The organism is Roseibium sp. RKSG952 (genome assembly GCF_009711355.1).
The window spans coordinates 1-49,919 of sequence record NZ_SMMF01000959.1 but is presented as its reverse complement, the minus strand read 5'-3'; the positions used below and the strand labels follow the sequence as shown (position 1 = coordinate 49,919).

Annotated in this window: 45 protein-coding genes and 2 pseudogenes; 26 read left to right on the top strand and 21 right to left on the bottom strand. The window is 54.6% G+C overall.

Annotated features, from left to right (window positions below):
• The 6 genes and pseudogenes from E1297_RS50550 to E1297_RS40275 all read left to right on the top strand — a co-directional run.
• Window positions 1-492 (top strand): annotated as a pseudogene (locus E1297_RS50550) (nuclear transport factor 2 family protein); the annotation flags it as partial.
• A 192-nt stretch (window positions 493-684) separates the two neighbouring features.
• Window positions 685-1,650, top strand: a complete 966-nt coding sequence (locus tag E1297_RS40295) for a cupin (RefSeq protein ID WP_155148318.1) — start codon at window positions 685-687, stop codon at window positions 1,648-1,650.
• Window positions 1,647-2,249, top strand: a complete 603-nt coding sequence (locus E1297_RS40290) for a trans-aconitate 2-methyltransferase (protein WP_155148317.1) — start codon at window positions 1,647-1,649, stop codon at window positions 2,247-2,249. Before E1297_RS40295 ends, E1297_RS40290 begins: the two co-directional genes overlap by 4 nt.
• A 10-nt stretch (window positions 2,250-2,259) precedes the next feature.
• Complete coding sequence (locus tag E1297_RS40285; protein ID WP_196223528.1) at window positions 2,260-3,384, top strand: cobalamin-independent methionine synthase II family protein; 1,125 nt, start codon at window positions 2,260-2,262, stop codon at window positions 3,382-3,384.
• Window positions 3,381-4,076: an alpha/beta fold hydrolase gene (locus E1297_RS40280; RefSeq protein ID WP_155148313.1), complete on the top strand. Its 696-nt coding sequence runs from the start codon at window positions 3,381-3,383 to the stop codon at window positions 4,074-4,076. The genes E1297_RS40285 and E1297_RS40280 overlap by 4 nt, the downstream gene beginning before the upstream one ends.
• Complete coding sequence (locus E1297_RS40275; RefSeq protein WP_155148311.1) at window positions 4,073-4,768, top strand: RraA family protein; 696 nt, start codon at window positions 4,073-4,075, stop codon at window positions 4,766-4,768. Before E1297_RS40280 ends, E1297_RS40275 begins: the two co-directional genes overlap by 4 nt.
• Before the next feature lie 153 nt (window positions 4,769-4,921).
• Here the strand turns inward: E1297_RS40275 and E1297_RS40270 are convergent, their stop codons facing one another.
• Entirely contained in the window at window positions 4,922-5,710 is a 789-nt protein-coding gene (locus E1297_RS40270; protein ID WP_155148309.1) for a class II aldolase/adducin family protein, read from the bottom strand.
• A 90-nt stretch (window positions 5,711-5,800) separates the two neighbouring features.
• Between E1297_RS40270 and E1297_RS40265 the strand changes: the two genes are divergently transcribed.
• Window positions 5,801-6,739 (top strand): GlxA family transcriptional regulator, encoded by a 939-nt coding sequence (locus E1297_RS40265; RefSeq protein ID WP_155148306.1) that lies wholly within the window; start codon window positions 5,801-5,803, stop codon window positions 6,737-6,739.
• A gap of 45 nt (window positions 6,740-6,784) precedes the next feature.
• Here E1297_RS40265 and E1297_RS40260 read toward each other — a convergent pair whose 3' ends face one another.
• Window positions 6,785-7,753: an endonuclease/exonuclease/phosphatase family protein gene (locus tag E1297_RS40260; protein WP_155148304.1), complete on the bottom strand. Its 969-nt coding sequence runs from the start codon at window positions 7,751-7,753 to the stop codon at window positions 6,785-6,787.
• Between the two features lie 322 nt (window positions 7,754-8,075).
• Here E1297_RS40260 and E1297_RS40255 point away from each other — a divergent pair, with 322 nt between their 5' ends.
• Window positions 8,076-10,133 (top strand): adenylate/guanylate cyclase domain-containing protein, encoded by a 2,058-nt coding sequence (locus E1297_RS40255; RefSeq protein WP_155148301.1) that lies wholly within the window; start codon window positions 8,076-8,078, stop codon window positions 10,131-10,133.
• A gap of 349 nt (window positions 10,134-10,482) precedes the next feature.
• Here the strand turns inward: E1297_RS40255 and E1297_RS40250 are convergent, their stop codons facing one another.
• Entirely contained in the window at window positions 10,483-11,403 is a 921-nt protein-coding gene (locus tag E1297_RS40250) for a LysR family transcriptional regulator (RefSeq protein WP_155148299.1), read from the bottom strand.
• Between the two features lie 111 nt (window positions 11,404-11,514).
• Here E1297_RS40250 and E1297_RS40245 point away from each other — a divergent pair, with 111 nt between their 5' ends.
• From E1297_RS40245 to E1297_RS40230, 4 genes are all read left to right on the top strand, one after another.
• On the top strand, window positions 11,515-12,438 hold the full coding sequence (locus tag E1297_RS40245) for an SDR family NAD(P)-dependent oxidoreductase (RefSeq protein ID WP_155148297.1): 924 nt from the start codon (window positions 11,515-11,517) through the stop codon (window positions 12,436-12,438).
• A gap of 17 nt (window positions 12,439-12,455) precedes the next feature.
• A complete protein-coding gene (locus E1297_RS40240) occupies window positions 12,456-12,830 on the top strand; it encodes a DUF4345 family protein (protein ID WP_155148296.1) in 375 nt (124 codons plus the stop codon).
• Between the two features lie 346 nt (window positions 12,831-13,176).
• A complete protein-coding gene (locus tag E1297_RS40235) occupies window positions 13,177-14,109 on the top strand; it encodes a sulfotransferase (RefSeq protein WP_155148294.1) in 933 nt (310 codons plus the stop codon).
• Between the two features lie 182 nt (window positions 14,110-14,291).
• On the top strand, window positions 14,292-15,479 hold the full coding sequence (locus E1297_RS40230; protein ID WP_209016289.1) for a polysaccharide pyruvyl transferase family protein: 1,188 nt from the start codon (window positions 14,292-14,294) through the stop codon (window positions 15,477-15,479).
• Between the two features lie 345 nt (window positions 15,480-15,824).
• Here the strand turns inward: E1297_RS40230 and E1297_RS40225 are convergent, their stop codons facing one another.
• A complete protein-coding gene (locus E1297_RS40225; protein ID WP_155148290.1) occupies window positions 15,825-16,481 on the bottom strand; it encodes a GntR family transcriptional regulator in 657 nt (218 codons plus the stop codon).
• Between the two features lie 138 nt (window positions 16,482-16,619).
• On the opposite strand from E1297_RS40225, the gene dctP reads away from it, so the two are divergent.
• The 5 genes from dctP to E1297_RS40200 all read left to right on the top strand — a co-directional run bounded on the left by dctP (window position 16,620) and on the right by E1297_RS40200 (window position 22,337).
• Window positions 16,620-17,606 (top strand): TRAP transporter substrate-binding protein DctP, encoded by a 987-nt coding sequence (gene dctP / locus E1297_RS40220; RefSeq protein WP_155148288.1) that lies wholly within the window; start codon window positions 16,620-16,622, stop codon window positions 17,604-17,606.
• 93 nt (window positions 17,607-17,699) lie between these two features.
• Window positions 17,700-18,242, top strand: coding sequence for a TRAP transporter small permease (locus E1297_RS40215; RefSeq protein WP_155148287.1), 543 nt, complete (start codon window positions 17,700-17,702; stop codon window positions 18,240-18,242).
• Between the two features lie 5 nt (window positions 18,243-18,247).
• The gene (locus E1297_RS40210; protein WP_155148284.1) at window positions 18,248-19,564 is read left to right on the top strand and encodes a TRAP transporter large permease; all 1,317 of its coding nucleotides are present in this window, start codon (window positions 18,248-18,250) and stop codon (window positions 19,562-19,564) included.
• On the top strand, window positions 19,561-20,817 hold the full coding sequence (locus E1297_RS40205; RefSeq protein WP_155148282.1) for a malonyl-CoA decarboxylase: 1,257 nt from the start codon (window positions 19,561-19,563) through the stop codon (window positions 20,815-20,817). The genes E1297_RS40210 and E1297_RS40205 overlap by 4 nt, the downstream gene beginning before the upstream one ends.
• 5 nt (window positions 20,818-20,822) lie before the next feature.
• The gene (locus E1297_RS40200) at window positions 20,823-22,337 is read left to right on the top strand and encodes a malonyl-CoA synthase (RefSeq protein ID WP_155148280.1); all 1,515 of its coding nucleotides are present in this window, start codon (window positions 20,823-20,825) and stop codon (window positions 22,335-22,337) included.
• A gap of 369 nt (window positions 22,338-22,706) precedes the next feature.
• Here the strand turns inward: E1297_RS40200 and E1297_RS40195 are convergent, their stop codons facing one another.
• On the bottom strand, window positions 22,707-23,471 hold the full coding sequence (locus E1297_RS40195) for a helix-turn-helix domain-containing protein (protein WP_155148278.1): 765 nt from the start codon (window positions 23,469-23,471) through the stop codon (window positions 22,707-22,709).
• Window positions 23,472-23,575: 104 nt separating this feature from the next.
• Here E1297_RS40195 and E1297_RS40190 point away from each other — a divergent pair, with 104 nt between their 5' ends.
• Both E1297_RS40190 and E1297_RS40185 read left to right on the top strand, forming a co-directional pair.
• Entirely contained in the window at window positions 23,576-23,998 is a 423-nt protein-coding gene (locus E1297_RS40190) for a hypothetical protein (RefSeq protein ID WP_155148276.1), read from the top strand.
• A gap of 299 nt (window positions 23,999-24,297) precedes the next feature.
• Window positions 24,298-25,752, top strand: a complete 1,455-nt coding sequence (locus E1297_RS40185; protein WP_155148275.1) for a DUF1963 domain-containing protein — start codon at window positions 24,298-24,300, stop codon at window positions 25,750-25,752.
• 46 nt (window positions 25,753-25,798) lie between these two features.
• On the opposite strand, the gene E1297_RS40180 is transcribed toward E1297_RS40185, so the two are convergent.
• Both E1297_RS40180 and E1297_RS40175 read right to left on the bottom strand, forming a co-directional pair.
• Window positions 25,799-26,200 carry a nuclear transport factor 2 family protein gene (locus E1297_RS40180; protein WP_155148272.1) on the bottom strand — a complete coding sequence of 134 codons (402 nt, stop codon included), beginning with the start codon at window positions 26,198-26,200 and terminating at the stop codon, window positions 25,799-25,801.
• 269 nt (window positions 26,201-26,469) lie between these two features.
• Window positions 26,470-27,249 carry an alpha/beta fold hydrolase gene (locus E1297_RS40175; RefSeq protein WP_244328065.1) on the bottom strand — a complete coding sequence of 260 codons (780 nt, stop codon included), beginning with the start codon at window positions 27,247-27,249 and terminating at the stop codon, window positions 26,470-26,472.
• 448 nt (window positions 27,250-27,697) lie between these two features.
• Between E1297_RS40175 and E1297_RS40170 the strand changes: the two genes are divergently transcribed.
• Complete coding sequence (locus tag E1297_RS40170) at window positions 27,698-28,255, top strand: hypothetical protein (protein ID WP_155148267.1); 558 nt, start codon at window positions 27,698-27,700, stop codon at window positions 28,253-28,255.
• Between the two features lie 217 nt (window positions 28,256-28,472).
• On the opposite strand, the gene E1297_RS40165 is transcribed toward E1297_RS40170, so the two are convergent.
• Entirely contained in the window at window positions 28,473-29,300 is an 828-nt protein-coding gene (locus E1297_RS40165) for a hypothetical protein (RefSeq protein ID WP_155148265.1), read from the bottom strand.
• A 358-nt stretch (window positions 29,301-29,658) separates the two neighbouring features.
• Complete coding sequence (locus E1297_RS40160) at window positions 29,659-30,675, bottom strand: permease (RefSeq protein WP_155148264.1); 1,017 nt, start codon at window positions 30,673-30,675, stop codon at window positions 29,659-29,661.
• 100 nt (window positions 30,676-30,775) lie between these two features.
• On the opposite strand from E1297_RS40160, the gene E1297_RS40155 reads away from it, so the two are divergent.
• The gene (locus E1297_RS40155) at window positions 30,776-31,633 is read left to right on the top strand and encodes a LysR family transcriptional regulator (RefSeq protein WP_155148262.1); all 858 of its coding nucleotides are present in this window, start codon (window positions 30,776-30,778) and stop codon (window positions 31,631-31,633) included.
• Window positions 31,634-32,063: 430 nt separating this feature from the next.
• On the opposite strand, the gene E1297_RS40150 is transcribed toward E1297_RS40155, so the two are convergent.
• The 6 genes from E1297_RS40150 to E1297_RS40125 form a co-directional block, all read right to left on the bottom strand.
• A complete protein-coding gene (locus E1297_RS40150; RefSeq protein WP_155148260.1) occupies window positions 32,064-32,717 on the bottom strand; it encodes a DUF1826 domain-containing protein in 654 nt (217 codons plus the stop codon).
• Window positions 32,714-33,925: a GTP-binding protein gene (locus E1297_RS40145; protein WP_155148258.1), complete on the bottom strand. Its 1,212-nt coding sequence runs from the start codon at window positions 33,923-33,925 to the stop codon at window positions 32,714-32,716. Before E1297_RS40145 ends, E1297_RS40150 begins: the two co-directional genes overlap by 4 nt.
• A gap of 483 nt (window positions 33,926-34,408) precedes the next feature.
• A complete protein-coding gene (locus tag E1297_RS40140; protein ID WP_155148255.1) occupies window positions 34,409-35,365 on the bottom strand; it encodes a GlxA family transcriptional regulator in 957 nt (318 codons plus the stop codon).
• Between the two features lie 73 nt (window positions 35,366-35,438).
• Window positions 35,439-36,428 (bottom strand): glycine betaine/L-proline ABC transporter substrate-binding protein ProX, encoded by a 990-nt coding sequence (gene proX / locus E1297_RS40135; RefSeq protein ID WP_155148252.1) that lies wholly within the window; start codon window positions 36,426-36,428, stop codon window positions 35,439-35,441.
• Window positions 36,429-36,466: 38 nt separating this feature from the next.
• Window positions 36,467-37,402, bottom strand: coding sequence for a proline/glycine betaine ABC transporter permease (locus tag E1297_RS40130; RefSeq protein WP_155148251.1), 936 nt, complete (start codon window positions 37,400-37,402; stop codon window positions 36,467-36,469).
• 12 nt (window positions 37,403-37,414) lie between these two features.
• Window positions 37,415-38,497 carry a glycine betaine/L-proline ABC transporter ATP-binding protein gene (locus tag E1297_RS40125; RefSeq protein WP_368669825.1) on the bottom strand — a complete coding sequence of 361 codons (1,083 nt, stop codon included), beginning with the start codon at window positions 38,495-38,497 and terminating at the stop codon, window positions 37,415-37,417.
• A 150-nt stretch (window positions 38,498-38,647) separates the two neighbouring features.
• Here E1297_RS40125 and E1297_RS40120 point away from each other — a divergent pair, with 150 nt between their 5' ends.
• From E1297_RS40120 to E1297_RS40105, 4 genes are read left to right on the top strand one after another with little or no spacing between them, the layout of a single operon-like run.
• Window positions 38,648-39,358, top strand: a complete 711-nt coding sequence (locus tag E1297_RS40120) for a GntR family transcriptional regulator (RefSeq protein WP_155148250.1) — start codon at window positions 38,648-38,650, stop codon at window positions 39,356-39,358.
• Window positions 39,359-39,365: 7 nt separating this feature from the next.
• On the top strand, window positions 39,366-40,283 hold the full coding sequence (locus tag E1297_RS40115) for a dihydrodipicolinate synthase family protein (RefSeq protein ID WP_155148248.1): 918 nt from the start codon (window positions 39,366-39,368) through the stop codon (window positions 40,281-40,283).
• Between the two features lie 3 nt (window positions 40,284-40,286).
• The gene (locus E1297_RS40110) at window positions 40,287-41,783 is read left to right on the top strand and encodes an aldehyde dehydrogenase (protein WP_155148247.1); all 1,497 of its coding nucleotides are present in this window, start codon (window positions 40,287-40,289) and stop codon (window positions 41,781-41,783) included.
• Complete coding sequence (locus E1297_RS40105) at window positions 41,780-43,120, top strand: FAD-binding oxidoreductase (protein ID WP_155148245.1); 1,341 nt, start codon at window positions 41,780-41,782, stop codon at window positions 43,118-43,120. Before E1297_RS40110 ends, E1297_RS40105 begins: the two co-directional genes overlap by 4 nt.
• Window positions 43,121-43,141: 21 nt before the next feature.
• Here the strand turns inward: E1297_RS40105 and E1297_RS40100 are convergent, their stop codons facing one another.
• The 4 genes from E1297_RS40100 to E1297_RS40085 all read right to left on the bottom strand — a co-directional run bounded on the left by E1297_RS40100 (window position 43,142) and on the right by E1297_RS40085 (window position 47,345).
• Complete coding sequence (locus E1297_RS40100; RefSeq protein WP_155148244.1) at window positions 43,142-43,876, bottom strand: SDR family NAD(P)-dependent oxidoreductase; 735 nt, start codon at window positions 43,874-43,876, stop codon at window positions 43,142-43,144.
• Window positions 43,873-44,619 carry an SDR family NAD(P)-dependent oxidoreductase gene (locus E1297_RS40095; protein WP_155148242.1) on the bottom strand — a complete coding sequence of 249 codons (747 nt, stop codon included), beginning with the start codon at window positions 44,617-44,619 and terminating at the stop codon, window positions 43,873-43,875. Before E1297_RS40095 ends, E1297_RS40100 begins: the two co-directional genes overlap by 4 nt.
• Complete coding sequence (locus E1297_RS40090; protein ID WP_155148241.1) at window positions 44,616-45,722, bottom strand: mandelate racemase/muconate lactonizing enzyme family protein; 1,107 nt, start codon at window positions 45,720-45,722, stop codon at window positions 44,616-44,618. Before E1297_RS40090 ends, E1297_RS40095 begins: the two co-directional genes overlap by 4 nt.
• 66 nt (window positions 45,723-45,788) lie before the next feature.
• Window positions 45,789-47,345 (bottom strand): trimethylamine methyltransferase family protein, encoded by a 1,557-nt coding sequence (locus tag E1297_RS40085; RefSeq protein WP_155148238.1) that lies wholly within the window; start codon window positions 47,343-47,345, stop codon window positions 45,789-45,791.
• A 577-nt stretch (window positions 47,346-47,922) separates the two neighbouring features.
• On the opposite strand from E1297_RS40085, the gene E1297_RS40080 reads away from it, so the two are divergent.
• Window positions 47,923-48,483 (top strand): CHAP domain-containing protein, encoded by a 561-nt coding sequence (locus E1297_RS40080; protein WP_209016288.1) that lies wholly within the window; start codon window positions 47,923-47,925, stop codon window positions 48,481-48,483.
• Window positions 48,484-48,497: 14 nt separating this feature from the next.
• Here E1297_RS40080 and E1297_RS40075 read toward each other — a convergent pair whose 3' ends face one another.
• Together E1297_RS40075 and E1297_RS40070 are read right to left on the bottom strand one after the other, a co-directional pair.
• Entirely contained in the window at window positions 48,498-48,755 is a 258-nt protein-coding gene (locus E1297_RS40075) for a DUF1330 domain-containing protein (protein ID WP_155148236.1), read from the bottom strand.
• Window positions 48,756-48,907: 152 nt separating this feature from the next.
• Window positions 48,908-49,919: pseudogene (locus E1297_RS40070) on the bottom strand (transketolase); the annotation flags it as partial.

The following is a 49,919-nucleotide window of genomic DNA, read 5'->3' as shown; positions in this document are numbered from 1 at the left end:
CTGACTCCCGAAATTGATCAACCCGGACCGTACAAAGGCCGTGGCAACGACAACGAATGGGGGCAGCGCTATGCCGATATTCTGACTCGGATCATGAACGCCGACATGGGCGCGATTGAGGCGGAATATGACCGGGCCGTCCAGTCAGAATATGTTGGCGGCGTGACCGGACATGGCTGGGATGCAGTCGACCGTTTCTGGATGGGTTTGCGGGCAAGCTTTCCGAATGCTGAGTTCAAGATCGAGCACCAGATCGGGCGTAGCGATCCGGATATGCCCCCTCGTTCGGCGATCCGCTGGAGCTTGTGGGGCAAGCATGACGGGTGGGGCGTGTTTGGTGCGCCAACGGGTGCGCAGGTTTATGTTTTGGGGATCAGTCACGCCGAGTTTGGTGCGCTGATTGGCGGTCAGCCGCAGCTGCGCCGCGAATATACTTTGTTCGATGAAACGTCGGTCTGGAAACAGATCCTTTTGCAAGGCAGCGAGGACTGAGTGGTTCACCCGGTCACATATCGCATACTTGTGGATGGTCTGCATGAGACCGGGGCCAGCCGACGGTTCCACATGTTCCGTCAAAGCCTGCGCGCACGCCGATTGAACCTGCGTCCACCGGGAGAGTGAGGGCCTGTGCTGCACGAGCACAAGAACCTCCTTTCCCGAAAACGAAAAATCGGAACAAACGTCATGACCAAGTCAACCATTTCTTCCCGCATTGTTCGCTACGGTGAACTTCAGCCCTGTAAAACTGCCTTCATCGATGCCCACACACCAGGTAGCGATCAGAAAGAGAACTTTACGATTGTCGGCGGCGGCGTCTCGGAATCCCCTGACCAGCACGTGCACATCACTGACAAAATCGGCTTCAACATTGGCGCTGCGGGACAGCCGCCGAAATGCCGGAACTCGCTGCACAGCCACACGACGGCAGAGGTGTTCTTTGTCGCCAAGGGCCGTTGGCGGTTTTTCTGGGGGCGCTACGGTACGGCAGGCGAGTTCATTGCCGAAGAAGGCGATATCTTCAACATCCCGACTGGTATTTTCCGTGGTTTCGAAAACGTCGGTCAGGATTACGGAATGATCATGTCGATCCTGGGCGGGGATGATGCCGGTGGCGGCGTGACCTGGGCTCCGCAAGTCATTGAAGATGCCCAAGCGCATGGCTTGATGCTGGGCGACAACGGCGTTCTCTACGACTCTAAAAAGGGTCAGGAACTACCCCATAATGTGCGCCCAATGCCGTTGCTTTCTGAGGAGGAGTTGAAAAACTACCCTGAGGTTCCGGTCGAAGATGTCGTTGGAAAATACGTCGCGCGGTATTGGGATTTGATGGCGTTATCGGCCAACAAACCCGCACAGGTGATTGGTAAAAACGGCCTGATCAAGGACAAACCTGGTTTCGAAGTCGACTTCCTAGGACGTGGATCCAGTGTGGCAGACCCGGTGGTTGCAGATAAACCGGTTGTTCTGATGCCGGCCAGTGGTCATTGGCGTGTCTCGATTGATGGACATGTCGTCACTTTGTCGACCGGAGACACAGCTTTGGTTCTGCCCGGCGAATCCTATAGCGTCCAACCATCAATGACCGGACAGGCGGGCCTGTACCGGATCACTGCAACCGATGACCCGGCAGGAGCAACCTGGACAGGATGAACGCAAACCCCGATGACACCCATGCCGTCTACGAGCGGCAGGCTACCGAGTATGACAAACGTCGTTCAAAGGCCTTATTCGAAGCGCGCTGGTTGGCGCGCTTCACGGCCAGCCTGAAACCCGGCGATCATGTACTGGATCTGGGGTGTGGCGCCGGTGATCCAATTGCACGCTGGTTCATGGCCGAAGGCTTTGACGTTACAGGCGTCGATTTTTCCGAGGCGATGTTGTCCATCGCGCGGGAACGCTGGCCAGAGGGTGATTGGCGATACGCCGATATGCGTGATTTCGAACTGGATCAGAAATTCGACGGCATCATTGCATGGAACAGCTTTTTCCATCTCACGGCGGACGAGCAGAAGACCTGTATCGCACGCATGTCGCATCATTTGCGGCCCGGTGGGATGCTCATGCTGACTGTCGGCCCAAGCGAGGGCGAGGCAAGCGGCACGGTAGGGGCGGAGATCGTTTATCACGCTTCGCTGTCCCCCGCCGGTTATGCCTCGTGTCTGGAGGAAAACGGGCTGCTGCTAACCGGCTTTCTCGCCGAAGACCCGGAAACCCAAAGTCATACCATTCTGATGGCCCGAAAAATCTGAGGAGGCTCTGATGACCGTCAAAACCACACATGTTGGGTCTCTGCCCCGCACACAGGAAGTGGTGGATTTTATCTTCGCCCGCGAAAACGAAAAGCCCTACGATGCCAGCGCGTTTGACAGCTGCATGGCAAAAGCCGTTTCTGAGACTGTGCGCAAACAAGTTGAGGCTGGTGTCGATATCGTCAGCGATGGCGAGACCTCAAAGATCTCTTATGCCACCTATGTAAAGGATCGCTATACGGGCTTTTCCGGCGACAGTCCGCGAAATGCCCCTGCGGACCTGAAGATGTTCCCTAGCTTCCTGCAGCGGCTTGCCGATGATGGTGGCACACCGCAATACGCACGCCCGATGTGTACCGGTGAGGTGCGGTCCAAGGGGCAGGGTGAGCTGGGGAAGGATATCGCCAATCTCAAAGCAGCGATGGCGCAGCACGGTGCGGAGCGCGGATTCATGAATGCTGCATCGCCGGGGGTGATCTCACTGTTCCTTCAGAACGATTTCTACCCTACGCGCGAGGCCTATCTGAGCGCGCTGGCCGATGCCATGAAAGAAGAATACGAGACCATCGTTGGCGCCGGTCTGGATCTTCAGCTGGATTGCCCGGATCTGGCGTTGTCACGCCATATGCTGTTCACCGACCTCTCCGATGATGAGTTCGTCAAGATTGCCGACATGCATGTTGCAGCGCTGAACCATGCGCTTGAGAACGTTCCGCAGGATCGCGTTCGCGTTCATATTTGCTGGGGGAACTACGAAGGCCCGCATTGCTGTGACATCGCTATGGACAAGGTGTTCAATACCCTGATGTCGACCAAGGCGCGCTATGTTCTGTTTGAAACCTCAAACCCGCGCCATGCCCATGAATGGACTGTCTTTCGGGATCGCAAGACTGAAATCCCGGACGATAAAGTCCTGGTTCCGGGTGTGGTCGATACGACGACAAACTTTGTGGAACACCCAGAACTCGTTGCGCAGCGCATTGAACGCTTTACTGACATTGTGGGTGCTGAGCGGGTGATTGCGGGCAGCGACTGCGGCTTTGGTACGTTCGCAGGTTTCGGCGCAGTTGATCCGGAAATCGCCTATGCCAAACTGACTTCCTTGTCCGAAGGCGCAAAGCTGGCTGCGCGATGACGCCACTGGTTCTTTTGCCGGGAATGATGTGTGATGCGCGCCTGTTCGGGCCGCAGATCAATGCGTTGTCCGGCTCAAGACCGTTGATGACGTTTCCACTGTCGGGGCAAGAGAGCATAGAGCTCGTTGCTTCAGACATACTAGAAAACGCACCGCCTGTATTTGCCTTGTCTGGTTTGTCGATGGGCGGAATCGTTGCGATGGAAATCTTACGGAAGGCACCTGACCGGGTTGAGCGGTTAGCGTTGCTGGACACGAACCCGCTTGCTGAAACTGATGAGGTAAAGGCACGACGTGGCCCTCAGATGGAAGCTGTTCGCGATGGCAGGCTTCGGCAGGTGATGCGGGATGAGATGAAGCCGAATTACCTTGCCGATGGCCCGAGACAGGGTGCCATTTTGGATCTTTGTATGGAAATGGCGATGGGCCTTGGGCCCGAGGTTTTTCTGCGTCAGTCCAGCGCTCTCATGAACCGTGCGGATCAAACGGAAACACTGTTGAATTATCAAGGGACCGCATTGGTCCTGTGTGGCCGAGAAGACGGGTTGTGCCCCGTTGAACGCCATGAATTGATGCATGATCTGCTGCCCAACAGCACGCTCGAAATCATCGAAGATGCAGGGCATTTGCCCACTCTGGAAAAACCCGACGAAACAACGGCGGCCCTGATCCGCTGGCTGGAGGATTCATGACACCGTCCCTTTTGACATTGCTGCGCAAAGTTGATACCCCAACAGTCTGCAACGCCATCGAAGTTGCACAGGGCAAACGCGGTTTTGATAGTTTCACACGCGGAACGATGCTGTGTTCGGCCCCGTCTGAACCCGCTATTGTCGGCTACGCCCGTACTGCAAAAATCGCTGCCGTAAATCCGCCATCCGAGCCGCCAGAAATCATCAAAGAACGTCGGATGGCCTACTATAAATACATGGCCGAGGCGCCCGCTCCGTCAGTCGCGGTGATTGAGGATCTGGATTATCCCGATTGCATCGGCGCGTATTGGGGCGAAATCAACACTACGGTCCACAAAGGGTTTGGCATGTCGGGCGCGCTGACGAACGGGGTTATGCGCGACCTTGGAGACCTTCCTGACGGATTTTCCGTTGTCGCGGGGTCGGTTGGGCCAAGCCACGGTTTTGTTCATGTTCGCGAGATCGACACGCCCGTTTCCGTATTTGGTCTTAGGGTCAACCCCGGTGATCTAATCCATGCGGATCGGCACGGGGCGCTGGTCATCCCACCCGATTTGATCGAGCAGCTCGAAGCAGCAATTCAAAAACTCTTCGCGACTGAGCGCATAGTTCTAGATGCGGCCACACAGCCGGGTTTCGATTTCGACAAGTTTCGCCAAGCTTGGGAAGAATTCGAGCGGGCGCGGGTTTGACATGAGCCATCAGCTGTAGCAGCCCACAGACCGACACACGGGCCAATACCCTGGCCCGTCGGATGGCGATAGCGCAGCTTTATCACGCCACTGATGGAACAATTGAACCTGTCCGCCGATGCGAACCCATCGGCGGGCAGGAGTGACCGGCACTTACGTTGTGTAATGGGGTGCTTCGACATCAAGGCGTCTGCGAATGGCCAGCCATTCCAATTCGCCTTCATAGCCATACCAATCACTGTTGTTCATGTCCGTCAGGTGACGCTGGATCTCATGTTCAGGGATCTCCCGAATAGTGGCGCCACCGGCTGCGGATTTCTGAACCTCAAGCTGCACGGCGCAGGCCTGATCGAGATAGAAGGACCGAAAGAATGTTTCGCCGGCGGTCGCTCCGAATACAAATGCGCCATGCCATGCCTCGACAATAGCCTTTTTGCCGATCCCGGCCTTGAGCAACCCGGTGAGAAAGTCGTCAGTGCACTCGAACTCGTAGTCGGTGTATCCAAGCACGTCGCCGCCACCGATCATCAGATAGGCTTGGCTTAGTGGCTGCAGACCCTCTTTCTGAGCAGACACTCCCATTATCGCCTTTGTATGGATATGCATGATGCAGTTCATGTCAGGGTTGGCTTCAAAAAAGAGCTTGCCGATTTCCGTGGCCGATGGGTTCGGTTCACCGTTTTCCGGATTGTGGTTGGTGCGATCAAACCCAACTTTGATCAGATTAGATGCAGTGACCTCTTCGTGCATCCAGCCGTAGTGATGGGTTAAAAGAGCATCTTCACCGGGCACCCGAACGGCGTGCCATTGGTTCGTAAGATCCGTCAGACGATACTTTACCAGCGCGTTGTAGATGGCAGCGAGCTCGCAGCGAGCCTCCCATTCTGCATCACTACAGTTTGCTGGGCGCTGGCCGCTTGGCTTCGGGGTCATGATATTCATTGCGATTCCTCCAATCTGCTACCACCGTAAAAATCCAGAGCGGTAATATTTGTCTTGATTTGCCCCAAATTATGCGCCGAATACCCATGTATGAAAAAAGTCAGCTTTGTCCTTTTCCCGGAATTCCAGATGCTTGCCTATGTTCTGGCGACCGAGACCTTGCGGATCGCGAATAAATGCGCGGGCCGAAGCGAGATTGTCTGGCAAACCCGCACCGCAACCAACACACCGGTGCAGGCTTCAAACGGGGCAATGATAGCGCCGGATAAACTCGATTGGTCGGGTGCCCCCGATGCCGACCTTGTGGTTCTTTGTGCCGGGTACAGTCCGCTGGATTATCTGACCTCGCGCGTGCGCGCGTATATTGCCCGCGCCGCAGCTGAGGCACGCGTGCTGGGCGGGCTTGATACCGGGGCGATCATTCTGGCTGAGCTTGGATTGTTAAACGGCAGTCAGGCCGTCTTGCATCATGAGGCCGAAGCGGTCTTTCGCGAGCATTGGCCCGAAATCATCATCGCGGATAAGATTTTCTGTCTGGATAAACAGAGGCTCACGGCGGCAGGGGGCACAGCGACCGGTGATGCCATGCTTGCCTGGATCGCCCGTGATATTGATCAGGAACTTGCAGAGGCAACGGCAAACGGGATGATCCATGGTGGACCCCGGAGTAGTGAAACCCCCCAGCGCCATATTCGAACAGCGGATCCAGCGCTTTTGCAGATGCATCAATTGATGGTGGACAATATCTCAGACCCACTCACCGTTCAGGATATCTGCACCAAACTGGGTCTGTCACAAAAACAGTTACGACGGCGTTGCTGTGCTGCCTACCAGATGACGCCATCGGAGTACTATCGCCGCAGGCGGTTGGAAGCGGCCCACCAACTGCTGGTTAATTCACAACTACCAGTGACCCAGATCGCACTTTCTTGTGGGTTTGAAACGATTTCGAGCTTCTCGCGGGCTATGCATCAGCATTTTGGGAGTCCGCCAAAACAAATCAGAAAGCGGTATTTGGGTTCGGGCTAAACGATCACGTGCTTCAATGCCCACAATGATAATCAGGGACGTTGTTTATAACACGAATTCACACCAAAGCGGCAAATGGTCCGATACCCGGTGAGAGATCGAATTCCTGCTGAAATCGGTATCGGTGTAGACGAAGGGAAGAAAATCAAAATTTCCACCGGACCGCAGTTCAATATCAATCAGCGCGCCGGAACCGGTGGTAAACCAGGCAATCTGATCGTAGTAGTTATCATCACTTGGATCGCCGGGATCATCAAACACTGTTCGTGGCAGATTGCGCAATTGATCCGGAATGCGCAGGCCGGTCGATGTGAAGGCGTCAAATAACGGGCTGCCCTCGCGATCGATGTTGAAGTCGCCCAGACAGATGAGGTTGTGATGAAACCTGTTTGATCGTCTGGCCCAGTCTCTGAAGATGTCAGCGATTTCAGCCAGTTCCGGAATCCTGTCTGCGGCTACATCTCCGAAGAGAATGTGAAGCGTGACAAGAATGAAGGTGGTGTCCGACCTACGAAAGCTGACCGCGTACGGAGTCCTGACAAACTGTTCTCGCAGGGCATCTGCCCCCACTCTTTCCAGCCGATCCGGGGGCACAACCAACTCTGCTGCCAATCCGGATGGCCTGATGCGGGTTCGGTCGAAAATGAAGGCCAGACGTTCGTTGTTTCCGGCTTGCCCAGCGGTCACATCCGTCATCAGGAAATCCCAGTCATCCCCCAGAAATCGCATCGTATCGCGCAGTGCACGGAGGTTACCTTTGAGTTCCTGCACGGCGATTACATCGAAACGCGAGAGGATCTCGATGATCGCGCGCAATCCGCGCAGGTCACGCTTGGGTGAATCGTCTGAGGACGCGGTCCACTTACGCGTCAGTGACGAGAAAGAGCGGATGTTCCATGTCGCGATGAGCAGGTTATCAGCTTGTTTGGCTGGGATTTCTGTATCCAGGCTTGTCGCAAGAGTGTTCAGATCATCTTGAATTGGGGCAGGGGGATTGTCGGTAATGACAGGCAAAATACATCTCCGGTATCGCGTTGATCTTTGAAACAAGTTTATCGGATCTCATAATGTTTGCTCGAAATGCGCAGTGTTTTGAGCTGTCACATAGTGCCAGATCGACAGGGCTCGGACCAAGCATATCTTTCGAAGATCTGCAGACTTATATGTGCCAACCGCAAATACATCGTCCGAGGTCAGTTTTCTTGTTCGTGGTTGCGGTTCTCTTCACGGAGTGATCCCGCCGGTTTGAAATGTGGTTATAATTACAAGCTTTTAATTGACGATTGAGCCGTCTAAGCTCAGGTCTCCGGCGCCCTCCGCCATAACTGGAGCTGCTATGCGTGTCAGCGTAGGCATCGCTGTAACAATGCTTGTTGCGCTGTCGATCGGTGTGTCGACATTTGTTGTGCACTCGTTGTGGTGGACAACCGCCCGGGAAAACAGCCGGATGCTTGCGGCCGAGATCAACAGTCAGATCGCAAATACAGTGCGGATTGAAGTTGGTCTGACTCTCAGATCCGCAGAAGCGGCATGGGCCGCAGTGCGAACCATTTTCGTTCAGAACGTCATCACCACCCGACAGGCTGACAAACGTGAGTTTGTCTTCCTGTCTCAACTGCAGGCCCAACCTAACATCTCATGGATCATGTTCGGCTGGCCGGATGGGAATTTTTTTGCGGCACATCGTTTGGGCGATGGTGGGCTTGAGATGATGGAAATTGACGATGAAATCCGCGACGGGATGCTGCGCCGGGATCGATACATCTTCATCCCAGGCGACATTCAGTTTGAAGAGCGAGATTTCTCGGCAACGAATTTCGACCCACGAGAACACGCTTGGTACGCGAACTTCATCGGGCGTGACGCCACGGATTGGATAGAAGCCCGCGACTTGCCCGATAGTCAAAAGACGGTCTACGCCTATGCAGGTCCGGTCGATGTGAACCGCAGGCGACAGGGTGTGTTGGCTGTCGTTATCGAAACCGACCGGTTGTCGCGATTTTTGGGAACGTTACGGCCGGGTGAGTTCGGCGCCGCATTCATCCTTGATGCAGACGGAAATGTGATTGCAGCACCCGACCCAAATGCAGATGAAGTTACGCCCGCTCGTATGGGTGAAGGAGATCTCTACGAAATCGCGAAAATGTCCGGTGAGCAGCTGCTAGGCGGATCCGACATGCCTCCGGTTGCCAATTCGACGACAAGGATTGTCAATGATGGGGTTCCTTACGCGGTCGCTTTGACACCACTTGGTTTCTATGGGTGGCGAGTCGCTACGGTCATTCCGGAATCCGCCTTCCTGTCCGGGATCGATGCAGCGCTGTTGAACCTGATTTATATATTGATTGGCGTTGTGGTCGTGGCGACTGCACTTGCGATCTGGCTTATGCGGACGGTTGTCGCAACGCCGCTTGCACATATCGTTGAAGATCTCAGCAAGGTCGAACGCTTTGACATCGAACAGATTGCACGCCGCCCTTCCAAGCTAAAAGAGCTTTCAAACCTGTCGGCGGCGACTGTGAATATGGCCGCTGGCCTGTCGGCGTTTCGAAAATACGTACCCACCGACCTTGTTCGAAGTCTGGTTGCCGAGGGTGTCGAAACCCAACCCGGTGGAGAGATGAAGCGGATTTCGGTGCTGTTTTGTGACGTTGCCGGATTCACTGGCTTGTCCGAGCGGATGGGGCCCAAGATCGTTCAATTAATGGAGCCGTTTTTTAGTGCGACCTCATCGGCCATCGCGCGTCATGACGGGACGATCGACAAGTTCATGGGTGATGCGGTGATGGCATTCTGGGGTGCACCGCGCCCCGATCCAAAACACGCCGAAAACGCCTGCCGGGCCGCACTTGACCTCGTGGCGACCGTCGCTGCGACGGGTATCAAAGATGACGTCGGATCGCCCTTGCGCATTCGTTTGGGCCTGAACACGGGTGAGGCGCTGGTCGGCAATATCGGATCGGAGGAACGGCTGAATTACACAGCCATTGGTGACGTAGTGAACGTCGCCAGCCGTTTGGAAGGGGCCAACAAAGTATATGGTACCGCAATACTGATTGGCCCGGAAACACGGCGTGCTGCCGGTGATACGGTGGTTGTGAGAGAACTGGATACGCTGGCGGTTTTCGGCCGCGCCGAGGGCCTTATTATATTCGAATTGATCGCGATGGCGGACAGTGCCGATGAATCTTTTGGGTGGATCGCGACCTATGAGGAAGGTCTGAACTACTATCGGAACCGTCGTTTTGACAGAGCGATCGAAGCATTTGAGGCTGCCGACAAGAAACGTGGTGGAGATCCTGCTTCTGCTGTCATGAAAGAGCGTGCCCAAGCCTTTCAAACCGAGCCGCCGCCTAGTGACTGGGTGGGCGTTGCGATTGCGGACAAGAAGTAAGGGGGCTTACACAACAGGGTCAAAACAAAGCGAAGCGCTGGATTGGGTCCTGCTCTATGCTTCTCTCTGCGAAAAAAAACACCACACCATTGAGCCGTATGACCCGTCTTTAGCGATCTAGCGTCTGGGATTTTGCCCGAAGGGCTTCTAGTCGTCGGGCAATTGCTGCGTTGGGTCTGCAGGGAGCTATCCGGTAGTAAGGTCAGGCAGCTGCCCCTCTGGAATGCAGTCCTCTGGCAAGTACAGTGTAAATACTTGGCTCATATTCAGCCCGACTGAGGGTCACGCGTCCGGTAGACATATATCTGCCGGGTGGGCGTGGTGCTAAACTGCGCACTACCGCCCCGCGCTATCGGGGCGATACAGTTCCGGAAACCCAAAACTCGTTTCGTCTGGATCTGATCCGTTCGGCAAGAAAGTCGACAAATAGTCGGACGCGTGCCGTGTTTCGAAGGTCGCGATGCAGTAAGAGCCAGATGCTTCGATAGGGCATAGGTTTTTGGAACGGCGCGCGGATTAGGTCGGGGTGACGGTCGCCAAGGTTGCACGCAAGGTAGGCCATCCCCAAACCTGATGCCGCCAAAGTGATCAACGGAACCAACTCCGAAACCCGGTGTTTTAACGTGGCCTTTGGGTAGTAGCTGTCTTTCACCCATTTTGCCGTGGTTGCCTGTTCGGGTTCGTGCCAGCCGATCAGGTGCAATCCTTCGCCACCATTGTCGCAGATCCGTTCGGAGTATTCGCGCGTGCAATAGGCTGCCTGAGACATCTGGACCAGTTTCCGCCCGACCACATCATCTGTCACTTCGTCAGCTACACGCAAGGAAACGTCGGCTTCCCGACGCATGAGATCGCGAACATCGTTTGTGAAATTCATGTTGAGGATGATGTCCGGGTATAGATCGGCAAATGCTGTAAAGTCATCCATCAACGAAGTCATTGCCAGCCCGTGGGGCAGGGTGACGTAGACTGTGCCGGACGGTTGCGCATCCCTGCCCACAATGACCCGCGATGCAGCGGTCATTTCTGCCTCAACGCGTTCGGCATGAGGCAGCAGGTCTTCGCCAAGCTGTGTCAGGGCGAGGCCAGACCTTGTGCGGTCGAATAACCGACTGCCCACGCGCTCCTCCATGACTGAAAGCCTACGCGTCAGCGTGGTGTGGTTCACCTGAATACTGTCTGCCCCACCCCGAAGGGTTCCGGTTCGTGCAACCGCAAGAAAGTACTTCAGATCGTCCCAGTTTAGGGAATGGCTTTCCTTTATCGACATGAGACATGTGTTTCATTTTTGAAGCGCGGTGTCCAGAAATACCCATCTACAGATCAAATAATGGGCGCCTTACCTTGGCTTCACCAATCTTGACTCAAAGGAGCCCAACCCATGAACCAGATCCAATCTGTATTGATCACTGGCGCAAATGCCGGACTGGGCCGCGAGGCTGCCCGACAACTCGCCCTACAGAAAGGTATTGCCAAAATCTATTTGGCTTGCCGCAACCGGAGCAAAGCGGAGGCCGCCAAAAAGGCACTGGAGCATGAGACCGAGCGTAAAATCTTTGAAATCGTTCTGATGGATGTGACAGATCCCGCTTCGGTTCGTAAAGCGGTCGCTGAGCTCTCTACCCCGATTGATGCTGTCATTCTCAATGCCGGTGGCACCGGCGGGCAGCGTCCCAACGGTCTCACCAGGGATGGCGTAACCAATATCTTCGCGACCAATGTTCTGGGCCATGTCGTACTGGTGGACGAATTGATGGAGCGCCAGTTGGTAACGTCCACAATACTCTACGCAGGTTCCGAGGCAGCCCGGGGTATTCCCAAAATGGGTATGCACCGCCCTGATCTGTCCGAAGGTACCGTGGACGAGTTCAGATCAATCGCCGATGGCAGCAAGTTTGGCCCCGAGGGCGATCCGATGCAGACCTATGGTTATGCCAAGTTGACGGCGACACTTTGGATGGGGGCGATGGCTCGTCGGCACCCGCATGTTCGCTTTGTCACCATGAGCCCGGGTGGCACCACAGGTACTGCGGGCTTTGACGATCTGCCTCTGATGAAACGTATCTTCTTCAAACATGTGGGTGGAGTGCTGATGCCTCTGTTCGGGATGATGCACAGCGTTGAAACCGGGGCAAAACGGTATCTCGACGGATTGCTCAACCCGGAATTCAAGACCGGTCATTTCTACGCCAGCCAGGCAGGGTATCCCACAGGGCCGGTCGTCGATCAGGCCAGCATCGATGGCGCTCTGTCAGACATCAACACCCAAGACAATGCCGATCTGGCGCTGCGCCAGTTTGTCTAATTCAAAGGAGATATGAAATGGAAACTACACTTAGCATACTCGTCGTTCTTGCAACTCTCATGTTGGCTGGCCTCGGCCTCACCTCGATGTTTGCACCCCGTCGAATGGTCGCGAACTTTGCCATCGAACCGGTGGGAACAGCAGGGCTCAGCACAATTCGCTCGGTAGTTGGGGGGCTATTTCTGGCGTCAGTAGCTTTGTTGGTTATTGGCCTGACGACCGGGCAGACCCAGGGCTATTTGGCGGTCGCAATCCTGATGGGTGTCGTAGCCATAGGGCGTATTGTCGGCATTCTCGCTGACGGGTTCGACAAGGCTGTTCTGCCGCCGCTGGTTGCAGAGCTGGTAATTATGGCGGTTTTGATCACGGCCCATAGCCAACTGTCCGTTTAGGCGGTCGGAGATCATTCGGGCGGCGGCTAGGGTGAAATCGCCGCTGCCCTTTCAGTTTTTGGGTCAAGCAAAACGGCAGATGGCATGGATAGCTTGCGCTGCGGAAGCTCGCACGCTGCACACCAGACATATGCCCCGTTCTCGATCTCGCCACGTCAGGCTTTGCGTTGAAATGCTGCGTCACGGAAGGCTTGGATTTGGGTGTATTCACATTGTGAACAGAAGCGACTAAATTAAGCTATTGTCATCAGACCGACCCAAATCTCTACCGGTTTTTTGGCGATCCTTGACAGCTCAGCACAGCTGTTACGATTTTAGAGTAGTACGTTTGAACGAAACGGAGGCTTTGGCCACCAACAAACCTAAATTTCATTTGCGTGATACAATCGGCATTAACCGCTCCGTTTTCCAGCGCATCAATCAGAGACGCCAACAGCTAATGCATTTTAACGATATCGATTTTGTGATTATTGGCGCCGCGAAGTCGGCAACCACATGGCTTCAGAAACAGTTGCAGACGGATCCGGCCGTCTACATGCCCGACCCAGAGCTTCACTATTTTTCCAGAGAGTACAGTAAGGGACAGGACTGGTATTTTTCGCAGTTCGACGAACAACTGCTCGATAGGGTCGTTGGCGAGAAATCCAACTCCTACCTTTATGAACCCGAAGCTGCGGCCCGTCTTCACCGAGACCTGCCGCAGGTGAAATTGATCGCGCAACTGCGCAATCCGGTTGAACGAGCCTATTCCAGCTACTGCATGCGGTTCCGGCGCGGCGAGGTTGGGAAGGATATAGAATCTTACCTCGATCCCACGTTAGGTGAGAACCTCAAGTACCTGATCTCGGGAAAGTTCGCGTCGCACCTGCAGACCTTTGTCGACCTCTATGGCCGAGATAAGCTTCTTATATTGTTTTTCGAAGGCGTCTCGCTCGAGCCGGAGGCTCAGATGGCTCAGGTCCGATCCCACCTTGGCCTGCCGCCACGTCCGTTTTCGTCAATCGGGCGAGAGAAGGTAAAGGACAAGACATCACTGATGGTCTCTCCCCGATTGCGCAAGCATCTTGCGTGGGTAAAACCCATTGTTCGCCCCTTACGGGGGACGTCCGGGTTCGAGACCGTCCGGGGATTGGTTACCCAGCAGACCCGGTATCCGAAGCTGACAGACGAGTTGCGAAATCGTCTTTATGATTACTACCACCCCTCGATCGAGGCCCTGGAAAAGATGAGCGGCCAGTCGCTCAGCCACTGGTATGGGCCGTTGGATCGGGCCAGCTGATGAGACACTCACTTTATTCAGGTCTTCAGGCCCGGGTCCACGATCTGTGCGGGGCACATGTAGTAACTGGATACCTTACAGAAAGCGACACCTGCGACAGTTCTGAAAGACAAGGAGGAAAAGTGAAAGCCTAACGTCTTTCACTTATTGATATGAAGAAGTTTATTATCACCGGAATTCAGATGAGAAACAAAGGCTCACAAGCCATGTTTCTATCTTTGTGCTATGGCTTGAAGTCTATTTACAAGGACTGCGAGGTTATTGGTTTTGCTAATAAATATGACTCGCCCGAGCAGTATTCGTTCAAGTTGTTACCCTATGACTACTACACGCGTTTGATATTCAAATATCATTTGTACAAGGTGCCACTGTTGGAACCGCTGCTAACCCGTTTTGCCGGTTTCTGGAGAAAAACTGACAAATGGAACGGCAAGGTTCCGGAAATGGTAAAAGCGTTGAAAGACGCGGATGCCATTCTCGATGCAAGCGGCTATACGCTTGGTTCTGGCTGGCCCAAGGGCGGCGGCGAGTTGTTAATGCAAACGATAAAAATCGCGAAACGTTACAATAAACCAGTCGTCCTGATGCCCCAGAGCTTTGGTCCGTTTGACTGGCCGGACGGTAATAATGAGGAATTCCTTAAGAGAGTGAAAAAGGAGTTAACTTACGCCACCAAAATCTATGCCCGCGAAAAAGAAGGGTATGAGTGCTTAAAATCTCTGGACCTGGACAATGTCGAGCTGTCAACGGATATGGTTATCCGGGAGAAGGTTTTTCCAACAGCCAGCGATATCTATGCTTCGCACGAGAATGACGAGATAGACTATCCAGCCCCCAATTCTGTCGGCTTCATTATCAATGAAAACGTATTCAGGATTGGTGATTCCAGTTCGGTGTTTGATCTATATGCAAAGATACTGGATAGGTTGGTCGACAATGGCGAAAATGTGTACATCCTGAACACGTCTACCGCCGATATTCACCTTGTCGAAAAGGTTCTGAACAAAACCCGGAACAGAGACAAGGTAAGCTTGATTACCAAAGAATACGCGAGCCCGGAACTGATCGACATCATCGGAAGGTTCAAATACGTGATCGCGTCGCGCTATCACTCGGTGGTCTTCGCTTATCGGAGTGGCGTTCCTGCAATTATTCTCGGATGGGCCAGCAAATACACTGACCTTGCGGAGCACTTCTTGCAGCAAGATTACGTATTTGACATCAGAAACCCGGGTGTTGATCAGATTATCGAAAAAATCGACAACATGGGTGAGAAACATGAACAGGAATCACGCCGCATAGCTGGCCAGCTAGAAAAGCTGCAGGCCACTTCGGTTGTGCAAGATGCCATGGATGCTTTGAAGGGTTGAGCTTCCTTGAACCGTCGTCCCGCAAGGGTCACTCTTCCCTAAAACCCGCTGCTTTGAAGCGGGTGTTGGCTGCTCCAGTTTTGCAGCGTTTCGAGTGATGGAGGGTATCTGGTTCATCGAAGCCAGTTTGTTGTGGAGATGAACCAAGAAGTCCGGAACACCTATTGATGCCGCTGATTAATTGATCAGGGGCATCGATAGGAAGACCCGCTAGTAGTCTCAGTTGAAAAGGCGATTAGGATTGCCCGGCTCGGCTTGCGCACCTGATCGACAAAAGCGGGATGACGATCGGGGCTCAGAAGCTTCTCTGCAAACACTCGTGTAAACTGTTTGTCGCTTTCGGTGCTAATCGGATGCGCTTTTCAAAGAAGCCATCAGGTTGTGGAACTTTTCCCCTTGTACGGCGACATGCGCGCGCAATGCATTTGCCGTATCCTCAGGGTGACCACTGTCGAGCGCGCGTACAATGTCTTCATGCTCAGACATCGATTGCGTCATGCGGCCCCGAAATCGAAGCTGCTGCCGCCGGAAGGGTTTGAGGCGTCTGTGTAGCTTGGACGCCTCTTGCTCCAGAAATGAATTGCCGGACTGGTTATATATGATTCGATGAAACCGTTCGTTCTCGAGGTAGTATGTGTCCGGGTCTCCGGCATCGACCGCCATCTGACATCTTGTATTGGCGTCGGTGAGGTCTTTCAAAGCTTCATCGGAAATGCGCAGCGCTGCTAGTCGGCCGCAAACGGCTTCGAGCTCGGCCATGACTTCGAACATCTCCATCAACTCTACCGGGCCCGGCTGCCGGACAAAAGCACCCCTGCGCGGTATGAGGTCAACCAGACCCGATAGGGCAAGCCTCTGAAATGCTTCTCGAAGTGGCGTTCTTGAAACGCCAAATTGCTCTGCCAGTTTAACTTCGTCCAGCCGGTCTCCGTCCGCAAATGTTCCGTCAAAGATCAGCTCTTCCAGATCCTGAGCGATAGTATCGGCAAGTCTTTGGTCCATAGTGTCCTGTTTTACTCGTGATCGATTGGGAGCTCAAGAATTCAAATCTTGTATACAAAAATATTGACTTAAAAAACAAAAGGACTTTATGCTTCTGTTCATCCCCGGCAGGCCCGGGTTTGAAAACGGGAGGAGATAATGAAAACCATGTTCAAAACAGCCGTCGCTGCTTTGGCGCTCGCGTCCGCTGGCACTATGGGTGCTGCGGAAGAGCTACGACTGTCACATCAGTGGTCGAACAAGGACATCCGTCACCAAGTCGCTCAGATCGTTGCAGATGAGGTTGCCGCGGCGGATGTTGATCTGGAAATCAAGATTTTCGGCTCGAAATCGTTGTTCAAACCACGGGAGCAATACAAACCGCTTAGCCGTGGGCAGTTGGACATGACTGTTCTGCCGCTGAGCTATGCCGGAGGTCAGCAACCAGCCTACAACCTCACCCTGATGCCGGGTCTGGTGAAGAACCACGATCACGCAGCGCGTTTGGCCGACTCACCCTTTATGGAAGCGTTGGAAGAGAAGATGGCCGAGGACGACGTGATGGTTCTGGTCCATGGCTATCTGGCAGGTGGATTTGCCGGCAAAGACAAATGCATTACGAAACCTGAAGATGTCGCAGGCCTTCAAACACGCGCGGCAGGTAAATCCTTTGAGCAGATGCTGGCCGGCGCCGACGCCTCGATCGCCTCGATGGCGTCGTCGGAAATCTATAACGCCATGCAGACCGGCGTTCTGCAGGCTGCCAATACATCGTCCTCGTCTTTTGTCAGCTATCGTATTTACGAACAGGTCAGCTGCTATACCCCCGCCGGTGATGTGGCGCTGTGGTTCATGTATCAGCCGCTCCTGATGAACAAATCCACTTTCGAAGGCTTGAACGAAGATCAGCAGGCTGCGCTGCTGGCAGCCTCGGAAAAGGCACAGGCATACTATCTGGAAGAGGCCAAGAAACAGGACGCAAACTCAGCCAAGGTCTTCGCAGAAGCAGGCGTTGAGATTGCCGAGATGAGCCCTGAGGATTTTGAAGCCTGGCGCGCGCTGGCTCAGGAAACATCCTACAAAGCTTTTGTGGAAGAAGTAACTGATGGGCAGGAGCTTCTGAACAAGGCTCTGGCGGTCGAGTGACACCACTCAAGCCGGGCGGGGCAGAACCCGCCCGGCACCCGATTACTTGTCTGATTTTCAGACCTCCCTGCATCTCAATCACAGGAGGCGCACATGGCTGGCCATAGCTCTGCCGTTGCTTCTCACACCGGGAACAATCCCTTCCTTCGCTTTGTCGCGGCGCTTTCAACTCTGGCGGGCTGGTGCTCAGCAGCAATGATCGTCGCCGCCGTCGCAATCACCTGTCAGATGATTGTTGTGCGCTTTGTGCTGAATGGTTCGACCATCTGGCAAACCGAGGCCGTCATTTATCTCGTCATCGCTGCCACGCTGGTGGGTCTGCCTTATGTGCAGCGCTTGCGCGGGCACGTGAATGTGGACCTGATCCCGATCTCACTGGCCCCGCGTCCCCGTTTTTTCATGGCGATCCTGACCTTGGTACTATCCATCGCCATTGTCTCGGTCATGCTGTTCTACGGCTACGAATACTGGCACTTCGCGTGGGAGCGTGGCTGGAAATCCGACACTGTCTGGGGTGTTCGCCTGTGGATTCCCTACTTGTCCATCCCGGTCGGCTTCGGGCTGCTGCTGTTGCAGCTGATCGCCGACCTCGTCGCCGTTCTGCTTGGCATCGATAAACCTTTTGGTCTGGAGTAAAGCCGATGGATCCCCTTCTGCTCGGCGCTATTGTCGCCATCGCAACCATCCTAGTTCTATTCTCGGGCGTGTCCGTGGCCATCGGTCTGCTGATCGTTTCTGCCGGGTTCCTGATCATCTTTGACGGCCCCCGGTCGCTGGAACTGATGCCCGAGATCCTATTCGGCAAGCTGGATAACTTCGCACTGCTCTCGATCCCGATGTTCATCATCATGGGGGCGTCCATCGCCTCAACAAGGGCAGGGGCCGACTTGTACGAAGCCCTCGAACGCTGGCTGACCCGTGTCCCCGGCGGACTGGTCGTGTCGAACCTTGGTGCATGCGCTTTGTTCGCCGCCATGTCCGGTTCATCGCCCGCCACCTGTGCTGCCATCGGTAAGATGGGCATCCCCGAAATGCGCAAGCGTGGCTATCCTGACGGTGTGGCCGCCGGTTCAATCGCCGCAGGTGGCACACTGGGCATCCTGATCCCGCCGTCGGTCACGATGATCGTCTATGGTATCGCCACCGAGACCTCGATTGGCCGCCTGTTTCTGGCGGGCGTAATCCCCGGGCTGATGCTGGTGGGTCTGTTCATGGCCTGGTCGCTGTATTCGACCTGGAAATCCGGCGATGCGACCCGCCTGGGTTCCGGTAGCTACACCTGGAGTGAACGCTTCGAGATCCTGCCGCGCGTCCTGCCTTTCCTCGGCATTATTCTTGGTGTGCTCTATGCCATGTATGGCGGTATCGCCACGCCGTCGGAGACTGCCGCCGTTGGCGCGCTGCTTTGCCTGATGATTGCGATGATCATCTACAAGCTTTGGAATCCCAAGGATATCTGGGTCGTGCTGCGCGATAGCACCAAGGAAAGCGTGATGATCCTGTTCATCATCGCCGCCGCTGGGGTTTTTTCTTATATGCTCAGCTCGCTGTTCATCACGCAGGCGATTGCGGAGTGGATCGGCACACTGGACGTGAACCGCTGGGTTCTGATGGGTGCGGTCAACGTGTTCCTGCTGATCGCCGGGTTCTTCCTGCCACCTGTGGCCGTGATCCTGATGGCGGCCCCGATCCTGCTGCCGATCATCACCACCGCTGGATTTGACCCGATCTGGTTCGCGGTCGTGCTGACGATCAACATGGAGATCGGCCTGATCTCACCCCCCGTCGGCCTGAACCTTTATGTGATCAACGGCATTGCGCCGGATATCTCACTGAAAACCATCCTGACTGGATCACTGCCTTTCGTGGCCTGTATGGTGGTCGCGATAGTCCTGCTGTGCTTGTTCCCGAGCCTCGCCACGTGGCTGCCTGATCTGGTGATGGGGGCAGCGGTATGACTCTGCTGGCCGATCTTCTTTCAACCGTATTTGAGCGGCGGTATCGTCGCTCGGGCGCGGCAGCACTTGACGGCCGCCCGCTGTCCGAACTGGCCGCCGCGCTGGTTGGGTCGGCGGGGGAAACATCTGGGTTGGCGTTGGCCGAAGAGATACTCAACCGGTTCGACACGCTGGGGGATGACGAAAAACTGGAGTTCTTCCGGTATCTCGCCACAGCGATGAATATCGATCCCGAGGCGGTGCGTTCGTCACTGGACGAATACGAGCGCGACCCATCGAAAGCAACCTATCGCAGCTTTGCAGCTGCGGTGGAACCGGCCCGGCAAGAGCTGATCCGTCGACTGAACCGGGTGCCCGGTGCGACCGGAGCGTTGGTGCAGATGCGTGCCGATCTGCTGCGGCTGGGCGGCAAGGAACCCGAATTGCAGGCGCTGGATTTGGATTTTCGGCACCTGTTTGCCAGCTGGTTCAACCGGGGCTTTCTGGTCCTGCGTCCGATCAATTGGGAAAGCCCGGCACATATCTTGGAAAAAATCATCGCTTATGAGGCGGTGCACGCCATCGACAGCTGGGATGACCTGCGCCGTAGGCTGGAACCCACCGACAGGCGCTGTTTCGCCTTCTTCCACCCCTCGATGCCTGATGAGCCGCTAATTTTTGTCGAAGTCGCTCTGAACAGCGGCATTCCCGGATCGGTTCAGGCGCTTCTTGCCGAGGATCGCGATCCGATGCCTGCAGAGCAGGCTGACACAGCCGTGTTCTACTCGATCTCGAATTGTCAGGCGGGTCTGGCCAGCATCTCGTTCGGCAACTCTCTCATCAAGCAGGTGGCGTCGGATCTGGCGACAGAGCTGTCAGAGTTGAAGACTTTTGTCACCCTGTCACCGATTCCGGGATTGACCCGGTGGCTGTCTCAGGAAGGTCTCGATTGGGACATCGAACAACCCGATCAAATGAAGGCGCTGGCCGCACACTACCTGTTGAACGCCAAAGGCCGGGGAGATCTGCCTTTCGACCCAGTGGCTCGGTTCCATTTGGGTAATGGCGCGCTGGTCCATGCTGTTCATGCCGATGCCGATACTTCTGACAAGGGGCGCGCCCAGTCTGGCGGCATTATGGTCAACTACCTCTATGACCTGGCCCGCGTAGCCCAGAACCACGAAGATTTTGCCAACACACGCTCGATCATCGCTTCGTCCGAGGTCAAGTCGTTTGCGGCATCAATCTCTCTTCATACGACACAAGAAAGGTAAACCTTATGGCCAATCCTCTCTATGACGGTTTGTTTGGCATTCATGCTGGTAGAGACACACCTTTTTTGCACCTGCTTGACGGGTCAACTATCACGCATCAGGACTTTCTGGGTACGGCTGCGCAGATAGCGCACGTGGCAACCCAATTAGGTCTGAAGCCCGGCGACCGGGTCGCGGCGCAGATCGAGAAATCACCCGAAGCGCTGGCGCTCTATGCGGCCTGTGCGCAAGCCGGTCTGGTGTTCCTGCCGCTCAACACTGCCTACACGGTGGATGAGCTGACCTATTTCATTGAAAACAGTGGTGCTTCTCTGATCGTATGCGACAGCAGAAACGAAACGAAGCTTGCCCCGGTCGGCGCGCAATTGGGCGCAAAGGTCGAAACGCTGAACGCCGATGGCTCGGGTTCACTGATGGACCAGGCTGCAGCAATGCCAGCCAGCTTTGAAACCGTTGATCGAGACGGTAAAGACTTGGCGGCGTTTCTTTATACTTCGGGCACTACGGGCCGGTCCAAAGGTGCGATGCTGACCCAGAACAACCTGTTGTCGAATGCACAAACGTTGGTCACAGAATGGCGTTTCACTTCCGATGACGTGTTGCTGCACGCGCTTCCGATCTTTCATACTCACGGGCTGTTTGTGGCGACCAATGTCACACTGGCGGCTGGCAGCAGCATCGTATTCTTGCCCAAATTTGATCTTGATGAGATCATCGGGCGGATGCCGCAAGCCACTACAATGATGGGTGTGCCGACCTTCTACACCCGCTTGTTGGATGATGACCGATTCACAAGGGAACTGGCTGCGGATATGCGTCTGTTTGTTTCCGGTTCCGCGCCGCTGCTGGCGGAAACACACGTGCAGTTTGAGGATCGTACCGGCCATCGCATCCTCGAACGCTATGGTATGACCGAGACCAACATGAATACCTCGAACCCTTACGAAGGTGAGCGCCGTGCAGGTACGGTGGGTTTCCCGCTGCCGGGGGTCGAACTGAAAATCTGCGACACTGATGGCAATGGCCTTCCACAGGGTGAGATCGGTGAGATCGAGGTGCGTGGGCCAAACGTATTCAAGGGCTATTGGCAAATGCCCGAAAAAACCGCTGCTGAACTGCGTGAAAACGGGTTCTTCATCACAGGTGATCTGGGCCGGATCGACGAGGACGGCTATGTTCATATCGTTGGCCGCAACAAGGACCTGATCATCTCTGGTGGCTACAACATCTATCCCAAGGAAATTGAGCTTGTGCTGGATAACCAGCCAGGAGTGCTGGAAAGTGCGGTAGTCGGTGTGCCCCACCCGGACTTCGGTGAAACGGTTCTTGGTGTGGTTGTAGCTGAGCCGGGTGAGGCCCCCAACCTTGAAGAAATGCAGGCTGCAGTGTGCAACAGCCTCGCGCGATTCAAGCACCCCCGCCAGTTGATCCTGATGGATGAGCTGCCACGTAACACCATGGGCAAGGTTCAAAAGAACATCCTGCGTGATCAATACAAAGACATGTTCGTGGAAGCGTAAGAAAACACCCCCAGCCCGACAGCTCTCTTCTCGACAATACTGCGGGCTATAATTCAACGGCCTGAAGGTCCGAAGTCTATGTCTTCGAGCCGTTGATTGCTCTCTCGGCAGGGGCTTGCAGCGAAATGTATATGAACATCCTTGTTGCGGTTTCTCTGGATGGAGACCGTGTCACTGCATGCTCGGTGCAAGTTGCATGGGCGTTTTAAACCGGCGATGGTCACACCACATTCTGAGATGTCGTCGAACATCTGCCTCAATACAGGAATTACTTGCTGACAAACTGCCGGTGTTCGTATTTAGGCAAACAACTATCATCAGTCCGAGAAATATGAGTGCTGCTGCAACCGGGCGCTCGATTAACTCCCGTCAACCATCTCCCGAAGCGGAAATCGACCGAAGAAAAGCAGCGCTTGCTTCGTCAGAGGGGAAGAACAACTCGATCTTCAGGTCGTCAAGCGTCACATCTGTGACCGTGCTGAATTGTGCGATGGTGCCAAACATAGAAACCCGCTGATTTCCAAAGCGATAGACCGCAGGAACCGTTGGCCCAATGGCCCTGTCCCTGTGAGTTTTCGCGTATGGTGCAAGCGCCCTTGCGGCCGCATCCAACTCAGGCAACCCGCCGGCATTCGCGCTTTCCGAGCGCAGTCGCAGCATCGTATGATGGGCGACCTCAGGCCAATTCTCTACAAGCTCCGCCATAACCGGATCCGTCACAAGCGACAGCAGGTTTTGCCCGGTTTCGATCCCAAGTGGTGCAAAAAGCACTTTGGCGGATCTGTTCAACCTGACGATCCTCCAGACCCGATCCAGCACCATCCCTGGATACGGTTCATGCCGTTTTAGCGTCCATTCAACCGCATCGCGGATTGGGGCCATGGCGTCGTCATCAAGGGGGGTCGCGGCAAACCGAGCGGCAAATCCTTCCGCTCGCATCATCTGGTTTCTGGCATCGACAGGAATATCCATGACGTCCGACAGATGTAGGATCATATCCGGGCTGGGTCGGGACCGGCCGGTTTCGAGAAACGAAATATGGCGCGCACTCACATCGGCTTCGGTCGCCAGATCAAGTTGGCTCATTCGCCGACGTTTCCGCCATTCTTTCAGTAAACTGGGATACGGAGTCATCGGTCGAGTTTAGCAACCGTGTGAACAGAAATCACTTACCTCTGACGTAATTGATTTCTAACCAGCACCAGCCGCATGAAAGACATCATCTGAAGGAGGATGTCATGACCCCGCAACAAACCGCCATGCGCCTGTCCGGCACAGTTCTGATTGTCACCGGAGTTCTGTTTGCACTGACCGCACTACCAGCTTTGCACGTAATTGCTCATATCTTTCTGACAGTGGCGTATTGGCCGATCCATTCTGTTCCATCTGACATAGTGGTCCCATCGCCATTGTTGCTTGCGATTGTCGGCGGCCTGACCGCCGGGTTGGGAGCGATGCAATGGGCCTTGGGAACCTATGTCGCGCCCGTGTCGTCTACTGTGGCGGCCAAAGTGGCAAAGATCACCGCGTGGGTTTGGTTTTGTACAGACAGCGCTGGCTCTGTGTTGGTGGGGGCGCCGGTTAATGTTGCGCTGAATCTCTCATTCCTGCTTTTAATCCTGCTGACTAGCCGACCTCAAAGTGACGGTAGCAGTTATTAGCCAGACGCCTTTGCTCGTGTCGATCGTGTCACTGGCAGGAGGGCTGTATCGACGCATGTTTGGGCCGCGTTTTGTGGGTCAAAGCACAAATGGAAAAGGATGCCGCATCAATCCCAGTGGAAGAACAGAGCCCATCACTGCCGCTGAACTTGAAACCTGACCAACTTGAGTCTCGTCTAGATCACTAATCAATAGCTCATGTTGCTCGACGAACCCCGACCCTGGCGTTAGGTTGCTCGAGCAGGTTGGCGAAACGATCAACCACTTATGAGCGGATTGGGCGGAGGCGAATAAGTATAGTGTCTGAGCAAAAATTTCTAACATCGCAATTAAGGCAATTCTTCCGAAAAACACTTGGCCGTAAGCGCAATACTCAAAGGCAATCTGATGAAGGCGAAAATTTCGTCGCCAACGCAGCCTCGGATATGTTGTCACAAATTCAGTATGAAGCGGATTTGCGCGCGGCCCGTGGCAACGAGCCACTATCTGTTCGTCTGGTACCTCAAGTACCAGTGCGGGACGTTGATGCAGCGGCAGGTTGGATCGGCGGGGGGGCATGTTTGCCCATTGGGACGAGCTGGCCCATACTGGATTCCCCAACGCAGCTTTTGGCACAAATCAATTGTGGCAAGTTGCCAGAAGATCTTTGGCAAGGGCTTGGTCCACGCGAAGGTTGGCTTGCGATCTTTCTTGATCCCGTGAGCTTTAAGTTAACGGCACTTCACTTCGATCAAGCCGGTCCTTTTGTTCCCTCACCTGAAGTCGATCAAGAGTGTTACATTCTGGGAATTGACCACTCTCGACGGGCCCCAAATCGCACTTGGCGTTTTACACGTTGGCCGGTGGATATCGTGCCTGTTCGACTGGGGCAGGATGATCCGCATTTATACGGTCGGTGTAAAATCACCAACGAACGCTACAAAGAACGCCATGATATCGTTGAAAAGCACCGGTTGCCATTCGATTGGCCATCGACTCAGACGATGATCGATAAGGCGCTCTCTTTTGTAGAATCGATGATCGCCACTGGCGACCTGCCAGATCATTTGAAGCCCGAAAGTATCGGAGCAATGAAAAGGCGTGTTGAGCAGGCAAAAAAGAACGGCGATCCAATTGATGAAATTGCAAAGATGACTTTCGACTACGAAAATCAATTCGCCTTAATTGAATCATTTAAGTTTCGGTCTGAGAATGGACCCAAAGTTGTCAAAAAGCTAAAGGCGATAAAGTCTGAAGTGGACAAGATGGCGTTAAGCGGCGATTTTTCACAGGAAAAAATTTCGCAGTTTACGACTGAGCTGAGTCAACTGAATTGGATGTATGTAAAGACACCGCCGTGGACAATTTCTCACGTTGAACGCATGAAAGAAGGTGTGAAGGTATTTGAGTTGCCTCTCACGACACATGACCCAAAAGCGTCACCCAACTGGATTTATTCGTTTGAAAGTGAATTGTTAGACGCTGCGAAAGCCCCTTATTTGCAGCAGGACGAGCAATTGTCCGATGCACTCATTTCAGACTGCGAAGAGGTTTGGGCTGCCCAAGCCCGTCATGAAATGGGGGGTATGGGCCATACGCCATGGGGTTATGTTCACCAGTTCAACAGCCGACAGGAAGTAACCCTGCTCGAATTGCCTTCGAGCGATCTGATTGGTTGGATGTTCGGAGACGTTAATAATCTGGTGATCACAATCAAGAAGCGTGACTTGAAAAGAGGGGATTTCTCGAACTTGAGCGTGCAAGTAACAAACTAGCTTATTTGGGTTTCAAAACTCGCGCCAATGCTTTCGCTCTTGTTGGTTAGGATTTCCAGAATGAATCACTTTCGGCGGGTAGGGCTTCAACCATCCAAATGCGTGTGATCTGGCCTTTGCTGACCGACATAAGAAAGGCCGCAAAATTGTGAAGTGTCCGGCCTTTGCGTTTCGCTCGAATTTCAACCATCGCCATCACCTGATCGGAAGAAACAGGCGCGATTTGCGTCGCCTTGATACTTGGGCGAACTGTTGCGATATCCATTGCGTCTATGGATCTCATGTATCCGTCTCGCCCATGGACTTGTTTGGTGCTGCCATCGGGTTGGGTTATTTCAGCTACGAGATCTTTGGCCAAACATGCGACGATGCGATCACGATCCGCAACATCGAAGGCTTTAACAAAGTGTGCGGCGACAGCGGAAGGATCATCGAGACTTTTTGCCATTAGCTTTTCTCGCACTTGCTATTTTGTTTGGTTGAATCGTCAGCCGCAGCTCAGAATAAGTCAACACAGGCCAAGGCCACTGTTCTCTGTTGCATGCTAGGGTAGTCCCGCCAAACCCAAATCGATCGGTAGTCGTACTCAGCGTATTCTCCCGAAGCGGCAGGCCGCAATAGGCGTATACCGGAGTAAACAGTGTGACTCACAAACAGCTGTGATGCGGATGAAGTGAACTATCGCTGCCTTAGCACGAGTTTCTGCTGCGAAGTGGTTCAGATGATCGCGTTATCGATCAATCGGTAGAATTCTTCTTTGGCATGAATTTCCTGCCATGGCTTATGTCCACAACGTTCAAGTTCGACGAACTTTGCCCATGGAAGCGCCGTCAACAATGGAATCTGAACGCCTTCCGATGGTCTTGGATCATAATCGCCATGGATTGCGAGGACAGGGCACTGAATGGTCGCGATGGCCTCTAGCAGTGAGCCGTTAGTGCGCATCTCATCCGCTTCGCGCCAGACCGCTGCGTGAATTTCGCCATCGAAAACAACGGTTGGAGGGGACGATGAATCACGCGCATAGGTATCTGCCAGATCACTGAGTTCGATAAACCTTGCAACGTCTTTGATATTACCTTCCGAAGCGCCAAGCATGTTCAGTTCCGACCGCTGCTTATTCGTCAAACGGGAGTTTTTCGTCGTTCGAATAGCAGAGGCAAAACGCGCTTCAAACGGTCCGCTGCCCAGAAGGATGAGATTGTGCACCAAAGTTCTATAGCGTGCAGAAAACAAGCATCCGAGCCATGCGCCCCAGGACCATCCGATAAGTGTCACAGGTGGCGAACAATGTGCTTCGATCTGGGCTGTGAGTTCGTCCACCTGTCCATCAGCCGAGTGACGGGTCTTAAAAGGTTCCAAGACAGAATGGCCTCTTTTGCCCAACTCCCGTGCAAGGGGTTCGATCTCGCCCGCGCCCCCTGGTCCTCCGTGAAGCACGACGACCCGAGAGGTTTTGCCTCCATACTGACGAACGTCCTGTCCAATACCAGTCATCCAGCAAACGTCACCACCCAAGCGCGGTATTGTCAAATCGAAGCCAAGCGTGACGTGCTGAACACAAAGCCGACATTCATTCTTAACCTTAACGCAGCACCGGTCACTCGAGCTCATAACCGTCGTTCTCGGCAGCAGGCATAGGCAACCAGGACGAGCCCAGATACTCCATGGACAACATTTTAGTTTATTGCTCGTAACGCAAATTGCGAACGACACTCACCAGACTCTGGGCATCACCGACCGGTTTTATGCCGGTTACAAGTCTTCCGATGGTAGCTCTGAGCCGTAGTGTTCTACACAAGTCCGAACCCACTCCGCAAAGCTGTTCTACAATACAGTCTTAGTAACACCGCTTTCTTGACTCAGGGCTAAGCCTTCGACACGACTAACAGGAACACACCCGGATCACACAATACAGTAACCAACTAAATTGAAAAAAGACTTCTTGTACTACGCAACAGGCGGATGGTTGTTTTTAACTTTCATGGCGGGAGTTTACTACCTGTTTCAGGCATTGCTGCCTTCTGCAGACGTCGCAAGCGTTCCACGGCCTGCTGTCTACACTTTGGACGTGGGGAACTTTGAACCCGGCCAGTCTGCAATGTTCAGGCTTGACGAAGTTCCAGTGATTATCTGGCGGCGAAATTTCGAGCAGAAAGTTCAGGCGCTTGAGCTCCTTGGTTTTGAGTTCAACAGCAATGCGAGCCTTTTCGAGGAAGTTCGGGCTAACGAAGAGATAGAAATCGAACCCGACCGCGTTTTGAGGTTTGAGTGGTTTGTCGTGAGTCCAATCAACACTGGCGGATACGGCTGCATCGTACGGCCAGATGCAGGAGACTTGGGTGGTTTCTACGACCCATGCCAAAATGTTCATTTTGATCTTTGGGGTAGGGTCGGAAAAGGACCAACTGAAGTGGACCTTCAGGTTTTGCCATGGAGCATTTCTGACGATAGTAGCGCAATAACTGTCGATGTAAGCAATGCGCCACGGCTTGAATGGTAGCGCCGCAAACCGGCTATAGTGCAAGGGCAGCTCTGAGGCCATTGCCGCCGTCGATCAGACATCAGTCATTCGCGTGTGCAGTAGGTCGCGAACCGCAGATTCCGGTCATTCAGGACCAGGTACACATGGCAAGTGAGCCTACAAACCCACCGTTCTTTGCGGCCGCCAAACGACCGCTCTCATTTGCAACGGCCGGGTTGCGTTAGCTTCTGGAGAGTTAATGTAATGCTGGGTCGGCGACAGGTACTTCGTACCTCAAAGTGATCTTCTTTTCGGGCAGACCAACTACGATAACAAAATCCCACCAGCTTTCTTGCTCATCATCGTTCCAAGAAGTGGCAGGGGTATTTTCGGGGATGTCGACAGAGATTCTTATCTGGCCGCCACTCATCTCTTCCGTCTGACCTGTTAGTTTTTGATCCACGACTTTCTCAAAAGCGACTCCATCACTTTCTTCTCGGCGTACGACTTTCAGGTGCTCCAACCACGCTTCGACTTGGTCAGTCCGCCGAACACCAACCACTTTAATCACTGCCGAGAACTTTGAACCTATCCATGCAGGTCGGGTCTCGGAAATCAGGTTGACGTACCGCTCTAGCCTCCATGTTCTCCAGGCAAAATAGGTGCTGAGCGCGAAGTAGAGCGCACCTACAATCGGAATAAGGTTGAGCAGTACCCAATAGTTTCCTTCGGGTAGTCCTGCTTGCAAGGAAACAATGCCGGAGAGGGCAAACACTCCCAAAATAAGAGTGAACGCCAGACTTCCCCAGAATTCCGGTTTGCTTCGAGACGTCATGTTGTCTGTCCGCCACCTCTTGCTTCTCATCCAGGGCTCATCTGGAAATTTACCTTCGGATGCGCGGCGAAATCTGTCTTCGCGGTGATCCAAGAAACATAACCACAGGATTCCGGCGAAGATTGTAAGAAACAACAATCCGAAGGGGAAAACCCACCAAGAGAATTGTTGATACGCGATTGCAGCGACCATGATTGCTATCATGGTTACCACCCCAATTACGATAACCCCATTGGTCGTAACACGCATTGGACGGTCTCCGAAAACCCAAGCTCGTGGGACTAGTACGCTCGCCCGGCACGTTATTTTGACTTTGAGACGAAGATAAGGCGCAAGCTGGCAAAGCAAGCATTCGTCCATCTCGCCTTACTCGTCGAAGTGGGCTTGCTGCCGCCATTCTCTAGGGTGAGCCTTTACAAGTTCTTTGAGACCATCACCGCCGTCGGCCAAACATCGGCATTTCGTTTGTGCAGCGCGTCGCAAACCGGAGATTCAGGATTAGTTGGCCAATCGTGAATGGGCGTAACAAAGCTACTTTTCGCGGCGCTGGCACTCAGGTTTGATTCAGAACACTCAGTGCTCCTGTGGGGCGCCAGTCATCGCAGTGTTAAACGACTAACCCAAAGATCCAACCTGCCGCCATTGAACCGGTTACCGCAAGGGAGAGGTAGAGCAAAAACGGCTTTAACTTCAGCACTGGAAAGATTGCCATCGCACCCCAGATACTCACGACGCCACCGGATACCAGAAACGCCATGGCTGCACCGGATGACATGCCATGGTCCATGAGGGAGCGGGTCAGCGGCAAAGCAGCGTATCCATCCAGATAGGCAGGCGCGCCAACAAACACCGCCAGCGGAATGGCCCACCACACATCGCCACCCACGTAAGAAGAAAGAGCTTGGGGCTCCAGCAGGCTTTGCAGAACAAATTCGGCGGCGAAGGCGGGGATCAGGCAAATCAGGACAAGACGTGAAATGGCGATGAACTCGGTTCGAAAGTGAGTGCGATGTTTAGGTGACCGCCAGACAGCCCATTCGATTTCATCTGCCTGGCAAACCCGCCCGAGGCTTCCGACCAAGGCATTGTCGCGTAGTGCTGACTGGGCCCAAGACCGGTTGATGAGCAGAGCGGTTACGCCTCCACCAAACAAACCCATCGCCATCGCGGCGAGGGTCTTGCCGATGGCAAAGCTCATCCCCAAGGTTGCGGCGGTTGTAGCCAGCATGGCCGGATCGGTGACTGGCGACGACAGCCAGAATGCCATGACCGGTGCAAGCGGCACACCTGCAGCCAGCAATCCGGCCATCAAGGGCAGAACGGTGACACCGCAGACCGGAGTGACCGCTCCGATCAAGGAGGCTGCAACAATTGTTTTGAACAGGTTTCCGTTGAACACCTCGGCGATACGACTGCCGGCACCGCTGGCGCTGACCCAGGCCGCTATCAGAATGCCGGGTATAACAAGAGGCGAAACCTGAAGCAGGCTGATTGCTACAAACTCAAATGTTTCGAGGGCTTTTGTGGGAAAGGCGATAGAGATTGCACCCACGGAGACTAACGCCGCAACAATCAGGATTTTCGCTGTAGAGTTTCTGGAGTTAAGGGCGCAGTCGTTCGCCATGGCACTTCCTTTCAAGGGCTGCATCATAGGTAGCAACTTGAAAGAAATCTGAAAAACGAATAGTTTTAAACGCAGATATAAGAAATTACGAAATCTTACGATGCCGCATCTGGATAGCGATCTGCTCAGGACCTTTCTTGCTGTCACGGATACCGGCAGCATTCTGGCGGGTGCGGAGAGAATTCACCGCACTCAGTCTGCCGCCAGTATGCAAATCCGAAAGCTGGAGGAGCTTCTGGGCCAAGACGTATTTGTGCGTCACGGGCGAGGCGTGCGCCTGACAACTGCCGGTGAAAAGCTTGAACCCGTTGCCAGAAAGGTCGTCGGAGACCTCAATGACATCTTTGCGGAATTGACCGGAAAGGAACTGACCGGGGTACTTCGAATTGGTATCCCCGACGATCATAGTTCTGAATTGTTGTCTGAAATCATCGCAGATTTCGCCCGAGAAAATCCCAAAGTTGAACTCAACGTGCAGCGCTCACTAAGTACAGGGTATTCGGTTGCTCTGGCGTCGGGGCAAATGGATATCGCGGTTCATGAGGTTGCAGAGCTGGGTCCCAACATGGAGTCGTTGAAAGATGAGCACATTGTCTGGGCAACGTCACGGGCACATGCCGTTCACGAAGCAGACCCATTGCCTGTTGCCTTGTTTGACCGCGACTGCTGGTGGCGCGACGTGGCGGTGAATGCGCTAATTGAAAGCGGCCGCAACTACCGGGTTGTCTATTCCAGTGAAAGCGCCACCGGCGTAGCCGCAGCCGTTCGGGCAGGTGTGGCTATTGGTGTTTTGAATGCGGACATGCTGACGGCCGACATGGTGCAACTGACCACTGAGAACGGATTTCCCAAGCTGCCTGCATCCAAGCTGGTGATTGAATATGGTCAGAACATCGATTCCGAGATTTGCGGAGCGATGGCGGATGCAATTCGAAGAGCGTTCGGGGTCGCGAGTTGATCCGGGCATAATGCAGCAAATTGAACCGTGCAGAATTGTCAGCCGAAATGGCTTTGGTGCGAGCGGACTTGGAGTTTCCAATTTAGGAGTTACTTGACCACAATACAAAAATGCGGCCCAAGCAGGTTAGGAAGTATTTATATGTTTAGGTTATGTGGAACACCTGCTTGGATATGAATCCGCGCCTTGGAAGCTCGAGCCTAGCACCGCGAGGAATTTGATCTCCGGTCAGAGGGTTAGGTCGGAGCCCAAAACCCCAGTGACCAAACTTCAGTCCTTTGCATGTGCGGCACTTCGCCAATCGCGCATTCTGGACGTCCAGCACCGAGTAGAAAATCAAGGTGATCGCAACAAAGCGATCACCTTGCATTGGGCCAAATTCCGTTCCCAATACCAGATCGGTTTCGATAAGACCGTCTTTTTTACTGAGTCAGTGTATCAAGACTTGGTCGAATTCGTCGTCAGGATCTGCGACCGGATCAAGGACAAGCACAAGTCGCGTTTCTCCGGACCCTTCAATAGGTGGCGAGCGATGCAAAAGGCCTGACCTCGGTTGTTCAGGCCAGCGTGTTCCTCGCAATATTATTGGTGCAGCAGTGGGAACTGTGAAGACGCGACCTGGATCATCTCCGTCGGTGGAGATGCCATATTGAGTACCCGTGCCGCGATACGTGCAGACGAGGCGGGCAGTGACCGCATCTATGTGAAACCTACGACAGGCATTCGTGGTCACGACATCTAAGCGCAGGCGCAGCCATTCTGCGCTCATCAAACCTGCGAAGATCTCCGACAGCGCGGTGACGTCATCAATCAAGCGGTCGCATTCTTGGGCTTTTGGAGTTCCGGAGAGTTCACATATTTCAGCAACCGCCTGCCGAATAGATCGCGGGCGCAGGACCAATCGCGCTTTTGGCAGGTTTTCAGGCGGTATTCTGTCGATCCACGATTGAAAGCTGTGCACGGGGTTCCTGCGCCAGACCACAGCAGCACAACCGGGGTGATGGATTGCTGACAAACCCTCAGGCGTTTCCGCGACACCGACGCCGATTGCGGCATCTTCGATGATCTCACGAGCATAGTTCATGCTGCGGCCTCGGCGCGTCGCCACAGGGGGAACGGATCGGGCAGGTTTGGTAAGTTCTCGGGTCGGTCTGCAACCTGCGTGGGCAGCAAGGCTGCGTCTAACCGGGCCTTTAGAGTTGGCCAATCTATGCCGCTTCCGATGAACACGATTTCCTGCCGCCGGTCGCCCCATGGCTCTTGCCAGTGTGCCTCCATGTAAGCGCGGGCGCTTTCGTGATCCGGGCGCCGGTCTTCCGGAACAGTTGCCCACCACGTTCCAAGCGGTTTGACTGAAGACAAAGAGCCGGCGAGTGAAAACTCGGCAACCCAATCCGGACGGGTGGCAATCCAGAAATGACCCTTGGCGCGGATTACTCCGGGCAGTTCCCCGTTCAGAACAGTCAGAATTTTTTCAGGTACGAACGGCTGCCGTGCGCGGTAGACGAAACTTGTTACTCCATATTCTTCAGTCTCGGGAACATGGTCCGCAAACCCATAAAGCTCTTTGGCCCACATTGGGTGTTCATGCGCTTTCTCGAAATCGAAAAGGCCGGTATCCAGAATTGCATCTGCGGGTACATCAGAGTGGTCGGTCTCAACGATCTGAGCATCAGCATTCAGACTCCGGATGATCTTGCGTGCTGCATCCACACGATCAGGCCCGGCATCAGTGATTTTGTTCAGAATCACAACGTCCGCAAACTCGATCTGGTCTGTAAGCAGATGAACCAGAGTGCGCTCGTCTTCTTCGCCAAGCACCTCACCACGGTCACTCAGGAAGTCGTGGCTGGAAAAATCTCTTAGCAGATTCACAGCGTCAACAACGGTGACCATGGTGTCTAATCGCGAAACATCCGAGAGGCTATTTCCATCGGCGTCCCGAAAATCGAAGGTAGCAGCGACGGGTAGTGGTTCGGAAATTCCGGTTGATTCAATTAGCAAATAGTCAAACCGATTCTCGGTTGCCAATCTCCTGACCTCATCCAGAAGATCGTCGCGAAGCGTACAACAGATGCAACCGTTGGACATCTCCACCAGCGTTTCGTCCGTGCGGGATAGCTCTGTATCGGCGCGCACAAGGTCGGCGTCGATGTTGACCTCGGACATGTCGTTAACAATTACAGCGACCCGTCGCCCGTCACGATTGTTCAGCACGCGGTTCAGAAGAGTTGTCTTACCAGCACCGAGGAAGCCGGAGAGGACGGTGACAGGAAGGCGGGTGTCTAGCATGAAGTGTATTCCTCATCTGGATGGATCGGACGGATCGTCGGGCAGGCGGGATCTGACTTCCTACAATCCGCACACATGTTTGTTATGTTATTGTATAACAATCAGCAAGAGGCGTTTTATTTGGAAATTGAGTTGCGCCCAAATCCTGGAAGGTCTTCGAGCAGCCTATGGGCTCTAAACTCCCACCAGATCAGAAGAAAATACAGCGTGGAAAGCTGACGAAGTTAGGCTCACTGCCACCATCCCCTGCCAGGCGCTTCAATTGGTCGAACGAGCCCTTACCCGTTATCCGAAAAGGTAACAGTTTATGCATGTGAGGCATGATGCCAACCCGGCGGAATCCAAGGATTGCTTGCGTATCCCGATCTTTGCCGGATGAAAACTGTTTACTGCCTTTGCTGCATGCCAAACGACAGTTCGGTAAGCAACAGCGCGAAGGCAGGAACCTGTACTATCTGGGTTGATCGAAGATACAGCCGTATCTCAGTCCAGTCGTCCTCGTTGCAGCATTGGTGTTACGCCAAATGCCGCCCTGTATACGCGGGAAAAATGGCCTGCACTTTCAAAGCCGCAAGCAAAAGCGACATCCGTTACTGATGCCTCAGTCTGTATGAGAAGGTGGCGCGCGCGTTCCAATCGCATCTCCATAAAGTACTTTTTCGGCGATGCGTTGAGGTATTTCCCGAATAAACGTTCAAGTTGCCTGGTCGAAATCCCAAGTTGCTCGGCGATGACGGATGGCGAAACCGGGTTTTCGATGCGATCGTGCATGATCTGGATCGCCTTTGCCAAATGCGTATTCCGCATTCCGTTGCGCGACTGAAGAGAAACGCGTTGTTCGGCTGTTGCATTCCGGACCGCGTTGTAAACCATCTGATCCGCCACGGCGACAGACAGGTCATAGCCGTGGTCACGCTCGATCAGATGCAACATCAGATCTGCAGTAGCCGTGCCGCCCGAAGCTGTGACGTGTTTTTCATCAGCCACAAAGACGCTGCGGACCAGGTTCACCTCCTGAAACGCCTCCATAAAGGCATCATGGTATTCCCAATGGATCGCGGCTTGCATGCCATCCAGAAACCCGGCCTCGGCAAGCACCCAAGCGCCCGAACACAATGCGCCGATCGCTGTTCCCTTGGCACGCTCGCGCCGCAGACTGCTCAGCAAAGAACGCGACACGTGATTGCGCATGTGTATACCTGAAAGCACAAAAATCTGATCGCATTTGGGAAGTAGATCGAACCCTGAATGCACCAAAGTGACAGATCCGTTTGAACAAACGGCCTTTTCCCCTTGCTCCGAAGCAAAGGTCCATTTGTACAACTCGTGCCCGCTGACAAGGTTGGCAATGCGCAATGGTTCGACCGCACAGGAAAACGCCAGATGCGAGAATTCCTCGACCAGCATGAAGTTGTAGTGCTGCGTCTGAGCTTGGATCATGATTACGTCACCCTCAGAAAGAAACTGCGCGAGCTTCAGCCCGCGCAGATCCCAGTTTGGCTGATAGACTTGATTATTGAGCAGCAGCCTGCGCCGCTTCAAGCCAGCTGTTGTAAGTTTCGCGGTTAGCCTCGATCCAGGCTTCGACGTGACGGTCGATATCGTCCGAGCCGTCTTCACCATCAGACACCATCTTGTTCTGCGCTGAGATGTCGTTGATGTCGATCTTGGCTACCTCGAACAACTTGGCTGCCGCGGGGTTGGCGTTCAGAAAGTCATCTGTGGCGACAACACGAATACTGTCTACTGCAAAACCCAGATCTTTACCGTCGAAGGTTGTTTCTGCAGTGGCCCCATCCGGAAGAGAGGAATAGGGAACAGCCAGCCATTCCACATCTTCGCCCGGAACCAGCGCACCTGACACCCAGTACGGTGTCCATGTATAGTACAGAACGTTTTCGCCTGCAGCGTTGCGAGCGATCGTGTCTGCGATGATGGCGTTGTAAGCGCCTTGATTGTGGGCAATGGTGTCGCGCAGTCCGAACTCATCCAACTGATGTTCGATCACACGCTCACAACCCCAACCCGGCACGCAACCCGCCAGATCAGCTTTGCCGTCGCCATCGGCGTCGAAAAGCTTGGCCTTTTCCGGGTTTTTCAGGTCGCCAAGATTCTGAACGCCCGCATCATAAGCCGACTTGTTGACAAGATAGCCCTGTAGCGCGCCGTCAATCAGCGTACCAACTTTTTCCAGAACGTCATCGCCACCGGATTCCTGATAAAACGTGTCGTGCAGCTTGTTCCAGTGCACGGCCGTGAAGTCACCGTCCCCGGTACCCAGGGCCAGGTGGATCGTCTGGTATTCAACTTCCTGCGGATCAGCGATCTCGTAACCCAGGTCCTCGAGTGCGGCAAACAAGATGCGATGTTGGAAGATTTCTTCGACCGATGGCGCCATCACAGGGCGAACGGTCACGCCTTCGCCCGGCTTGTTAGACGCAAATGCAACGCTGGTCAGCATTGTGGTCGCTGCAAAGGCCGCGATCGCTTTTGTTTTGAGCATAGAATTTCCCTCCCTAGGGTTTTGTTGAATTGTGAAGTTCAGGTTTTGTTAAAGACGCGCATCACCGCGCCCACTGGTCCGGTTTGCCACCAGTGGCGATGGCCGCGTTCGCGACCGGACTGCCCCATGCCTTGCGTAATTCTGTCGAGTACGATGGCCAGGATCACGATGCCCAAGCCGCCAACCAGCGCCTTGCCTGCATCCAGACGACCCATGGCACGCAAAACCTCGTTGCCCAGCCCTTTGACGGAAATCATCGATGCAATCACGACCATGGACAGCGACAACATGATGGTTTGGTTGACGCCAGCCAGAATGGTCGGTGTCGCCAACGGCAGTTCGACCTTGAACAGAATCTGACGGGGGTTCGCACCAAAAGCACGGGCAGCTTCAACCACGGATGCATTCACGCCGCGAATACCCAGCGAGGTCAGGCGGATCAGAGGCGGCAGTGCGAAGATTATGGTGACGATGACACCCGAAACGTTGCCAATACCTATCAGCATGACGACGGGCACGAGATAGACGAAGGCAGGGATGGTTTGCATCGTGTCCAGAACAGGACGGATCGCGGTTTCGAACCGGTCGTTCTTGCCCGCCAGAATTCCAAGTGGCAAGCCGATGATGAAACACAGGATAACGGCCGAGATAACAATCGCCAGCGTCGTCATCGCCAGTCCCCAGGCATTCGGCGACAGAAAGCCCAGCACCGTCATGCTGATAGCTACCAGAATGGCGACCTGACGGCCTGCGGCCTGCCACGCTATCAGCACCAATAGGACCAGCATGATCAGCGGCGGAACCGCATTCAGACCGTTGTCTATGCCAACTATCAGGTCATTGAAGAAGTTCTTGATCGGTTGGATGATGCCCCGATTGGAAATCGCCCATTGCTTTACACCGTCAGCCGATTCCGCCAGCCCAAGATCGACCGAGGAAAACGGGTCTAGAATATTGAATTCCGTATCTGCCATAACGTTTGATCCTCAGTGCTTTAGGGTACTGGCGTCTTCGACGTCGCCCTGAATGCCGCGCAGCAGGGCGTTCTTGGTCACGATCCCGATGGCCTTGCCATCCGCCTTGACCACAACCGGGTGTTGGGTGGAGATCGACAGGTTCACCAGATCGTCCAGCGAATGATCCGGATGCGCTTCGGGCCAGTCGCTTGCATCGATCGGACCGCTATGGCGTTCGAAGGCCTCGACGGGTTCCATGATTTTGCCGGCCGAAATCAACTCAAGTTTGGAAATGCCCGCGACGAAATCAGCTACATACTCGTCGACCGGATTGGTCACGATATCCTCGGGTGTGCCAACCTGCACCAGTGCTCCGTCTTTCATGATCGCGATCCGGTCACCGATGCGAATGGCCTCGTCCAAATCATGCGTGATAAACAGCGTGGTTTTCTTCATCTCGGCGGACAGGGACATGAATTTGTCTTGTAGTTGCCGGCGGATCAGAGGATCGAGGGCCGAAAAGGGTTCGTCCATCAAGAGAATTGCTGGGTCGGCGGCAATTGCCCGGGCCAAACCAACACGCTGCTGCATGCCGCCAGACAGTTCGTCCGGGTATTTCTGATCCCAGCCATTCAGATCTACTGCGTCAATGGCGCGCAAAGCGTTTTCGCGACGTTCGCGCACATCATGCCCTCGCACTTCCTGACTGAACGAAACATTGTCCAGAACCGTCCGGTGGGGCATCAGCGCCATGTTCTGGAACACCATGCCAATTTTCTCGGCACGCAGTTCACGCAGGTCACGGGCAGACAGGGTGTTCACGTCCTGACCTTCGATAAAAAGTTGACCCGAAGTTGGCTCGATCAGCCGGTTCACATGGCGAATCAGAGTGGACTTACCGGATCCCGAAAGCCCCATGATGCAGAAGATTTCACCGCGATTGACGGTGAAAGTCGCGTCCTGAACGCCCACGACACAGTTGAACTGATCCCGAACCTCAAGCTTTCCAAGTCCCTGCGCCTGAACGGCTTTCATCGCCTCATCGGCGTGTTTCCCGAATATCTTCCACAGATTTCGGCAATCGATCACGGGTTCTTCCACGCTGCTGTCCACCGGCGCTGTCCTCCTCCAGTTTTTTTGTATGCTGCATAAATTACTATTGTGTACAAGTTGTATTTTTGAAAGATACACGGTGAGCGCCAATTGTGTTTGCCGCACGATTCGTCATTCTGGCATCCCGGCAACGCAACATGAGGACATGCGATGAAAGACGAGGCGAAGAAGCGGAAGGATGAGCTGAGAGAGCACCTGAAGGTGTCGATCCTGACTCTACGTTTGCGCCCAGGTGCTGATCTGGATGAGGCACAGTTGTCTGACGCCTTTGGCCTGTCCCGGACGCCATTGCGCGAAGTTTTCCGGCAGCTTGCGGGTGAGGGTTATCTGGATCTGCGCACGAACCGCAGCGCCCGCGTATCTGAAATGTCCTATACGACGCTGCGCGACTTCTTTCTCGCCGCTCCTATGATCTATGGAGCTGTCTTGCGTCTCGCAGCACAGAACGCGACGCCCGTCCAAATCGAAGAGCTTAAAACGTCCCAAGAAGCGTTCAAGGCTGCATTGCGTAGCGGGTCGGGCGAAGAGCGAGCACTGGCCAACAACCGCTTTCATGAGATCACCGGCGAAATGTCGGGGAATATCTATTTGCTACCCTCGTATAACCGACTGCTGATTGATCATTCCCGGATCGGTATGACCTTTTATCGCCCGCAAACTGCGGAGATGTCGGAAAATCTGTCCGAAGCCAGCCAGCAGCACGACGCCATCATAGCTGCAATCGAAGCGCGTGATGAAACAGCAGCAGCTCAGCTGGCCGAAGACCACTGGAACCTCTCTCGCGACCAGATCGAACTGTTTGTAATGCCCGAGGCCTTGGACGTTCCGATGGGCGCGTTGCCTCGATCGAAACCAGCATGAGGACTGAATGAACCCGATATTCAGATTTGAGGGGATCTATACCCCTGTCGTCACGCCATATAACAGTGACGGAACCGTCAATTGGGATGCGTTAAATGACGTGATCGACTATTTGATCGAAAACGGCGTGCACGGCCTGATATCGGGGGGATCGACCGGCGAAAACTATGCGCAAACCGTAGAGGAACGCCTGGAACTCGCTCGTTTCACACATGAACGTTTGAAGGGACGTCTGCCGCTGGTTGTCGGAACCGGTTCCATGCTGACATCGGATTCAATCACGTTGGCTAAGGGTGCTCGGGAACTGGGAGCGGATGCGATCCTGCTTGCAAGCCCTGCTTATTCAGTGCCGACAGACCGGGAAAACGCACTGAATGCACTGGCCATCGACAAGGCCGCCGATCTTCCGGTGATGCTGTACAATTATCCGCATCGTACCGGGACAATGATGGGCGAGGAGTTCCTTGACCGCGTGGGTCGTAGTCGCAACTTCTGTGGCATTAAAGAAAGTTCAGGCGATATCAATCGGGTGCACCTGCTGGCCCGCGACTATCCCCATATCCAGCTTGGCTGCGGCATGGATGATCAAGCGTTGGAGTTCTTCGCATGGGGCGCACCATTTTGGGTGTGTGGAGGATCGAATTTCCTGCCTGCCGAGCATGTTGCGCTGTATCAGGCCTGCGTTATCGAAGGCAATTTCGCCAAGGGTCGTCGGATCATGTCCGCAATGATGCCGCTGATGCGGGTGCTCGAACAGGGTGGCAAGTTCATTCAAACCATCAAACATGGCGTGACCATGAACGGTATCGAAGCGGGCGCGATGCGGCCTCCGCTGAAAGGCCTCAACAAAGATGACAAGCGCGCGCTGGAACAGGTGACACGTGTGCTGAAAAAGACAATCGCAGATATCGTGGCGGAGGGTTAAGGCATGGAATTGCTGACACAGGACGAATACAAATCCATCGCTGCCGGCCTGACCTTGCCCACGGGCGCTTTCATTGATGGTGCGTACCGCCCGGCGATCTCTGGCGAGACTTTTGAGACTGTTAACCCGGCGACTGGCGAAAAACTGGCTGACATCGCGGCATGCGGCGCGGCGGATATAGACTTCGCCGTAGAAAAGGCGCGTGAGGCGTTTGACGAAGGCCGATGGTCGAAGCTCCACCCATCCGATCGCAAAGACGTGCTGATCCGGCTGTGCAAGCTGATAACCCGTAACGCTCGCGAACTGGCGGTGATGGAGAGCATCGACAGTGGCAAGACGATCTATGACTGCGAAACCGTGGATGTGCCCGAAACCATCCACTGCCTGAAATGGCATGCCGAGGCGATCGACAAGATCTATGATCAGGTCTCGCCCGCCAGTGACGATCACATTGCCATGGTGGTGCGAGAACCGATTGGCGTTGTGGGTTTGGTATTGCCCTGGAACTTCCCGTTGCTGATGCTTGCATGGAAGATTGGGCCTGCTCTGGCGGCGGGGTGTTCGGTGGTGGTGAAACCGGCAGCCGAGACCTCTCTGACTGCTCTGCGCCTGGCCGAGTTGGCGATGGAAGCTGGATTGCCACGTGGCATTCTGAACATCGTTCCGGGTGGTGGTGCGGACGTCGGCGAACCTATCGGGCGGCATATGGATATCGACATGGTATCCTTCACCGGCTCAACCATCACCGGCAAACGTTTCCTGACCTATTCTGCCGAAAGCAACGCCAAAGAAGTGGTGCTGGAGATGGGTGGAAAGAACCCAGCCATCGTGATGGACGACGCCGAGAATCTCGACCGTGTGGCCGCGCACGTGGTGAATGGCGCGTTCTGGAATATGGGCGAGAACTGCTCGGCCTCGTCGCGCCTGATCGTGCATAAGGATGTGAAGGCTGAACTGCTGGAGCGCATCGCACACCACGCCAAACAATGGAACATCGGAGATCCGCTGGACCCGGAAACCCGCATGGGCGCGCTGGTAAGTGATAGCCACTACAACAAGGTTTGCGGCTATCTGGATCAGGCCGAGAGTGTGTTAATCGGCGGCAAGGCTGATAACGGATTTGTCGAAGCTACCGTGGTCGAAGTACCCGGCAACGATGCTCCCCTGGCGCGGGAAGAGATTTTTGGTCCCGTGTTGTCGGTGATCGAAGTCTCGGGGTTCGATGAGGCCATCAAGATTGCCAATGACACCGAGTATGGGCTTTGCGCCTCTATCTTCACTGCAAACGCCAAACGCGCCATTCGTGGCGCGCGCGCGATCCGGGCAGGAACCGTAACCGTCAACAGCTTTGGTGAGGGCGACATCACCACGCCTTTTGGCGGTTACAAGCAATCTGGGTTTGGTGGGCGCGACAACTCGGTGCACGCCCACGACCAGTACACTCAGCTGAAGACCATCTGGATTGATCTGGCCGATGATGCGGATGAGGCTGTGGATTGAGTAACTATTCCGCGCGACAACAACCTGTCCATCGTGGGGCGGCTGCCTGGAATGCCATTTTGGGCAGCCAGCCACCGGCACAAGAGTTAGATACCCACATAACCGCCGATTTCGCCGTAGTTGGTGGAGGGTTCGCAGGTCTGACAGCAGCCCGTCGTCTGCTGCAATTGCAGCCAGACGCCAGGGTTGTCGTATTGGAAGCAGGGCGCATGGCTGAGGGTGCGGCTGGCCGCAACTCAGGCTTCATGATCGACCTGCCTCATGATCTGTCCTCGTCGGATTACTCGGGTTCGGGGGACGACAAGGCGGTGATTGCGCTGAACCGACAAGCCATCGCATTTGCCCGCAGTGCAGTCGAGGAATACCAGATCGACCCGAACTATTTTGATCCGGTTGGCAAGGTGAACGGCGCCGCCAGTGCGGCCGGCCAGACACATAATGAAAGTTACGCCAAGCATCTGACAGAACTGGGTGAAACCAGCGAGATGCTGGACGCACAGCAGATGTATGAACTGACCGGATCACGCCACTACGTTTCCGGACTTTACACGCCAGGTACCGTGATGCTGCAACCTGCGGGTTACGTTCGCGGGTTGAGTGCCGGCCTGTCCGGGGATGGCGTGAAGGTCTGCGAAAACTCGGCCGTTATCGGGTTCGAAAAACAGGGTGATGCATGGCTTGTCAAAACGCATCGTGGCTCGGTCAGCGCAGGAGCAGTCTTGTTGACCGTCAATGGTCATCTGGAAAGCTTCGGTATCGAACGGGGAAGATTGATGCAGCTCTTCCTGTATGCCGTTATGACGCCAGAGTTGGACGAAGGTGATCAGTCGCGTCTCGGTGGGCAATCGCGCTGGGGCGTGACCCCATCAGATCCGATGGGCACCACCATGCGTCGGATCGATACCGGACAGGGTGGCAATCGCATCATCACCCGCACCTGCGCTACCTTGCGCCCCGACATGAAGGTTTCCAAGACCGATCTAACCCGGGCGACGAAAGTCATGCAGCGCAAATTCGACAAGAGGTTCCCACAGCTTGCGGGAATACAGATGGAATACAAATGGGCTGGCCATCTTTGCCTCAGTCTAAATGGTGTTTCAGTTGCGCGCGAGATCGAGAGGGGCGTTTTTTCCGGCTGTGTGCAGAATGGGCTGGGAACAGCGCGCGGTACTCTGACAGGGATTGCAGCGGCAGAGATGGCCTGCGGGCACAGCTCGGACATCACTCGGTTTTTTGCTGGCGCAGACAAACCAAGGCGCCTACCGCCACAGCCTTTCCGAGAAATCGGGGCTAACATGGTTCTGCGTTGGAAAGAATGGCGCGCCGGTGACGAATAGCAGCGGCGCAACCAAAGCCAATCAGGGCAGGCTTAGCTTGGCCATGCGACCGCCGTCGACAGTATAAACCTGACCAGTGATGAAGCCGGATTCTTCTGCGGCCAAAAAGGCCACGAGCGCAGCGACCTCATCCGGCGTTCCGGTTCGGCCGACGGGATGGATATTCCCGATATTTCGGCGAAACGCCTCGGGATCCGGCATGGAGTTGATGAAGCTCATGTTGAGTTCAGTGTCGATCCACCCCGGAGCAATCGCGTTGCAGCGTATACCTTCGGCCCCGTGATCCACAGCCACGGCGCGGGTCAGACCGTGCAATCCGGCCTTTGATGCGCAATAAGCCGCGTGGCCGGGATTGCTTCCCAGACCTTCGATCGAGCCAACGTTGACGATGCTGCCGCGAGTTTTGCGCAAATATGGCAGCGCTGCTTTAATCATCAGGAACGGCGCAGTCAGGTTGACCATCAGGTTGTTCTGCCAGTCCTCAACCGACATATCCTCGACAGTGGATTCCTGCATCATACCGGCGTTGTTCACCAGTACGTCGAGCTTACCTGCTGCCTCAATGACCTGAGAGACTACGGCGCCGGGGCTGTCGGGATTGCCAAGGTCCGCCTCGATCCCTTCGAAGTCTACCTCCGGTCCGCGCTGTGCGGTGAATACGCGGGCACCCTCCTGCCGCAACCGCTTGGCAATCGCTTGTCCAATTCCGCTGCGCCCGCCGGTGACCAGCGCGATTTTTCCAGCAAACCGGTTCATGATACCGGCTTCCCACCATTAACCTCGACCAGCGAACCACAGATGTATCGCGAAGCATCGGACACGAGAAACATAACCACGTCCGCAATATCGTCGGGTTCGGCAATCCGGCCCAAAGGAACCGTCTGCCCGAGTTCTGCCACCGCTGTATCCGGATCGAAGCCACGTTTGGCAAAACCGGTGCGCAGCATCGGCGTGTTCACCTCGTTCGGGCAAACCGCATTGACGCGAATGCCCTGATGCGCGTGATCCATCCCCATACATTGCGTCAGCGATGCGATAGCGGCCTTGGTCATGCAATAAAGCGCGTGATTGCTACCCGGCCTCAATCCCCAGCACGAGCCGGTGTTAACAATCGCCCCGCCGCCGTTTTGTGCCATGATCGGAATTGCCGCCCTGCAAATACGGAACGGAGCCTCGACATTCACCCCCAAAGATAATGACCAGTCCGCATCCGAAGTATCCGTAACTGGTCCGCGCGTGATCACCCCTGCGTTGTTGACCACGATATCTAACCCGCCCAGCAAAGCAGCGGCGGCCTTAGGCAACTCGTCCGAGTATGCTGGATCCAACAGATCACCGGGCAAATGCGCTTCGGCCTCGACATCCGCAACCGAACGATCCGCAGCGGCGACGTGAACGCCTGCAGACCTTAGCTGGCTGACGATGGAGATGCCCAAGCCACCAGCCGCACCCGTCACCAGGGCTTTCTTGCCCTCAAGGTCCAATTTACTTCCGGTCATGCGAACGACTCCACAGGTGCGCCAAAGTTGCTTTCATCGGGCTGGATGCCTAGCCCGCTTCCCGTTGGAACCGAGATATGCCCGTCATTGATTTGGATGCCTTTTTGGGTGTCGTAGTGACCTTCGATGTAAGGCTGAGCAAGCCAAACCCCCTCTAACAGATCGGAACGGACTGTCGCGCCTATATGGGTGCAGGCCGCGGCAATGATGTCGCCCCCCCAACTGTCATCACAGGTGTGGGGAAGATTCCGTGCTTCACAAAGATCGCGGAAGGCGCGCATCGGTTGCAGGCCACCGATACGGGTAATCTTCATGCCGAATCCGTCGACCAGACCAGTGCCAGCAGCCGTGACCGCAGCATTCAGGTTAACCCCACTCTCATCCATGTAAATGGCGTGACCTACTTGAGGGCGGATCATCTGGATATCCTCAATCGTATTGCAAGGCTGTTCCATCACAAATGGGATGTCAGGGCATTCGCGGCTGACCCTCAGTGCGTCGCGGGTGGTCCAGCCCCTGTTGCCATCGACTGCCAGACGTATACCTTTACCCCGTACTACCTCCCAGACTTTGCGGATGGTTTCGATATCCAGGTCAACCGGGCGACCGCCAACCTTGATTTGCAAGCGGGGGAAACCTTCGGCGACCTTTTCAGCTGCCAGTCTTGCGATGTCGACCGGTTCACCAACACCAGTTGCATAATAGGATGGTATTTTGTCCGTCGTGGCCCCACCCAACAATGTCGCGACACTGATACCCAAATGTTTGCCCAATGCATCATGCACAGCGATATCAATCGCCGCCTTGGCATAGTTGTGACCGTTCAACAATTTATCCATCTGACGGTGCACAGGCAGCGGCAGAATCTCGGTGCCGATTAATCCCGGACCCATCTCTGCAAGCGCCGCACGTGCGCCACCCGCGTGTGATTCAGCGTAGGTGGGGCCAACGGGACAGGTTTCACCCCAACCAATCAATCCGGTATCCGTTACCAGTTTGACCAAGGTCGTATTCAGCGACCACACTTGGGCATTTGCCATCGTGTAAGGGCCGTCTTTTACCGGCAATTCGTGGCTGTAGATATGTAGCTCGGCAATCTTCATGGCTGGATCTTTCAAAGCAATTGAGGAAACCGCCCCCGTGTCCGCGAGCGGTAGAAACCGTGTCCTTCAATAGGTCTGGTTCAACTCGTCCGCTGCGGGGATCTCGCGCTCTCTGCGCGCTATGTAGTCGAGTAGAGCCTCGTTCTTTGCTTCGTCCAATTTGGGTTCTTCATACTCAGCGAGCAGTTTGCGCGCACGTTTCAAAGCCCGCTCGGTAATCTCGACTTCGCCTTCAGCAGCCCACTGTTCGATTGAGTTATTGTCGAACAGTTCTGGCATAAAGAACGCATCCTGAAAGTTCTGTTGTGTGTGAGGGTGACCCAGATAATGTCCGCCAGGCCCTACATCCGGGACCGCTGATACAGCCTCATCAAAGTCATGCCATTTGGGACCTTCGGCCATGCGATAAGCCATTGCACATTGTTCAGCATCTACGATGAATTTTGCGACCGAGCAGTGCATTCCAGCCTCGTTCCAGCCTGCGCTATGCCAGATGTAGTTGGCACCAGAATGAATGACGGCTTGAAGCGTAGTGGCAGACTCGTACCCAGCCTGCGCATCGAACGTCTTGGCACCACCAAGTGTGTTCGAGGTCCGCCAAGGAACCTCATAGTGCCGGGCCATTTGGCCGATCATGAAGTTCATCAGGCTGATCTCGGGTGTGCCCGCCATCGGAGCACCCGATTTCATCGAAACTGTCGACAGATAATGACCATAGATAGCGGGTGCGCCTTTGCGAATAACCTGCGTATAGGCCAGTGCAGACAGTGCCTCGGCATTCAACTGCGCCACCGTTGCGGGCACTGATGCGGGCGTGTTGGCACCACCCAGCACAAAGGGCGAGCAAAGAACCGGTTGATTGCGCCGACAGAACGCGCGCATCGCACCCAGCATGGTTTCATCCCAAACCAGAGGCGAGTTACCGTTGCAATTGCCGGTGGTAACCGGATGGGTATCCAAAAACTCCTCACCGAACAGGATGGCGCACATTTCCATCACGTCTTCGGCGTTCTTGGGAGAGGTCGTCATGCCCATGAACGTTTTGTCAGAATACTTCATTGACGAATAGGTAATCCGCAGATGCCGCTGACTGATCGGATGGTCGTACGGCTCGACAATATGATGGGCCGAACTGTGCAGCGCTGGCATCATGTGTGCCAACTTGTGAAACATCGCAAGGTCATCCAGCGTCGGATTGCGGCGCACGTCCTCCAGATCTCGTAGGAAAGGAGCCCCCGTCATCGGGACAAAGATCGAATGGTTGCCACCCAGGCGGACATTTTTGTGAGGGTCGCGCGCGTGGTAGGTAAAGTCAGACGGGATGGTGGAAATCAGTTCGCGTACGAGATGGCGATCCAGATAAACAAGTTCGCCCTCTACCTTTGCACCGGCTTTCTTCCAGTCCTCCAGTGCGATTGGGTCACGAAACTGAACTCCTACGTTTTCCAGGATGTCCATTGACGCGTTATCAATGCGTTCAACCTGGTCGGCATCCATGACTTCGCAATTCGGGATGTTGCGCTTCAGGCCGGGAAGCATATCAAATTTTGGTGCTGTCCGCTGTGCCCGACGGGCTGAACGCCCTCCGGCGCGGGCTCTTGTGGCTGTGGCAGAGGTAGTCATGTTGGTGATCTCCTTTGCCGCTATTTTTTTCGAGTGATCGTTTCTCCACATGCAGGAATGCGAAATGATTTTGCAGAATCCGACGCGACACGTTTGTCGCCACATTTTTGATGTGCAGCCAACTCAGGCGACCGGCACAACCTTTAGGTCGGGCGCGGGCATAATTGCATGTCAATGTCAGCGCCCACCCGCGTTTGGTGCAGGTTGCACTATTCGGTAGGTGTGGGCCCGAAGCAGTAGATTTTACAGAAACTCTGTGTCCATTCGCCGAATTTGTTGTGCCTGGCACCACGGATGGCGATAACGCGTAAATTCGTGTGGGCGAACCAAGGTCGACAGTCCAAGAACGCTATTCACAGGGTGCTATGATCCAAAAAAGAGAGACCTTGATTGAGCTCACCTGTAACCGATGTCTTTGCACTTAAGCTGAAGCTATTTGCCTATTCAGGCTCAGCTAGTGGCAAAAATGCGACATAGTGAACTGGCAAATTCCTGCCGGGGAATTGACGGGTCTCTTTTTATAATCCGATAAATCGCCGTAAAACACCCTAACCACTCAAACCGGCAACTAAGTCTCTTGCAGATCAGCATTAGCAAAACCAACACGATTTGGCCGCGCCTGACCGGCGCCACCCGCGCTGCGATTGCGCTGGGATTTATTGTTCTCGTCTCTGCCTGCGCAAAGAACCCTAACGACGTGGATCTCGATCCGGAACGCCAAGCAATGGCGCTGCAAGAGGTTTCAAAAAAACGGGCACGTGGGCAAAGAGTTTGGTGTGTGCCCTACGCACGAAATCTCAGTGGCATCGAAATTCGCGGCAACGCCAAGGACTGGTGGGGCAAGGCGCACAATATCTTTCAGCGAGGCAATGAACCGGTTGTCGGTGCAGTGATGTCATTCCGGGCAACCCGCGGTATGCCTTTGGGCCATGTGGCGGTCGTATCCAGTATTGTCACTGACCGGGAAGTCATCGTGAATCATGCCAATTGGCACCGCAACAAGGTGTCTTTGAAGATGGGCGTCAAGGATATATCCAAAAACAATGATTGGACGTTGGTCCGGGTCGAAAGCCAGCCAGGTCAATATGGCAGTCTTTACCCGGTAAACGGGTTCATCTACCCGAAAGCTGTTGAGTAGCCCAAATCAACTTCTTATTGCAGCCACCGCGAACCCCAGGAATGCGTCATGGGAGGCTCGGTGAGGAAGCTATCGAGAGCTGTTCTGGATGGGAATTCGAGGATGGCGATCAACGTACAGTCTTTTATATCACCTTCGAGGGTCTCAGTGTTTCCGCTGCGTGAAAGATAGCGGCAGCCGTGCTTCTCAACCAGATTTTGGACGTTGGCCGCAATTTCCGGAACCCAGCTATCATCTGTAACTTTGATTTCCGCGATCAAGTAGACGCTCATTTTCGATTTCTTGCACAAGGGGCAACCGGGATGGTTCGCTCAAGTTAAGGAAGGGTGTCAACTCAGCCGAATCTCATCCAGTCACAGAACTGGATCGTACAGTATGTTCAGTGCTAGCTTGTTCTCTACGCTATTGCCCAGACTCAACCCACTCATGCACGGTGAAGCGCCCTGCCATGAGTCAGGCCATTCACTTTCTCGAGAATAGCGTCTGCGTCAATGCAGTGGTGGCGATATAGATCGCCGATCGTTCCGGTCTGACCAAAATGCTCGACACCCATTGGGATAGTCTGATGTCCAAGCACTGCCCCGAGCCAGGATAGAGTTGCAGGATGACCATCGATAACGGTGACGAGCTTGCAGTGTGGCGGAAGGTCGGACATCAGGGTTTCGATGTGAGAGCGTGCCGCTTGGTTGCCGCGAGAACGCGCTCGTTGCGCGGCGGTCCATCCGGCATTCAGGCGATCTGCGGATGTCACGGCCAATACACCTACGTCGCGACGGCCTTCACCAATCATACCGGCGGCCGTGATTGCCTCCGGCGCGACTGCTCCTTGATAGGCGATCACAACTTCGCAATTGGGCCCGGGTTTTCGCAACCAATAAGCCCCATCGATGGCGCCTTGGCGGAACTCATCGTCGACACGCTTTCCAGGCTGTTCAATCGGGTTGGTCGTCAGGCGCAGGTAGACAGACCCTCCGGTTTCATCGCGCAGCCATGTGCGCTCGTCGGGCTGTCCTTCACCATCGCGCTGCAGGTAGTCGAAGGCCCATTCCATAATCACCGCCAGCTCGTCGGCAAAGGCGGGTTCAAAAGCGGCCAACCCGTCTTGGCTCATCCCGATGAGCGGTGTGCCAACGGACTGGTGTGCTCCACCTTCTGGTGCGAGTGTGACGCCGGAGGGTGTGCCAACCAGCATGAAACGCGCGTCCTGATAACAGGCGTAATTCAGTGCATCGAGGCCGCGGCTGACAAATGGATCATAGACGGTGCCAATTGGGATCAGCCGCTTACCGAACAGGGAATGCGACAGACCCGCCGCTCCAAGAAGCAACATGAGATTCATTTCGGCGATACCAAGCTCGATATGCTGCCCTTCCGGCGTGAATTCCCATTTCGCCGTCGAAGGAATCCGGTGTTCTATGAAGGCATCGGCTTGCTCG

What these genes read in the sequence shown, in the direction of transcription:
- E1297_RS40295 (WP_155148318.1), top strand. Translation starts at nt 685, where the DNA reads ATGACCAAGTCAACCATTTCTTCCCGCATTGTTCGCTACGGTGAACTT.
- E1297_RS40290 (WP_155148317.1), top strand. Translation starts at nt 1,647, where the DNA reads ATGAACGCAAACCCCGATGACACCCATGCCGTCTACGAGCGGCAGGCT.
- E1297_RS40285 (WP_196223528.1), top strand. Translation starts at nt 2,260, where the DNA reads ATGACCGTCAAAACCACACATGTTGGGTCTCTGCCCCGCACACAGGAA.
- E1297_RS40280 (WP_155148313.1), top strand. Translation starts at nt 3,381, where the DNA reads ATGACGCCACTGGTTCTTTTGCCGGGAATGATGTGTGATGCGCGCCTG.
- E1297_RS40275 (WP_155148311.1), top strand. Translation starts at nt 4,073, where the DNA reads ATGACACCGTCCCTTTTGACATTGCTGCGCAAAGTTGATACCCCAACA.
- E1297_RS40270 (WP_155148309.1), bottom strand. Translation starts at nt 5,710, where the DNA reads ATGAATATCATGACCCCGAAGCCAAGCGGCCAGCGCCCAGCAAACTGT.
- E1297_RS40265 (WP_155148306.1), top strand. Translation starts at nt 5,801, where the DNA reads ATGAAAAAAGTCAGCTTTGTCCTTTTCCCGGAATTCCAGATGCTTGCC.
- E1297_RS40255 (WP_155148301.1), top strand. Translation starts at nt 8,076, where the DNA reads ATGCGTGTCAGCGTAGGCATCGCTGTAACAATGCTTGTTGCGCTGTCG.
- E1297_RS40250 (WP_155148299.1), bottom strand. Translation starts at nt 11,403, where the DNA reads ATGTCGATAAAGGAAAGCCATTCCCTAAACTGGGACGATCTGAAGTAC.
- E1297_RS40245 (WP_155148297.1), top strand. Translation starts at nt 11,515, where the DNA reads ATGAACCAGATCCAATCTGTATTGATCACTGGCGCAAATGCCGGACTG.
- E1297_RS40240 (WP_155148296.1), top strand. Translation starts at nt 12,456, where the DNA reads ATGGAAACTACACTTAGCATACTCGTCGTTCTTGCAACTCTCATGTTG.
- E1297_RS40230 (WP_209016289.1), top strand. Translation starts at nt 14,292, where the DNA reads ATGAGAAACAAAGGCTCACAAGCCATGTTTCTATCTTTGTGCTATGGC.
- E1297_RS40225 (WP_155148290.1), bottom strand. Translation starts at nt 16,481, where the DNA reads ATGGACCAAAGACTTGCCGATACTATCGCTCAGGATCTGGAAGAGCTG.
- dctP (WP_155148288.1), top strand. Translation starts at nt 16,620, where the DNA reads ATGAAAACCATGTTCAAAACAGCCGTCGCTGCTTTGGCGCTCGCGTCC.
- E1297_RS40215 (WP_155148287.1), top strand. Translation starts at nt 17,700, where the DNA reads ATGGCTGGCCATAGCTCTGCCGTTGCTTCTCACACCGGGAACAATCCC.
- E1297_RS40210 (WP_155148284.1), top strand. Translation starts at nt 18,248, where the DNA reads ATGGATCCCCTTCTGCTCGGCGCTATTGTCGCCATCGCAACCATCCTA.
- E1297_RS40205 (WP_155148282.1), top strand. Translation starts at nt 19,561, where the DNA reads ATGACTCTGCTGGCCGATCTTCTTTCAACCGTATTTGAGCGGCGGTAT.
- E1297_RS40200 (WP_155148280.1), top strand. Translation starts at nt 20,823, where the DNA reads ATGGCCAATCCTCTCTATGACGGTTTGTTTGGCATTCATGCTGGTAGA.
- E1297_RS40195 (WP_155148278.1), bottom strand. Translation starts at nt 23,471, where the DNA reads ATGACTCCGTATCCCAGTTTACTGAAAGAATGGCGGAAACGTCGGCGA.
- E1297_RS40190 (WP_155148276.1), top strand. Translation starts at nt 23,576, where the DNA reads ATGACCCCGCAACAAACCGCCATGCGCCTGTCCGGCACAGTTCTGATT.
- E1297_RS40180 (WP_155148272.1), bottom strand. Translation starts at nt 26,200, where the DNA reads ATGGCAAAAAGTCTCGATGATCCTTCCGCTGTCGCCGCACACTTTGTT.
- E1297_RS40175 (WP_244328065.1), bottom strand. Translation starts at nt 27,249, where the DNA reads ATGACTGGTATTGGACAGGACGTTCGTCAGTATGGAGGCAAAACCTCT.
- E1297_RS40165 (WP_155148265.1), bottom strand. Translation starts at nt 29,300, where the DNA reads ATGCGTGTTACGACCAATGGGGTTATCGTAATTGGGGTGGTAACCATG.
- E1297_RS40160 (WP_155148264.1), bottom strand. Translation starts at nt 30,675, where the DNA reads ATGGCGAACGACTGCGCCCTTAACTCCAGAAACTCTACAGCGAAAATC.
- E1297_RS40155 (WP_155148262.1), top strand. Translation starts at nt 30,776, where the DNA reads ATGCCGCATCTGGATAGCGATCTGCTCAGGACCTTTCTTGCTGTCACG.
- E1297_RS40150 (WP_155148260.1), bottom strand. Translation starts at nt 32,717, where the DNA reads ATGAACTATGCTCGTGAGATCATCGAAGATGCCGCAATCGGCGTCGGT.
- E1297_RS40145 (WP_155148258.1), bottom strand. Translation starts at nt 33,925, where the DNA reads ATGCTAGACACCCGCCTTCCTGTCACCGTCCTCTCCGGCTTCCTCGGT.
- E1297_RS40140 (WP_155148255.1), bottom strand. Translation starts at nt 35,365, where the DNA reads ATGATCCAAGCTCAGACGCAGCACTACAACTTCATGCTGGTCGAGGAA.
- proX (WP_155148252.1), bottom strand. Translation starts at nt 36,428, where the DNA reads ATGCTCAAAACAAAAGCGATCGCGGCCTTTGCAGCGACCACAATGCTG.
- E1297_RS40130 (WP_155148251.1), bottom strand. Translation starts at nt 37,402, where the DNA reads ATGGCAGATACGGAATTCAATATTCTAGACCCGTTTTCCTCGGTCGAT.
- E1297_RS40120 (WP_155148250.1), top strand. Translation starts at nt 38,648, where the DNA reads ATGAAAGACGAGGCGAAGAAGCGGAAGGATGAGCTGAGAGAGCACCTG.
- E1297_RS40115 (WP_155148248.1), top strand. Translation starts at nt 39,366, where the DNA reads ATGAACCCGATATTCAGATTTGAGGGGATCTATACCCCTGTCGTCACG.
- E1297_RS40110 (WP_155148247.1), top strand. Translation starts at nt 40,287, where the DNA reads ATGGAATTGCTGACACAGGACGAATACAAATCCATCGCTGCCGGCCTG.
- E1297_RS40100 (WP_155148244.1), bottom strand. Translation starts at nt 43,876, where the DNA reads ATGAACCGGTTTGCTGGAAAAATCGCGCTGGTCACCGGCGGGCGCAGC.
- E1297_RS40095 (WP_155148242.1), bottom strand. Translation starts at nt 44,619, where the DNA reads ATGACCGGAAGTAAATTGGACCTTGAGGGCAAGAAAGCCCTGGTGACG.
- E1297_RS40090 (WP_155148241.1), bottom strand. Translation starts at nt 45,722, where the DNA reads ATGAAGATTGCCGAGCTACATATCTACAGCCACGAATTGCCGGTAAAA.
- E1297_RS40085 (WP_155148238.1), bottom strand. Translation starts at nt 47,345, where the DNA reads ATGACTACCTCTGCCACAGCCACAAGAGCCCGCGCCGGAGGGCGTTCA.
- E1297_RS40075 (WP_155148236.1), bottom strand. Translation starts at nt 48,755, where the DNA reads ATGAGCGTCTACTTGATCGCGGAAATCAAAGTTACAGATGATAGCTGG.